This is a genomic window from Polaromonas sp. UC242_47, assembly GCF_044452385.1.
Lineage (GTDB): Bacteria > Pseudomonadota > Gammaproteobacteria > Burkholderiales > Burkholderiaceae_C > Polaromonas.
Genome location: NZ_JBIOAO010000002.1, coordinates 1 through 54,105, shown reverse-complemented (window position 1 = coordinate 54,105; position 54,105 = coordinate 1). Strand labels below are relative to the sequence as shown.

General features: G+C 63.0%; 61 protein-coding genes and 1 pseudogene. 14 read left to right on the top strand and 48 right to left on the bottom strand.

Features of this window, described 5'->3' with window-relative positions; genetic code table 11:
- Window positions 1-21: 21 nt before the first annotated feature.
- The 8 genes from ACHMXK_RS21015 to rpe form a co-directional block, all read right to left on the bottom strand.
- The gene (locus ACHMXK_RS21015) at window positions 22-405 is read right to left on the bottom strand and encodes a hypothetical protein (RefSeq protein WP_397442631.1); all 384 of its coding nucleotides are present in this window, start codon (window positions 403-405) and stop codon (window positions 22-24) included.
- 63 nt (window positions 406-468) lie between these two features.
- Window positions 469-3,588, bottom strand: a complete 3,120-nt coding sequence (locus tag ACHMXK_RS21010) for an efflux RND transporter permease subunit (RefSeq protein ID WP_397442630.1) — start codon at window positions 3,586-3,588, stop codon at window positions 469-471.
- Between the two features lie 14 nt (window positions 3,589-3,602).
- Window positions 3,603-4,721: an efflux RND transporter periplasmic adaptor subunit gene (locus ACHMXK_RS21005; RefSeq protein ID WP_397442740.1), complete on the bottom strand. Its 1,119-nt coding sequence runs from the start codon at window positions 4,719-4,721 to the stop codon at window positions 3,603-3,605.
- Window positions 4,721-5,287, bottom strand: a complete 567-nt coding sequence (locus tag ACHMXK_RS21000) for a hypothetical protein (protein WP_397442629.1) — start codon at window positions 5,285-5,287, stop codon at window positions 4,721-4,723. Before ACHMXK_RS21000 ends, ACHMXK_RS21005 begins: the two co-directional genes overlap by 1 nt.
- 36 nt (window positions 5,288-5,323) lie before the next feature.
- Complete coding sequence (locus ACHMXK_RS20995) at window positions 5,324-6,595, bottom strand: TolC family protein (protein ID WP_397442628.1); 1,272 nt, start codon at window positions 6,593-6,595, stop codon at window positions 5,324-5,326.
- A gap of 162 nt (window positions 6,596-6,757) precedes the next feature.
- A complete protein-coding gene (gene czcI / locus ACHMXK_RS20990) occupies window positions 6,758-7,114 on the bottom strand; it encodes a cation efflux protein, CzcI family (protein WP_397442627.1) in 357 nt (118 codons plus the stop codon).
- A gap of 40 nt (window positions 7,115-7,154) precedes the next feature.
- Window positions 7,155-9,683 carry a PAS domain S-box protein gene (locus ACHMXK_RS20985; protein WP_397442626.1) on the bottom strand — a complete coding sequence of 843 codons (2,529 nt, stop codon included), beginning with the start codon at window positions 9,681-9,683 and terminating at the stop codon, window positions 7,155-7,157.
- A gap of 163 nt (window positions 9,684-9,846) precedes the next feature.
- Window positions 9,847-10,542: a ribulose-phosphate 3-epimerase gene (gene rpe / locus ACHMXK_RS20980; RefSeq protein ID WP_397442625.1), complete on the bottom strand. Its 696-nt coding sequence runs from the start codon at window positions 10,540-10,542 to the stop codon at window positions 9,847-9,849.
- An 86-nt stretch (window positions 10,543-10,628) separates the two neighbouring features.
- Between rpe and apaG the strand changes: the two genes are divergently transcribed.
- The 4 genes from apaG to ACHMXK_RS20960 all read left to right on the top strand — a co-directional run bounded on the left by apaG (window position 10,629) and on the right by ACHMXK_RS20960 (window position 15,663).
- Window positions 10,629-11,039, top strand: a complete 411-nt coding sequence (apaG, locus tag ACHMXK_RS20975; RefSeq protein WP_397442739.1) for a Co2+/Mg2+ efflux protein ApaG — start codon at window positions 10,629-10,631, stop codon at window positions 11,037-11,039.
- A gap of 14 nt (window positions 11,040-11,053) precedes the next feature.
- Complete coding sequence (locus ACHMXK_RS20970) at window positions 11,054-13,054, top strand: site-specific recombinase (RefSeq protein ID WP_397442624.1); 2,001 nt, start codon at window positions 11,054-11,056, stop codon at window positions 13,052-13,054.
- A 202-nt stretch (window positions 13,055-13,256) separates the two neighbouring features.
- Window positions 13,257-14,513, top strand: coding sequence for a cation:proton antiporter (locus tag ACHMXK_RS20965; RefSeq protein WP_397442623.1), 1,257 nt, complete (start codon window positions 13,257-13,259; stop codon window positions 14,511-14,513).
- Entirely contained in the window at window positions 14,506-15,663 is a 1,158-nt protein-coding gene (locus ACHMXK_RS20960) for a YbdK family carboxylate-amine ligase (protein WP_397442622.1), read from the top strand. Before ACHMXK_RS20965 ends, ACHMXK_RS20960 begins: the two co-directional genes overlap by 8 nt.
- 47 nt (window positions 15,664-15,710) lie before the next feature.
- Here the strand turns inward: ACHMXK_RS20960 and ACHMXK_RS20955 are convergent, their stop codons facing one another.
- The gene (locus ACHMXK_RS20955; RefSeq protein WP_397442621.1) at window positions 15,711-16,763 is read right to left on the bottom strand and encodes a serine hydrolase domain-containing protein; all 1,053 of its coding nucleotides are present in this window, start codon (window positions 16,761-16,763) and stop codon (window positions 15,711-15,713) included.
- 258 nt (window positions 16,764-17,021) lie between these two features.
- On the opposite strand from ACHMXK_RS20955, the gene ACHMXK_RS20950 reads away from it, so the two are divergent.
- The 7 genes from ACHMXK_RS20950 to thiL all read left to right on the top strand — a co-directional run bounded on the left by ACHMXK_RS20950 (window position 17,022) and on the right by thiL (window position 24,828).
- Window positions 17,022-18,590, top strand: coding sequence for an ABC transporter substrate-binding protein (locus ACHMXK_RS20950; RefSeq protein WP_397442620.1), 1,569 nt, complete (start codon window positions 17,022-17,024; stop codon window positions 18,588-18,590).
- Window positions 18,591-18,605: 15 nt separating this feature from the next.
- Window positions 18,606-19,523, top strand: coding sequence for an ABC transporter permease (locus tag ACHMXK_RS20945; protein ID WP_397442619.1), 918 nt, complete (start codon window positions 18,606-18,608; stop codon window positions 19,521-19,523).
- 2 nt (window positions 19,524-19,525) lie between these two features.
- Window positions 19,526-20,437, top strand: a complete 912-nt coding sequence (locus ACHMXK_RS20940) for an ABC transporter permease (protein ID WP_397442618.1) — start codon at window positions 19,526-19,528, stop codon at window positions 20,435-20,437.
- Window positions 20,434-21,420 carry an ABC transporter ATP-binding protein gene (locus ACHMXK_RS20935; RefSeq protein ID WP_397442617.1) on the top strand — a complete coding sequence of 329 codons (987 nt, stop codon included), beginning with the start codon at window positions 20,434-20,436 and terminating at the stop codon, window positions 21,418-21,420. The genes ACHMXK_RS20940 and ACHMXK_RS20935 overlap by 4 nt, the downstream gene beginning before the upstream one ends.
- On the top strand, window positions 21,417-22,403 hold the full coding sequence (locus ACHMXK_RS20930; protein WP_397442616.1) for an ABC transporter ATP-binding protein: 987 nt from the start codon (window positions 21,417-21,419) through the stop codon (window positions 22,401-22,403). Before ACHMXK_RS20935 ends, ACHMXK_RS20930 begins: the two co-directional genes overlap by 4 nt.
- Window positions 22,400-23,791 carry a M20 family metallopeptidase gene (locus tag ACHMXK_RS20925; RefSeq protein WP_397442615.1) on the top strand — a complete coding sequence of 464 codons (1,392 nt, stop codon included), beginning with the start codon at window positions 22,400-22,402 and terminating at the stop codon, window positions 23,789-23,791. The genes ACHMXK_RS20930 and ACHMXK_RS20925 overlap by 4 nt, the downstream gene beginning before the upstream one ends.
- A gap of 62 nt (window positions 23,792-23,853) precedes the next feature.
- Complete coding sequence (gene thiL, locus ACHMXK_RS20920; protein ID WP_397442614.1) at window positions 23,854-24,828, top strand: thiamine-phosphate kinase; 975 nt, start codon at window positions 23,854-23,856, stop codon at window positions 24,826-24,828.
- Between the two features lie 7 nt (window positions 24,829-24,835).
- Here the strand turns inward: thiL and ACHMXK_RS20915 are convergent, their stop codons facing one another.
- On the bottom strand, window positions 24,836-26,290 hold the full coding sequence (locus tag ACHMXK_RS20915) for an MFS transporter (protein WP_397442613.1): 1,455 nt from the start codon (window positions 26,288-26,290) through the stop codon (window positions 24,836-24,838).
- A 102-nt stretch (window positions 26,291-26,392) separates the two neighbouring features.
- Here ACHMXK_RS20915 and ACHMXK_RS20910 point away from each other — a divergent pair, with 102 nt between their 5' ends.
- Entirely contained in the window at window positions 26,393-27,055 is a 663-nt protein-coding gene (locus ACHMXK_RS20910; RefSeq protein WP_397442611.1) for a helix-turn-helix transcriptional regulator, read from the top strand.
- Between the two features lie 76 nt (window positions 27,056-27,131).
- Here ACHMXK_RS20910 and ACHMXK_RS20905 read toward each other — a convergent pair whose 3' ends face one another.
- Entirely contained in the window at window positions 27,132-28,064 is a 933-nt protein-coding gene (locus ACHMXK_RS20905) for a LysR family transcriptional regulator (RefSeq protein ID WP_397442609.1), read from the bottom strand.
- 122 nt (window positions 28,065-28,186) lie between these two features.
- Here ACHMXK_RS20905 and ACHMXK_RS20900 point away from each other — a divergent pair, with 122 nt between their 5' ends.
- On the top strand, window positions 28,187-28,777 hold the full coding sequence (locus ACHMXK_RS20900; RefSeq protein WP_397442608.1) for a Bug family tripartite tricarboxylate transporter substrate binding protein: 591 nt from the start codon (window positions 28,187-28,189) through the stop codon (window positions 28,775-28,777).
- A 401-nt stretch (window positions 28,778-29,178) separates the two neighbouring features.
- On the opposite strand, the gene ACHMXK_RS20895 is transcribed toward ACHMXK_RS20900, so the two are convergent.
- Genes ACHMXK_RS20895 through ACHMXK_RS20840 form a run of 12 tightly spaced genes read right to left on the bottom strand, consistent with a single transcriptional unit; the run spans window position 29,179 to window position 39,253 of the window.
- Complete coding sequence (locus tag ACHMXK_RS20895) at window positions 29,179-30,006, bottom strand: DNA adenine methylase (protein WP_397436581.1); 828 nt, start codon at window positions 30,004-30,006, stop codon at window positions 29,179-29,181.
- Complete coding sequence (locus ACHMXK_RS20890) at window positions 29,972-30,199, bottom strand: Com family DNA-binding transcriptional regulator (RefSeq protein ID WP_397436579.1); 228 nt, start codon at window positions 30,197-30,199, stop codon at window positions 29,972-29,974. The genes ACHMXK_RS20895 and ACHMXK_RS20890 overlap by 35 nt, the downstream gene beginning before the upstream one ends.
- Window positions 30,200-30,739, bottom strand: a complete 540-nt coding sequence (locus ACHMXK_RS20885; RefSeq protein ID WP_397436577.1) for a hypothetical protein — start codon at window positions 30,737-30,739, stop codon at window positions 30,200-30,202.
- Complete coding sequence (locus ACHMXK_RS20880) at window positions 30,739-32,004, bottom strand: hypothetical protein (protein WP_397442607.1); 1,266 nt, start codon at window positions 32,002-32,004, stop codon at window positions 30,739-30,741. Before ACHMXK_RS20880 ends, ACHMXK_RS20885 begins: the two co-directional genes overlap by 1 nt.
- Before the next feature lie 9 nt (window positions 32,005-32,013).
- Window positions 32,014-32,607 carry a putative phage tail protein gene (locus ACHMXK_RS20875; protein WP_397436573.1) on the bottom strand — a complete coding sequence of 198 codons (594 nt, stop codon included), beginning with the start codon at window positions 32,605-32,607 and terminating at the stop codon, window positions 32,014-32,016.
- Entirely contained in the window at window positions 32,607-33,734 is a 1,128-nt protein-coding gene (locus tag ACHMXK_RS20870) for a baseplate J/gp47 family protein (protein ID WP_397436571.1), read from the bottom strand. Before ACHMXK_RS20870 ends, ACHMXK_RS20875 begins: the two co-directional genes overlap by 1 nt.
- Window positions 33,731-34,321, bottom strand: a complete 591-nt coding sequence (locus ACHMXK_RS20865; protein ID WP_397436570.1) for a phage GP46 family protein — start codon at window positions 34,319-34,321, stop codon at window positions 33,731-33,733. Before ACHMXK_RS20865 ends, ACHMXK_RS20870 begins: the two co-directional genes overlap by 4 nt.
- Window positions 34,322-34,379: 58 nt before the next feature.
- Window positions 34,380-34,925, bottom strand: coding sequence for a phage baseplate assembly protein (locus ACHMXK_RS20860; protein ID WP_397436568.1), 546 nt, complete (start codon window positions 34,923-34,925; stop codon window positions 34,380-34,382).
- Window positions 34,922-36,043: a phage baseplate assembly protein gene (locus ACHMXK_RS20855; protein WP_397436566.1), complete on the bottom strand. Its 1,122-nt coding sequence runs from the start codon at window positions 36,041-36,043 to the stop codon at window positions 34,922-34,924. Before ACHMXK_RS20855 ends, ACHMXK_RS20860 begins: the two co-directional genes overlap by 4 nt.
- Complete coding sequence (locus ACHMXK_RS20850; RefSeq protein WP_397436564.1) at window positions 36,043-37,380, bottom strand: DNA circularization protein; 1,338 nt, start codon at window positions 37,378-37,380, stop codon at window positions 36,043-36,045. The genes ACHMXK_RS20855 and ACHMXK_RS20850 overlap by 1 nt, the downstream gene beginning before the upstream one ends.
- Before the next feature lie 2 nt (window positions 37,381-37,382).
- Window positions 37,383-37,673 carry a hypothetical protein gene (locus ACHMXK_RS20845; protein ID WP_397436563.1) on the bottom strand — a complete coding sequence of 97 codons (291 nt, stop codon included), beginning with the start codon at window positions 37,671-37,673 and terminating at the stop codon, window positions 37,383-37,385.
- On the bottom strand, window positions 37,670-39,253 hold the full coding sequence (locus ACHMXK_RS20840; protein ID WP_397442606.1) for a phage tail tape measure protein: 1,584 nt from the start codon (window positions 39,251-39,253) through the stop codon (window positions 37,670-37,672). Before ACHMXK_RS20840 ends, ACHMXK_RS20845 begins: the two co-directional genes overlap by 4 nt.
- On the opposite strand from ACHMXK_RS20840, the gene ACHMXK_RS20835 reads away from it, so the two are divergent.
- Window positions 39,240-39,476: a hypothetical protein gene (locus tag ACHMXK_RS20835; RefSeq protein WP_397436560.1), complete on the top strand. Its 237-nt coding sequence runs from the start codon at window positions 39,240-39,242 to the stop codon at window positions 39,474-39,476. The two genes, ACHMXK_RS20840 and ACHMXK_RS20835, sit on opposite strands and share 14 nt — an antisense overlap.
- On the opposite strand, the gene ACHMXK_RS20830 is transcribed toward ACHMXK_RS20835, so the two are convergent.
- The 25 genes and pseudogenes from ACHMXK_RS20830 to ACHMXK_RS20710 form a co-directional block, all read right to left on the bottom strand.
- Window positions 39,429-40,007: a hypothetical protein gene (locus tag ACHMXK_RS20830; protein ID WP_397436558.1), complete on the bottom strand. Its 579-nt coding sequence runs from the start codon at window positions 40,005-40,007 to the stop codon at window positions 39,429-39,431. The genes ACHMXK_RS20835 and ACHMXK_RS20830 overlap by 48 nt on opposite strands.
- Window positions 40,008-40,134: 127 nt before the next feature.
- Window positions 40,135-40,506, bottom strand: coding sequence for a hypothetical protein (locus tag ACHMXK_RS20825; RefSeq protein ID WP_397436556.1), 372 nt, complete (start codon window positions 40,504-40,506; stop codon window positions 40,135-40,137).
- 34 nt (window positions 40,507-40,540) lie between these two features.
- Window positions 40,541-42,025: a phage tail sheath subtilisin-like domain-containing protein gene (locus tag ACHMXK_RS20820; RefSeq protein WP_397436554.1), complete on the bottom strand. Its 1,485-nt coding sequence runs from the start codon at window positions 42,023-42,025 to the stop codon at window positions 40,541-40,543.
- Between the two features lie 57 nt (window positions 42,026-42,082).
- Window positions 42,083-42,343, bottom strand: coding sequence for a hypothetical protein (locus ACHMXK_RS20815; protein ID WP_397436552.1), 261 nt, complete (start codon window positions 42,341-42,343; stop codon window positions 42,083-42,085).
- A gap of 10 nt (window positions 42,344-42,353) precedes the next feature.
- Window positions 42,354-43,004 (bottom strand): hypothetical protein, encoded by a 651-nt coding sequence (locus ACHMXK_RS20810; RefSeq protein ID WP_397442604.1) that lies wholly within the window; start codon window positions 43,002-43,004, stop codon window positions 42,354-42,356.
- Complete coding sequence (locus tag ACHMXK_RS20805; protein ID WP_397436548.1) at window positions 43,001-43,540, bottom strand: phage virion morphogenesis protein; 540 nt, start codon at window positions 43,538-43,540, stop codon at window positions 43,001-43,003. Before ACHMXK_RS20805 ends, ACHMXK_RS20810 begins: the two co-directional genes overlap by 4 nt.
- Window positions 43,537-44,049, bottom strand: coding sequence for a phage protein Gp36 family protein (locus ACHMXK_RS20800; protein ID WP_397436546.1), 513 nt, complete (start codon window positions 44,047-44,049; stop codon window positions 43,537-43,539). The genes ACHMXK_RS20805 and ACHMXK_RS20800 overlap by 4 nt, the downstream gene beginning before the upstream one ends.
- Window positions 44,049-44,405 carry a hypothetical protein gene (locus tag ACHMXK_RS20795; RefSeq protein WP_397436545.1) on the bottom strand — a complete coding sequence of 119 codons (357 nt, stop codon included), beginning with the start codon at window positions 44,403-44,405 and terminating at the stop codon, window positions 44,049-44,051. The genes ACHMXK_RS20800 and ACHMXK_RS20795 overlap by 1 nt, the downstream gene beginning before the upstream one ends.
- A 131-nt stretch (window positions 44,406-44,536) precedes the next feature.
- On the bottom strand, window positions 44,537-45,475 hold the full coding sequence (locus tag ACHMXK_RS20790; protein ID WP_397442603.1) for a phage capsid protein: 939 nt from the start codon (window positions 45,473-45,475) through the stop codon (window positions 44,537-44,539).
- 70 nt (window positions 45,476-45,545) lie between these two features.
- Window positions 45,546-45,920: a DUF2190 domain-containing protein gene (locus ACHMXK_RS20785; protein ID WP_397436538.1), complete on the bottom strand. Its 375-nt coding sequence runs from the start codon at window positions 45,918-45,920 to the stop codon at window positions 45,546-45,548.
- A gap of 58 nt (window positions 45,921-45,978) precedes the next feature.
- Window positions 45,979-47,190: a hypothetical protein gene (locus ACHMXK_RS20780; protein WP_397442602.1), complete on the bottom strand. Its 1,212-nt coding sequence runs from the start codon at window positions 47,188-47,190 to the stop codon at window positions 45,979-45,981.
- A 102-nt stretch (window positions 47,191-47,292) separates the two neighbouring features.
- A complete protein-coding gene (locus ACHMXK_RS20775) occupies window positions 47,293-47,586 on the bottom strand; it encodes a hypothetical protein (protein WP_397442601.1) in 294 nt (97 codons plus the stop codon).
- Between the two features lie 444 nt (window positions 47,587-48,030).
- Window positions 48,031-48,516, bottom strand: a complete 486-nt coding sequence (locus tag ACHMXK_RS20770; RefSeq protein ID WP_397442600.1) for a hypothetical protein — start codon at window positions 48,514-48,516, stop codon at window positions 48,031-48,033.
- A 1-nt stretch (window position 48,517) separates the two neighbouring features.
- Window positions 48,518-49,009 (bottom strand): regulatory protein GemA, encoded by a 492-nt coding sequence (locus ACHMXK_RS20765; RefSeq protein WP_397442599.1) that lies wholly within the window; start codon window positions 49,007-49,009, stop codon window positions 48,518-48,520.
- Window positions 49,006-49,923, bottom strand: a complete 918-nt coding sequence (locus ACHMXK_RS20760) for a DNA cytosine methyltransferase (protein ID WP_397442598.1) — start codon at window positions 49,921-49,923, stop codon at window positions 49,006-49,008. The genes ACHMXK_RS20765 and ACHMXK_RS20760 overlap by 4 nt, the downstream gene beginning before the upstream one ends.
- Window positions 49,920-50,393 (bottom strand): hypothetical protein, encoded by a 474-nt coding sequence (locus ACHMXK_RS20755; RefSeq protein WP_397442597.1) that lies wholly within the window; start codon window positions 50,391-50,393, stop codon window positions 49,920-49,922. The genes ACHMXK_RS20760 and ACHMXK_RS20755 overlap by 4 nt, the downstream gene beginning before the upstream one ends.
- A 143-nt stretch (window positions 50,394-50,536) precedes the next feature.
- Window positions 50,537-50,707: a hypothetical protein gene (locus ACHMXK_RS20750; RefSeq protein ID WP_397442596.1), complete on the bottom strand. Its 171-nt coding sequence runs from the start codon at window positions 50,705-50,707 to the stop codon at window positions 50,537-50,539.
- Window positions 50,704-51,135, bottom strand: coding sequence for a DUF3164 family protein (locus ACHMXK_RS20745; RefSeq protein WP_397442595.1), 432 nt, complete (start codon window positions 51,133-51,135; stop codon window positions 50,704-50,706). The genes ACHMXK_RS20750 and ACHMXK_RS20745 overlap by 4 nt, the downstream gene beginning before the upstream one ends.
- Complete coding sequence (locus ACHMXK_RS20740; RefSeq protein WP_397442594.1) at window positions 51,059-51,337, bottom strand: DUF3164 family protein; 279 nt, start codon at window positions 51,335-51,337, stop codon at window positions 51,059-51,061. The genes ACHMXK_RS20745 and ACHMXK_RS20740 overlap by 77 nt, the downstream gene beginning before the upstream one ends.
- On the bottom strand, window positions 51,334-51,570 hold the full coding sequence (locus tag ACHMXK_RS20735; RefSeq protein ID WP_397442593.1) for a hypothetical protein: 237 nt from the start codon (window positions 51,568-51,570) through the stop codon (window positions 51,334-51,336). The genes ACHMXK_RS20740 and ACHMXK_RS20735 overlap by 4 nt, the downstream gene beginning before the upstream one ends.
- Complete coding sequence (locus tag ACHMXK_RS20730) at window positions 51,567-51,851, bottom strand: hypothetical protein (RefSeq protein WP_397442592.1); 285 nt, start codon at window positions 51,849-51,851, stop codon at window positions 51,567-51,569. Before ACHMXK_RS20730 ends, ACHMXK_RS20735 begins: the two co-directional genes overlap by 4 nt.
- 2 nt (window positions 51,852-51,853) lie before the next feature.
- Window positions 51,854-52,243 (bottom strand): hypothetical protein, encoded by a 390-nt coding sequence (locus ACHMXK_RS20725; protein WP_397442591.1) that lies wholly within the window; start codon window positions 52,241-52,243, stop codon window positions 51,854-51,856.
- 407 nt (window positions 52,244-52,650) lie between these two features.
- A complete protein-coding gene (locus ACHMXK_RS20720; RefSeq protein ID WP_397442590.1) occupies window positions 52,651-53,061 on the bottom strand; it encodes a hypothetical protein in 411 nt (136 codons plus the stop codon).
- Window positions 53,062-53,108: 47 nt separating this feature from the next.
- A complete protein-coding gene (locus ACHMXK_RS20715) occupies window positions 53,109-53,555 on the bottom strand; it encodes a hypothetical protein (protein ID WP_397442589.1) in 447 nt (148 codons plus the stop codon).
- Between the two features lie 255 nt (window positions 53,556-53,810).
- Window positions 53,811-54,105 (bottom strand): annotated as a pseudogene (locus ACHMXK_RS20710) (hypothetical protein); the annotation flags it as partial.

Below are 54,105 nucleotides of genomic sequence, written 5' to 3'. Positions count from 1 at the left end.
AACGAGCCCAATACTCGCCGCCTATTTCAGCACAAACCGCACCGTTGACGACTTCCCGGCCAGCGTGACCAGGGCCATCACTTTGGTCTTGGCCGCCACCTTGAAGCTGCCTTTGGCTTCCAGCTTGTCACCGGCCGGGCTCAGCGCAACCTCTTGTTTGTCGGTCCCGGCGAGCAGGATGAGTTTGGCGCTGGCCTGGCTGACATCCACCGGCTTGCCGTGGTCGCGCACATACAGCTGCAAACCGTCCGCCTTGGCGACCAGCTCGTAGTCCATGTCCTTGACCTCGACCACCACGCCGCCATGCAGCGGCTGGTGGGCATGGCCGTGTTCGTGTTTGTCGGCCGCGAAGGCGGCGCCGGTGGCGCTGAAAACCAGTGCGGCGATGAAGGAAGCTAGTTTCATGAGGGTTCCTTGGATGGGTTGAAACAGGGAGACAAGGTGAAGCCGGGGAAAGTGAAGTCGGGCTCAAAAAGCCTCGGCGTTTTTGTCGTCGAGCAGGCGTTCGGTGTCCTTGTGACCGAACAGCCAGAACATGACAGGCGTCAAAAAGGTGTCGAGCAAGGTCGAGCTGATCAGGCCCGAGAAAATCACCACCGCCACCGGGTGCAGGATTTCGGTGCCCGGACGTTCTGCCTCGAACAGCAGCGGGGCCAGTGCAAACGCCGTCACCAGCGCCGTCATCAGCACCGGGCTGAGTCGCTCCAGCGAACCCCGCAAAATCATCTTGTGGTCGAAACTTTCACCCTCAAAACGCATGAGGTTGATGTAGTGGCTCACTTTCAGGATGCCGTTGCGCACCGAGATGCCGGCCAGCGTGATGAAGCCCACCAGGGCCGCCACCGACAGCGGCTGGCCGGACAACCACAAACCCAGCACGGCGCCCACCAGCGCCAACGGGATGTTGGCCATGATCAACAAGGCCAGCCGCGTGGACTGGTAGCGGCTGTAAAGCACCACAAACATCAGCACCGCCGACACCAGGGACAACAGCCCCACCAGCCGCGAGGCCTCCTCCTGCGCCTGGAACTGGCCGCCCAGCGTGACGAAATAACCCTCGGGCAGCGGCGTTTCGGCCACCACGCGGCGGATGTCCGCGATCACCTCCGACAGCGCACGCCCCTGCGCATTGGCCGACAACACGATGCGGCGTTTACCATCGTCGCGGCTGACCTGGTTGGGTCCGTCGCTGTCTTCGATGCTGGCCACCTTGGACAGCGGAATCCGCCCGGTCGGAGTCTCGATCAGGATTTGCCCCAGGCCCTCCACCGAACGCGCCGACTCCGGCAGCCGAACCACCAGCGCGAAACGCCGACCGCCTTCGACGATCTGGGTGATTTTTTCGCCTTCGACCAAGCTTTGCAAGGTGCTCAAGACCTGCGGCGCAGGCACGCCGTAACGGGCCGCCGCCGCATAGTCGATACGCACCTTGATTTGCGGCGCCAGCACCTGCTTTTCGATCTCCAGGTCGGCGACGCCGGGAATGGCCACCAGCCGCGCCCGCAAAACATCGGCTTGGCCGCGCAAGGTGTCCAGGTCCTCGCCAAAGATCTTGATGGCGATTTGCGAACGCACACCCGACAACATGTGGTCGATGCGGTGCGAAATCGGTTGGCCTATGCTCACCGCCGCCGGCAGGTTCACCAGGCGCGAGCGGATATCGGCCGCCACCTCGTCCATGGAGCGCTTGATCTCACTTGACGGTTTCAGGCCCACGTCCAGTTCGCTGACGTGCACCCCTTCCGCATGTTCGTCCAGTTCGGCGCGGCCACTGCGCCGCCCGACATGGGTGACCTCGGGCACTTGTTTGACCAGCACCTCGGCCTGGCGCGCCAGCGCCGAACTCTCCGCCAGGGTCACGCCAGGGTTCAGCCGCAGGCCAATCAGCAAGGTGCCTTCGTTGAAAGGCGGCAAAAAGGTGGTGGGGAAAAACGGCACGGCCAGCGCAGCCACCACCACCGCCAGCGCACCCGCTGCCAGCGCGGCCCTGGGACGGTCCAGCACCGCCTGCAAACTGCCGCGGTAATGCGTCTTCAGCCATGCCAGCAACTTCGTGTCGCCATGGTCCAGCGACTTCATGCGGGGCAGCAGGTAAAAACTCAGCACCGGTGTGACGGTCACGGAAACCACCAGGCTGGCCAGCGTTGAAACAATGAAGGAAATACCCAGCGGTACAAACAAACGCCCTTCCATGCCGGGTAGCGCGAACAGCGGCACAAACACCAGCACGATGATCACCGTGGCGTACAGAATGGCCGAGCGCACTTCCATCGTGGCGCGCGCCACCACTTCGAGGGGATGCAGCCGGTGTTCGGGATGTTTGACCCGGTCTTCCTTGAGCCGGCGCATCACGTTTTCAATGCCGACCACGGCGTCATCGACCAAGCCGCCAATCGCAATCGCCAGCCCGCCCAGGGTCATGGTGTTGATAGACAAGCCGAAGTAGCGAAACACCAGCGCAGTGATAAAAACCGAGACCGGAATCGCCACCAGCGCAATGACCGTGGTCCGCACATTGCCGAGAAACAGGAAAAGAATCACCGCCACAAAGGCCGAAGCCGCCATCAGCTTGCCTTGCAAGGTGGTGATCGACGACTCGATGAAACTCGCCTGTCGGAAGGTAACGGTCGGCTTTTCCATGCCGGCCGGCAACGAACGCTGCATCTCGGCCAGTGCGGTCTCGATCGCGCGGGTCAGCCCGATGGTGTCGGCCGTGGGTTGTTTCTGTATGCCCAGGATCACCGCCGGCTTGCCCGCGTAACCGGCATCACCCCGTTTGATGGCAGCGGCAAAAGTTACCTCGGCGATCTGTCGCATCAGGATGGGCTGGCCGTCGCGCGCGGTGAGCGCCAGGTTTCGCAGGTCGTCCAGGCTGGACGTGCGCCCCAGGTTGCGGATCAGGTATTCGCGCCCATTGAGCTCCAGAAAACCACCCGAGGTGTTGCTGGAATAACCCTTGAGCGCATTTTCCAGCTGCTCATGGGTGATGCCCAACTCGGCCATACGCACGGTGTTGGGCTGCACCTGGAACTGGCGCACCTCACCCCCAATCGGCACGACCTGCGCCACACCCGTCACCGCCAGTAGCCGCGGACGCAACACCCAGTCGGCGTATTCACGCACCGCCATCGGTGTGGTTTTGGCCGTGTCGATGGGAATCGCGATCTGCATGATCTCACCCATGATGGAGCTGATCGGGCCCATGCGCGGCATCACGCCCGAAGGCAGGCCTTCTTCCATGGAGGACAGGCGTTCACCGACCATCTGGCGGGCCCGAAAAATTTCGGTGCTCCAGTCGAAAGTCACATACACAAAAGACAGGCCGGCGCTGGAGGTGGAACGCACAGTCTCCACGCCGGGCAGCCCGTTCATGGCGGTTTCCAGCGGAAAGGTGATGAGTTGCTCCACCTCTTCGGCCGCCATGCCGCCGGCTTCGGTGACGATGGTGACCGTGGGTTTGTTGAGGTCGGGAAACACATCGACCGGGGTGCGTGTGAGCGTGAAAGCGCCATAGGCCATCAACACCAGGCTGGCGATGATCACCAGCAAGCGGTTGGCGAGGCTGCTGTCGAGTAACCACTTGAACATCTCGTGGCTCCTGATTAGCGAACTTGATTGATCAGCGTGGCGCCTTGTGTGGCCACACGATCACCGGCCTTCAGGCCCGAGGTCACCGCCACCGTGGCGCCATCCAGCGGCGCCACCGTGACCACACGTGCTGCGAAATGTTCGGGCGCGGTCTTGACCCAGACAATGGTCTGGTTGGCCGGGTTTTTCATCAGCGACGCGGCCGGTACCGGCACACCCGCCACCAGGCTGCGGCTTTGCACGACCACGACTAGCGGCTGGCCGACGGCCAACTGGCTGAGTGACGGGCCTTGGGCCCGAAAGGCCAGCGGCAAGGCCTGGTCACGCAAGGCGCGCGAGGCGCCCACAAAAATGAGGTCCACCTTTTTACCACCCACCGCGACAAAAGCGCTCGCCACATCGGCCGCCAGCTCAGCATCAAAGGCCAGGGCCTCGATGTGCAAACGCGCGGGGTCGATCACCTCGAACAACAGCTCGCGCGCATCCACCACCTGGCCGGCCACGGCGTTGGCCGAGGCAATGACACCGGTGACGGGCGCGACCAGTGCATCACGCGCGGACAGCCCGGCGCCTACCGCGGCAATACGTGCCCCCAGGCTGGCGACCTCGCTGTCGGCCGCTTCGATGTCTTTGCGCGGCACCGTGTCGGCCAGTTCCTTCAAACGCGCCAGCCGTTTTTCGGCCAGGCTGCGGCTGGCCTGAAGCTCGGCCAATTGCGCAGTCTGGTTCGAACGTTCTATTGCGGCAGCGGAAGGCAGCACATACGCCAGCACCTCGCCCTTGCGCACGGCCTGCCCCAACGAGGGCAACCCCCGCGGACCGGCTTGCAGGCGACCGGCCATCAAGGCCTGCACCTTGCCACCGGCGTTGGGGTCCATCACCACCTTGCCCGACAACTCGGTCGCGCGCGGCAACTGCCTGGTCTCCCCCACCACGGTGCGCACACCCATTTGGCGCTGGGCCGGTTTGGGCAAAAACACGCTGCCATCGGGCAGGCGTTTCGGGCCGTTGCTATTGGCCGAGGGCTGCGCATCCCCATGGTCATGCCCCTCTCCGGCAAAAACCGGCGCAACCATGGCGAGCAAGGCCAGCCACAAAGCGGACACTGCCGCCGACATGCGTAAACCTTGCATCATGCTGCGCTCCCGAGTGTTTGGATTTGGCGGGCGCGAACACGACGAAAGCCCCAAGCCAGCAGGGCCAGGGCCAGGGCCAGCAGTCCGCCGATGGCCCTGGCGCCGTAGCTTTTCCACGCCGAACCGCCTGCAGAGGTATCGGCATGTATGTCTGCGTGAATATCCAGCTCGCCAGCGAGCAGATCGGTTTCATCGCCTGCGATCACCGTCGCCGCCACAGCGGTCACGCCCGGCTGGAGTTCTTGCGCCAGCGTGGCCTCAAAGACACCCTCGCCATGCGGCTGGGTCGCCACCGTCACGCCCCCCAGTTCGAGTTCAAGCTTGGCCGCCTTCACCGGACTGTTGTCGGTGCTGCGGTCCAGGTACAGGGTGAGTTGTTTGCCATTGAGAACCCCCACCAGCTCAAAGGTCTCGGACACTGCAACAAAACGGGGCAGTGCCGAGCCGGTCGCCGCTGCGGGGGCTTCACCGTGATCGTGGCCATCACCCGCCCAACTGGTGAACGGTGTGGCGGCGATAAATATCGCCAGGGACCAGGCCTTCAGCCTTTTCAAAATAGTCATGATTGGATTCCAAAAAATTGTTTACGCGGGACAGGCTTATTCGGGAAGTAATCCCAGGGTTTGGCGCCATGCGGAAATCGCCGCGGCCAGGTCGATACGGGTCCGGGCCGCCTGACGTTCGGCATCAACGGCTTCGAGGTCGATGCGCAAACGTGTCGGCAAATCGGTCTCGCCCATCTGGAACGACTTCAGGAAAAAACTCCGCGACTCGCGGGCAAGTTGCGAACGCCTGTCGGCGGCGCTCAGTTGCGTCCGGGCCGATTCGAGGCGAATCCGCGCCGCGTCGAGCTCGCTCAGCAAGCGTTCCCGCTCCAGGCGCAATTGCCCTTCCACTTCGATGGCATCGGCCTGCGCCGTGGCTCGCTTGGCCTGGTTGCGATCACTCGAACCAAAAGGGATGCGGATGCCCACGGTGATGCTTTGCTGATACGCCTCGCCAAACACGCCCCGCTCACGGCTGGTCGCCAGGGTCAGCTCGGGGTTGCCGCGGGTCTGCACCCGTGTCAGTTCCGCGGATCGCCGCGCGACGTCCACTCGATCCAGCAGTTCGGCGACGGCCGGATGCCGCTCATCCAGGGCGGCAACATCAGCGGGCACCTCTGGAACCGGTTCGGCCACAGGGGTCGCTGTGGCCACGGGCACGCTACCGAGCAAGACACGCAACTGCTGCGACGCAAAGGCCAGTGCGCCCGTGGCTTCAGCCAGTCCGGCCTCGGCGCTGGCGACCGCCCCGTCGGCCTGGTGCTGATCGGATCTGGCCAGATCGCCGACCTTGACGCGTTTGCGCACATCGGCCGCCAGTTGCTGCGTATTGCTCAGGCGTTCGCGGGCCAGGGCCTGCTCTATCCCGGCACGCTGCCACTGCCAATAAGAGGCGCGAACATCGGCGGCCGTACGCAGCCGAACGGCCATGACCCGGCTCGCAGTGGCACGTAGCTCCGCATCGGCCAGGCCGCCCGTCCGCGCACGCTCGCCGGGCAACCACAGGGGCATGGCCAATCCTGCGACGAGTTCGCGGCTGCCGCGGTTTTTGTTCAAGCGGTCGTTCTGGCTAGCCAACTCCAGGGCCATGGGTTCGGCCGTCCAGCTGTCGGCGGCTTGTCTGCGGGCTGCAGCCGCCTCCTGGCGGGCCGCGCGGGACTGCGCTTCTGGCTGACGTTGCCAGGCGGCGTCAAAGACCTGTTTCAGCGTTGTGGGGGAACTGACGCCGCTTGCCTGCGTGGGCACAGGCGCAAGCGCGTCAGGTTGTGGGAGCCCTGCTTGCGCCCAGGCATGGCTGGCGACCAGCGCCAACAAAGCGTATGGCACGCCATATTTTTGATTTCTTCGGAACATCCGATTCTCCAGTGATGAAAAGACACACGGGGAATCGGCGAAGCGCGATCAACAGGATCGCCGTGCGTCCTTGCGCGCCGCGCAAAGCGGAACGCAAGAGGCACAAAAGGACAGAAAAATGCCCCGCCTCGCCGATCAGGCGAGGTCGGCCCAGTTAGGGCGTTCGGGCAGAGATGGGGGAGGAGAAGAGGAATTCCGGATCTGATGCCCGATCCGGGCGCCGGACGGCAGGCCTAACGCGGGCAAGCGCACCGAGCCAAAGATCGCCGAGGCGCTCCCGGCATGGCAGGCACCGCAGTCAGCATCCAAGCCCGCCGTCTTTGTCGGGGTGCTGCGCTCAGCCTCATCGCTATCGGCCTGGTGCTGATGCTGGTGGTGCCCCACGTGTTGGGCGGCTGATCCGGTTTCGTGCTGGCAATAGGCGCTCACGGCCGCCCAGCTGAGCTGCAAGGGCACCAGGACAAACAGAAGGACGATCAACCAGCGACGCATAGAGGTTCGCATTCTAGCGGCACGGCCAACAGCCATTCGTTTAAAGTGCCTTTGTCTCACCGCGTTTGTTGGCAATGGCCAGTCGCAGGCACTGCAACAGCCGCTGCTCATCCAGCGGCTTTTCAAGCCAGTCGGAAATCCCGAGCGCTTGATGCCCCCCGTCCAGCTGCACTTCCCCGGCCGTCACCGACAACACCAGAATCGGCAAATCGGCGGTCCGCGGGGACTGGCGCAATTCCCGAATCAGCTCCAACCCGTTTTCGTAGGGCAGCTTGACGTCCACCGTCATGGCCGCATAAGCGTCCATCCGGAGGTAGCTGCGGGCTTGCGCCGCCGTGTGGGCAATGTCCGCATCAAACCCGCCCTTGTCCAGCATCATGCCTATCAGCTGCGCCACATCCGGATCATCTTCACAGACCAGAATGCGGGGCCGCGCCACGGCGTAGAGGCTCATGGGTGCCGTCACAGGCGGCGCCTCCCGCCATTCCGGCAGGTCGAAAAAGAAGGTGCTTCCGACCTGGCTCTCCGTCGTGAAACCGATACGGCCCTCCATACGCTCCACAATCGCCTTGGAAATATTCAGGCCCAGACCAGTCCCGCCTCTCTGACGTGTATCGGACGAGTCGGCCTGCGAAAATTTCTGGAAGATGCGTTTGCGGAATTCCTCGGGAATGCCCGGCCCGCTGTCGCTGATCTCGACCCGCACCCGCCCCGCGTCGCGGCGCAACACCACGTGCACCAGACCTCCAGGCGGGGAAAACTTGATGGCGTTGGACAAGAGGTTGGTCACCACCTGGAGCAGGCGGTCACTGTCGGCGTTGACCCGCACCGGGTATTTGGTCGAACGCAGCACCAGCGACACATTGTGTTGGTCTGCAAAGCCTTCGTTCGCAGCCAGCGCCTGCACCATCAGCGGCTCCAGATCCAGCGCCTGCAGATCAAAACGCATCTTGCCGGACTCGATTTTTTCACTGTCCAGAATATCGTTGATGAGGCGTATCAGCCGCTCGCAATTATTTTTGGCAATGCCGACCAGGTGTTTGGCTTTTTCCGGCAACTCGCCGGTGACGCCGCCCCACACCAGCCCCAGGGACCCGCGTATGGACGTGAGGGGTGTGCGCAACTCATGGCTGACGGTCGACACAAACTCGCTTTTCATGCGATCCATCCGCTTGAGTTCGGTGACATCGTTGCCCAGCGCGAAAAATCCGACCACCTTGTCCTGCTCATCGCCTTCGCCATAGCTCGGAAAATAATTGATCACATACTCACGCCGCTCGCCACCGGGCAGTGCCTGCTCGCGCTCGTAACGCACCGCATAACCCGCCAGCGCGTCCATCACATGGGGTCGAACCCGTGCGTAAAGCGTCGGACCCATGACCTCTTGCATGGTTTTTTGATGAATCTGCTCGGTCGCCAGACCGAACGCTTCTTCATACGACTTGTTGTGAAACTGGAAGCACTGATCCCTGTCCACGTAGGCGATCAGCGCCGGAACGGTATCCGTGACCTGGCGCAACAGGGCTTCGCTGTCACGCAAGGCCTCACTGATACGCCGACTCTCGGTGACGTCGCGAATGATGGCGGTGAACAGCCGCTGCCCACCTACGCCGACATCCCCAAAAGACACATTGACCGGGAATTCGGAGCCATCGCGGCGCACCCCCACCACCTCGGCCCCCGACTCACGGAAACCGCGTGGCCGCTCGGTCAAGGCACTGAAAAAAGCCGTGAATCCCATCTGGTAACGCGTAGGCAACAGCATGGAAACCTTTTGACCCATCAGCTCTTCCTGCCGGTAACCAAAAAGATAACGCGCCGCGCTGTTGACGTTGACAATGGTGCCATCCTCGGTCGCGGTCACCATGCCTTCCGCCATGCCTTCAGTCACGGCCCGGCTCATGGCTTCGCTGTCGGCGAGTTTGGCCTGAATGCGCCGGCTCTTGGCCTGAGAGCGGAGCATCATCCAGACCGCCCAGAGCAGGACACTGAGCGACAACAAACCGCCCAGAAGAATCAGCAACTTGACCACCTGGGCCGACCGCCGGGTTTCTTCCCTGGATCGCTCCAGCGTCCGGTTTTCGCCGCTTTTGATCCGGGCCACCAGGCCATCAATTTCTTCGTGCAACTGGCGATTCAGATCGTTGCCGACCAGGGCCGTGGCGGCTTCCAGCCCCAGGCTCTGGCGGACGGCGACGGCCTGCTCCATGGACTCGACACGCCGGGCGATCAGACCTTCCAGCAGGTGCAAATTTTCTCGTCCAGTCTCGAGCTCCTGCGCGGTCAGCACGTGCATCAAGGCCTGCTGACTGCGCTCCCGCGCTTGTTGGTAGGTCGCCAGATCGCCGGCCGTCGCGGTCAGCAAATACCGCCGCTGCAGAGACTCGACCGTCTTGAACTGTGAGACAAGACGCTCCAACAGAATGACCGTGTCCTGTGATTGCGTTTCCCGCTGCGCATCACGGATCAGGTAATTGATGGTGCTGTAAGAGGCCGTGATGCTCAGGACAATCAAGACCAGCCCCACACCCAGGGCCAAGTTGATGCTTGCGCGAAAAGGTAGTTTCATGGGTAAGGGCCTTGCAGTACAGCGCTGTCCTGTTGCGAACCGGCGGTGGGGTCAGCGTTTGACGGGATGCTGAAAAAACACCGGCCCATTTCGGGTCTTGTTGCTTTGCGCAGGGCCAGGCGCCAAGATCCGACCCACCGCGGACCGGCGCGCAGCCGCTACATCATTTCGCCAGCGCCGCCCGCATCGCGGCAATCGAGGCCTGGTAGTCCGGCTTGCCAAAAATGGCGCTACCGGCCACAAAGGTGTCGGCGCCAGCCGAGGCTACAAGTGCGATGTTGTCGGCCTTGATGCCGCCGTCAACCTCCAGGCGGATGTCCTTGCCCGAGGCGTCGATGCGTTTGCGCGCCTGCTCGATCTTGCGCAGCGCCGAGTCGATGAAACTCTGTCCGCCAAAACCGGGGTTGACACTCATGATCAGAATCAGGTCAATGTCCTCGATCACCCAGTCCAGCACGTCCAGCGGCGCCGCCGGATTGAACACCAGCCCGGCCTGGCAGCCCTTGGCCTTGATCGCCTGCACGCTGCGGTGCACATGGCCGGAGGCGTCGGGGTGAAAACTGATCAGGTCGGCACCGGCGTCGGCAAAAGCCGCGGCGAGCGCATCGACCGGCTGGACCATCAGGTGCACATCAATCGGCACCGCCGTGCCATCGGCCTTTTTGGCGTGCGGCTTCAGGGCGCTGCAAATCATGGGCCCGAAGGTCAGGTTGGGCACGTAATGGTTGTCCATCACGTCGAAATGGATCCAGTCTGCGCCGGCGGCAATCACTGTCTGGAGTTCTTCACCCAGGCGCGCGAAATCGGCCGACAAGATGGAGGGGGCAATCCGGTACACCGGTGGCTTGGTTTGGCTCATGCCGGGATTGTCGCAGCAAGCCGGACGCCCTGCACGGGCGTCCGCCATTCAGGGCGGTTAACATGGGCACCACTCTTGTCAAAGCCATGCCGAAATACCAATTTTCCTGCGAAGTCCTGCCGCACTACCTGCCGGAGCAATCCGCGCCCGACGACGACGTGTATGGTTTTGCCTACACCGTCACCATCACCAATACCGGCGACGTTGCGGCACAACTGATTTCGCGCCACTGGATCATCAGCGACGCCAAAGGCCATACCGAGGAAATCAAGGGCCTGGGCGTGATCGGTCACCAACCGCTGCTCAAACCCGGCGAGTCCTTCCAGTACAGCAGCGGCGCGCGCCTGCGCACGCCCACCGGCACCATGCACGGCAGCTACTTTTTTGTGGCCGAAGACGGTGAACGATTCGACACCGCCATCCCGATGTTTGTGCTCGACGCGGGTGACGCTGCCGGCAGCATCGGCGGAACCGGCAGCAGCCGCGTGTTGCACTGAGCCCCCGGCACCGCATGCGCAACCTGGCCGATTTGCTGGACCTGCTGGAGCCCAAGGCCGAACTCGCCAGCCGCCACCTCTGGCTGATCAATCTGCTGGACTGGATACGCGGCGACAGCAGCAATCCGCAGGCGGCCTTGTCACGGGTCCGCCTGTTTGTGGATGCCGCCCAGGCCCGGCCCGGATTTCAGGCCAAACTGCATGACTGGTGGCAGACACTGATCAGCACGGTGGATGCCACACCCCTGTTTGCCGATTTCGGTTTTGCGCCGCGCGCGGCCTTCCTGAGTGAACTGGGTGAGCGCCTGCGTTACAGGCTGCTGCCCGGCACGCCGGAAACCACCCATGCCACCGAGTTGTTCATGCTGCTGTTTCCGACACCGTTTGACGCCCAATGGCTCAAGCTGCTGGATGAAGAAACACTGGCCCGCCTGGGCACCCTGCTGAATACAAGTACACCCGACACGCCCATCGCCGATGGCGACGTGCCACAACCGGCGGACAACAGCCTGCTGCAGGACTGGCAAGGCGTGTTGCTGGAGGCCTTGACTTATTGCACCAGCCAGGTCGCCGCCACCGGTTTTTCACCTGAGCTGCGCCTGCGCATGAGCCCGCAGTCTTTGCTGGCCAGACCTTTTCACGGCCTGGCACCCGACCTCGACGCCCTGCGCGCCGCCTTGCTGGAACACGGTCCGGACAGCGGCGCGCTGCACCTGGCACTGGACCAGTTCAAAAGCCGGCTGGAAGCCTGCCGCAGCGCGGCCGCCTCGGTGTATGCCCACCTCGACGAACACGGTATTTCGGTCGGCCTGGTGTTTCGCCTGCGCCAGTTGCGCGAGCGTATTCTGCGCATTCGCGACCTGCTGGACTGCATGTTGTCGGAAACCCCCGCCGTCAGCGCGATGCAGTTGCTGGCCCGGCTGGTGTTACTGGCCGAGGAGCGGCGCAGCATTCGTGCGCTGGTGGCCAGCAACTCCAGCCTGCTGGCCGCCAAGGTGGCCGAACGCGGCGCCGAAACCGGCGAACACTACATCACACGGGACCGCGCAGCCTACATGGACATGCTGGGCAAGGCGGCCGGTGGTGGGGCACTGACGGCTATCACCACCTTGCTGAAGTTCATGATCATCGGGCTGGCGTTGTCCTCCTTCTGGAGCGGCTTCTGGTCCGGCGTGATGTATGCCGCCAGCTTTGTGCTGATCCAGTTGCTGCATTTCACGCTGGCCACCAAACAACCGGCCATGACCGCACCAGCCATGGCCGCCAAGCTGAAAGACTTGCGCTCGGGCGAAGCGGTCAGCGAGTTTGTCGATGAGGTCACACACCTGGTGCGCTCGCAGGTCGCGGCCGTGCTGGGCAACGTGCTGATGGTGGTGCCCGTGGTGCTGCTCATCAATGTCGCCATCCTGCTGATCCTTGGGCACCCGATGATTGATGCCAAGGAAGCGCAACACGTGTTGCACAGCTTGAGCCTGCTGGGGCCGACACTGTTGTGGGCGGCATTCACCGGCGCACTGCTGTTTGCCGCCAGCATCATAGGCGGCTGGATAGAAAACTGGTTTGTGTTGTACCGCCTGGCGTCCGCCATGCGTTACAACCCGCGCATCACACGGGCCTTGGGCATGCAACGCGCACGGCGCTGGGCCGGCTTCATGCGTGACAACATCTCGGGCTTCACCTCCAACATCGCGCTGGGTTTTTTGCTGGGGCTGATCCCGCCCATGACCGGATTTTTTGGCCTGGAGCTGGAGGTGCGCCACGTCACCTTGTCCTCCGGTCAACTGGCCGCGGCCGGCGCCGCGCTGGGCTGGGACGTCTTGCGGCAACCCGCCCTGTGGTGGTGTGTGGCGGCGATCCCGCTGATAGGTGCGCTCAACCTGAGCGTGAGTTTTTACCTGGCTTTCCGGCTGGCCCTGCAGGCCCACAACGTCACCCGGCTTGATCGGGCCCGCATTCGCTCGGCGATCTGGGCGCGCTGGCGCAGCAAGCCCAGCAGCTTTTTTATTCCCGGCTGACAAGCGTCGGCACACGGCGCCTCGCCTGGTGTGGCCCGGCGATCTCAGCACTTGTCCTACAAGCGCCATTTGTGTGCTGATGTAAATTAGAACGCCCGGCCCCGTCTGGCCGTCCAGGCCGCATTGACGGACCGTCTTGTCGAACCCTTCGCGCCCGCTTGCTGCGGGCTGCCATGCAATCAACAACGGAGACACCCCATCCATGAATGAACTCATGGCCTTCTGGGCCGAATGGCTCAAACCGTCGGCAGGCCTGCCTACGGTTCAGTGGTCCATCCTGCTCGCCCTGGCCGCCTTTATCGGCCACCTGGTTCAGCGTTATGGCGGTGTACCCAAGGTGGTGGGTTATTCCGCGGTCGGTGCCTTTGCCGGCCTGGCCGGCTTCACCGGCGCGGCCTGGCCGCTGCAGGGCACGGGTCTGTTTCTGCTCGAGCTGGGCGTGGCCGTGGTGCTGTTTGAAGCCGGCGGTCGTATTCCGCTGCGCTGGTTTCGTCACAACCCCATGGTGCTGGTGCAAAGCCTGGCCGAATCAACACTGACCTTTGTCGCGGTGTACTGGACACTGACCTTTTTGGGCATGCGTGAAGCTGTGGCCGAACCGCTGGCCCTGTTGGCCATGGCGGCTTCGCCGGCCGTGTTGTCGCGGGTCATCATGGACACCCGAGCCTCCGGCCCCGTGACCGAACGGGCCATGGTGCTGTCCACCCTGAGCACCTTGTATGCGCTGACCTTGTGCAGCGCCCGCGCCGGCATGATGGACAGGGGCGAAGCCAGCCTGGTCAGCACGCTGTATCCGGTGCTGGTGGTGTTGGGCCTGTCGGTGGTGGTCGGCGCCGTGCTGGCCCTCACGCTGCGTATCGCGCTGCGTGTGATGAGTCCCACCAGCGAAAACACCGCCATCCTGCTGCTCGCGCTGATCGCCGCGGGTGCGGCCCTGGCCGCCCACTTCGGCGGCTCCGCGCCGCTGGCCGCGCTGCTGGGCGGCATGTTGCTCAAACAACTCAACCCGCGTCCCTGGTCCTGGCCGCGGCAGATGGGCACCGCGTCGGCGATGTTGACCATGTTGATGTTTGTGCTGGTCTCGGTGGTGGCTGCGCAGGCCGACTGGAGCGGCCCGGTGGCCGGCATGGTTGCCGCCCTCGTGGCCGCGCGGGCATTGGCCAAAATTGTCGGCGTGGGCCTGGGCAATGTGGGCAGCGGCGCGAGCTGGAAGCAGGCCTTGTGGGTCGGCTGCGCGATGTCGCCCATGTCCTCGGTGGCGCTGCTGCTGGTGTCTCAGTTTGTCGCGGCCTCGGCCTCGCTGGGCCCGCGCATCGCGAGTATTGCCTTGCCGGCGATTTTGCTGATGGAGGTGTTGGGCGCCACGGTGGCCACCTTGGCAATTTATCGCGCGGGCGAAAGCTCCAAGCCCTGGACACCCCTGTCCTTCAACCGCTCTGCAGGAGATTCCCGTGAGTAACGCATCCACGCCCAGGCCGGCGCCCCAGGGGCTGGAGCCTTTCCAGAAATCCGAGGCCCTGTCCCTGGGTGTCGAGCTGGAATTGCAACTCGTCAACACCCACGACTACGACCTGGCCCCCTACGCCGAAGACATGTTGCGCCTGATGCACAAAACGCCGCTGCCCGGCAGCGTGGTGCCCGAGATGACGTCCAGCATGATCGAAATTTCGACCGGCGTCTGCCAGTCCTCCTCCGAGGTGCTGGGCCAGCTCACACAGATCCGCGATGCACTCGTCAAAAGCGCCGACAAGCTCAACATCGCCGTGGTCGGCGGCGGCACCCACCCGTTTCAGCAATGGCACGAACGCCGCATTTACGACAAGCCGCGTTTTCGCGAGCTCGGCGAGTTGTACGGCTACCTGTCCAAGCAGTTCACGATTTTCGGCCAGCATGTGCATGTGGGTTGCCCCGATGCCGACACCGCGCTGCTGACCCTGCACCGCATGTCGCGCTACATCCCGCACTTCATCGCGCTGTCGGCCTCCAGCCCCTATGTGCAGGGCCAGGACACCGCCTTCGATTCGGCGCGGCTCAATTCGGTATTTGCTTTTCCCTTGTCGGGCCGCGCACCGCTGGCCCTGACCTGGGACGAGTTCACGGTCTACTTCGACAAGATGACACGCACCGGCGTGGTCAAAAGCATGAAGGATTTTTACTGGGACATCCGGCCCAAGCCAGAGTTTGGCACCATCGAGATCCGCGTCTTCGACACCCCGCTGACCATAGGCCGCGCCTCGGCGCTGGCCGCTTACGTGCAGTCGCTGGCGGCCTGGTTCATGCACGACCAGCCCTTCATGCCGACCGAAGACGACTACCTGGTCTACACCTACAACCGTTTCCAGGCCTGCCGCTTCGGGCTGGAGGCGGTCTACGTCGACCCGGCCACCGGCGAACACATGGCACTGCGCGACCACATCCTGATGACCATGGACAAACTCGGGCCCCACGCCGGCCCACTGGGCGCCAGCAGCGGCATCCACCTGCTGCGCAGCAGTGTCGAGTTGTCCAACAACGATGCACGCTGGTTGCGCGAGCGGCAGGCCAAGGAAAACCTGCTGGCCGAAGTGATTCGGCAAGCCGCGCTTAAATTCCGGGGGTTGCCGGTTTAGGCTGCAGTGTCTTCATGCGACTCAGGCTGAGCTATTCAGGGGATGAACTACTGCGAGTCAACGGCCTTGAGTACTTGTCCGAAAAATTCGTCGGCATGCGCGGAGTTCAGCCATCGCACCACGACGACCATTTGCCTCTCGGGCTCAATCCAGGTGAATGAGCTACCGGCCCCCACCGCGAAATAGCTGCTCGCCGGCAAACTGGGAAACATCTTGCGCTCGTGGTTGAGCCAGATCAGATAGCCATAGTACGGTGCGAGCGCACCAGGCTCCTGCATGCGCTTGATCCACCCGGCTGACAAAACACGGCGTCCGTTGAACTGTCCGTCATGGAGCAGCATCTGGCCGATCAAGGCCTGGTCTTCGGCGGAAATCGACATACCGCCGCCCCAATGCGTCCCCCCGGGCACCGATTGCACGCGCTGGCCCGCGATCTCGGTCCAGGCGTTGTCATATCCCACCCACTTCCAGTTTTCGCTGGCGCCCACAGGACGCATGATGAACTCCCGAAATACATCCGGCAGCGGCCGCTGGAACAGATGGAGCAGAGCCAGCGACAACTGGTTGATCCGGACATCGTTGTATTCCCAATAGGTGCCCGGCGTCTGCAATGGGCGCAGATCGCCCTTCTTGCCTGAAGGAGGCGCACCAAAAGTCACCGCGCGGTAATGATCAGCCTGATCGATGAGTCCGAAGTAGCTCCCGCCCCACTCGCTCGTCTGCTGAAGCATTTGCGACCAGGTGACCTGCGCGTTGTTGCCCTCATCAAATCCGATGCCAGGAACACGCTTCCCAATGGGCTCGTCGACGTCTGGCAAGAGTCCCTGGTCGTGAGCGACACCGGCCAGCAATGCCAGATACGTTTTGGCGACGCTGAAGGTGAGGTCGGCGCGCTGCGGCTCTCCCCATGACACCCATTTTTCACCTCGCACCAAGATGGTTCCAGAGACTGGTCCTCGCGAATGAACCGGGCCCAGCAACTTGTTCCAGGGTGGAGGGTCCTGCTGATGGACACCCCAATTACCAGTCACTTCCCGGTCCCAGGTACTTTCATGGTCGATGGAGAACTGCACCGCCTGCTCTAAGACTTTTTGTCGCATCAAAAACTTTCCTTCATGGTTATTGCATTGGTTATGTGGGGTGAATGAACTGACCATCGTGGCCCAAAGTTTGCTTAGGGTAAGCACTCTCGTTGCCCGTAAAAATTGTATACAGAATACAAAATTATTGCTGTATTTTTTCACAACTTCGATTCACCAGCTCTACGCTTTTTTCTTGGCTCACCATCTCGATGTAATTGCATACAAAATATTTCGCACTAGCCACCACCCATTTGTCCAGGCCTAAAAAGGAAATCCATGATCCGCAAATCCCGTGTTTTCTCGTCCATGAAGATGAACCCGCACCTGCTGAAAGGAATCGCCGCGTGCCTCTTGTCCGCTGGCGCCCTTGGCGTCAGCAGCCCAGCCTTGGCGGACAAGAAAAGTGACACCTTGCGCATGGCCTACGACCAGGCACCTGAAAGCGTCGACCCTTACTTCAACAATGTCCGCATCGGCGTCATCATTGCCGCCAACGTCTGGGACACCCTGCTGTACCGCGATCCGCTGACCAACGAGTACAAAGGTCAACTCGCCAAGAGCTGGAAGCAGATTGATGACAAGACGCTGGAATTCGAGCTTCGCGAAGGCGTGAAATTTCACAACGGCGAAGAGTTCGACGCGGACTCTGTCGTCTACACGCTGACCTTCGTGGCAGACCCCAAGAACAAGGCGGTCACCCAGCAAAATGTCAGCTGGATAGACAAGGTCGAAAAACTGGGCAAGTACAAGGTCCGCGTGATCAGCAAGAAGCCCTTCCCCGGTGCCAAGGAATACCTGTCCACCACGGTCGCCATCCATCCCGCCAAGTACTACAAGGAAGTGGGACCCAGCGGCATGAACGCCAAGCCCGTGGGCACCGGCCCCTACAAGGTCGCGGAATACATTCCAGGCAAGTCCATCACACTGGAAAAAAACACCAACTATTTCAAGGACTCGCCCAAGGTTCAGCCGACCATAGGCAAGGTCCAGGTCCGCTTCATCCCTGACCGTCAGACACAGATGGCCGAAGTCATCTCCGGCGGCGCGGACTTCATCATGCACGTGCCGCAAGACCAGGCCAATCAGTTGAAGACCGTTCCATCCGTGCAGGTGGTCAGCGGCAACACCATGCGCATCGTGTTCATGCAAATGAACATCATGGAGGGAACACCATCGCCGGAACTGAAGGATGTCCGTGTCCGCAAGGCGATAGCACACGCGATTGATCGCAAGGCCATCATCAAGAACATCGTCGGCCAGGGCTCGGAACTCCTCAATACGATGTGCACGCCATCACAAACCGGCTGCACCGAAGAAGGCGCCACCGTCTACAACTATGACCCGGCGCTGTCGAAAAAACTGTTGGCCGAGGCCGGCTACCCCAACGGCTTCAGCATTGACATCGTGGCGTATCGCGAGCGCCAGCAAACGGAAGCCATCATCAACTACCTGCAGGCCGTGGGCATCAAGCCCAAGCTGAGCTATCTGCAATATGCCGCGATGCGCGACATGATCCGCGCCAACAAGGCCGGCCTGACGCACCAGACCTGGGCCTCCAACCTGGTGAATGATGTGTCCGCCTCCACACCGGTGTACTTCGGCTTCGGCAGCGATGACATCACCCGTGACCCGGAAGTCCGTGACCTGCTGGACAAGGGTGACCACACCATAGACCTCGCGCCGCGCAAGGAGTACTACAAAAAGGCCTTGAACCTGATCGCCGACAAGGCCTACGCCGTGCCGCTGTGGTCGCTGCCGGTCTATTACGTCGCGCAAAAGGATGTCTCATTCAAGCCCTACCCGGACGAGCTCGTGCGCTTCTGGGAAATGAGCTGGAAGAAGTAACAGGAAACTGCCCCCATGTTCGTTTACGTACTCAAACGCTTGGGGTTGGCGGTCCTGGTTTCCTTCACGGTTTCCATACTCGCCTTCCTCTTGCTGCATCTCTCGGGCGACCCCGCCGTCGCCCTCGCGGGCGAGGGGGCCAGGCAGGCCGATATAGACATGGTCCGGCAAACCTATGGCCTGGACCGTCCGATTCCCATTCAATATGCCGACTGGCTCTGGAAGCTGGTGCACGGCAACTTTGGCACCTCGGTCTATTTCAAGACCGACGTCGGTCCACTGATCATGGACAAGCTGGGCACGACCTTGATGCTAGGCATCTGTGCCCTGGGCGTGGCACTGGTGGTTTCCGTGCCGCTGGGCGTTCTGGCCGCCATTTACAAGAACAGCTGGATAGACCGTCTGTGCCTGGCCATTGCCGTGCTCGGGCAGGCACTGCCCAACTTCTTCTTCGCCCTGTTGCTGATCATGCTTTTTTCGATCTCCTGGCGCATCCTTCCCGTCTCGGGCAGCGACACCTGGCAGCACTTTGTCATGCCTGCCATTGCCCTGGGCTATTACGTGGCGCCCGCCTTCATGCGGCTGATACGCGCCGGCATGATTGAAGTACTGGGCGCCGACTACATCCGGACCGCCCGGGCCAAAGGCCTGCCGGTCAGCACCGTGATCTTCAAGCACGCACTGCGCAACGCCATCGTTCCGGTGGTCGCGCTCGCAGCCGTGCAACTGGGCTTTTTGCTCGGCGGCTCCGTCGTCATAGAAACCATTTTTGCCTTGAACGGCATCGGCTACCTGGCCTACCAAAGCATCACCTACAAGGACTTCCCGGTGATGCAGGTGATCGTCTTGCTGCTCTCCGGCATCTATGTGCTGCTGACGCTCGCCTCCGACATCGCCAACGCCTGGCTGGACCCCCGCATTCGAGTGGCCTGAACATGAACACCACCACACTCGCCACTTCACGGCCTGCCGTCGGGAACCCCATGTCAAAAACCAGCGTCCTGATCCGTCGGGTAAGACGCAACAAAGCCCTGATGTTCGGCGGCGGCCTGCTGCTGGCCATGCTCTTCATGGCCATCTTTGCGCCCTTGCTGTCGCCACACGACCCTTATGCCCAGGACTTGGTGAACCGCACCGTGCCGCCGTTCTGGGACGACAAGGGCAGTTGGCTACACCCTCTGGGCACCGACCAGCTCGGCCGTGACTATCTTTCCCGCCTGTTTTACGGTGCCCGCATTTCCCTGCTGATAGGCGTAAGCGTCGCGCTCATTTCCGGTGTCATAGGCACCACCATGGGCATGCTGGCCGGCTACTTCGGCGGCAAGACCGACATGCTCGTCTCGTTCATGATCACCACCCGGCTGGCCATGCCCGTCATCCTGGTGGCCCTGGCCACGGTGGCGATCATGGGCGGCTCGCTGTGGGTCATCATTGCCGTGCTCGGCCTGCTCAAGTGGGATCGCTTCGCGGTGGTCATGCGCAGCGCCACCCAACAGGTGCGCTCGCTCGAGTACGTTGCTGCGGCGCAGGCCGCAGGCGCCTCCACAACCCGCATCATTCTGGGTGAGGTGCTGCCCAACGTGGTGCCGCATCTGATCGTGATTGCCACACTGGAAGCGGCCAGCGCCATCTTGCTGGAAGCCTCGCTGTCCTTTCTCGGCCTGGGTGTGCAGCCGCCGCTGCCATCGTGGGGCCTGATGATTTCCGAAGCCAAGGCCTATATGTTCTTCTCGTTCTGGCTGATCGCCATTCCCGGCAGCGCGCTGGCCTTGCTCATTTTCGCCATCAACCTGGCGGGTGACGGCCTGCACGAGGCCCTGACGCCCCAGGATAAGGCCGACGCATGAGCAAACAGAAACTGGTGCTAGACGTTCAGGGCCTGAACGTCGATATCAAAACCCCCAAAGGTATGCTGCATGCGGTGCGCAACGTCTCCTTCCAGGTGCATCGCGGTGAAACGCTGTGCCTGGTAGGTGAGTCCGGTTGCGGAAAATCCATGACCTCGCTGGCCATCATGGGCCTGCTGCCCAAGGCGGCACAGCGCACAACAACAAGCCTCTCCTTGCTGGGCGAAGACCTCAACCAAGTCTCATCCAAGCGCCTCAACGACCTTCGCGGCGACAAGATGGCCATGGTGTTCCAGGAGCCCATGACGGCGCTCAACCCCGCCTACACCATAGGCGAGCAGCTCATAGAGCACTACTGCCACCACAAGAAGGCGCCGGCAGGACAAGCTCGCAAGCGCGCCATAGCGCTGCTGGACAAGGTCGGCATCGCCTCGGCCGCGCAACGCCTGGGCCAGTACCCGCACCAGTTGTCGGGCGGACTGCGCCAGCGCATCATGATCGCCATCGCCCTGATGTGCGAACCCGAACTGCTGATCGCCGACGAGCCCAGCACCGCGCTAGATGTCACCATCCAGGCGCAAATCCTGCGCCTGCTGGCCGATCTGCAAAAGGAGCTGGGGCTGGCCATGGTGCTCATCACCCATGACCTGGGCGTGGTGGCGCGCATTGCCGACCGTGTCGGCGTGATGTACGCCGGCCAGGTGGTCGAATCCGGCAGCGCCGAGCAGATTTTCTCGGCACCCAGGCACCCCTACACCACCGGCCTCATGAGCTGCATCCCCATCCCGGGTCGCACCCCGGCGGGCGGAAAACTCGGCACCATTGCCGGCGTGGTTCCCTCGCTGATAGGCGAGCTCAAGGGTTGCGCCTTCCGTGACCGCTGCGACCACGCGCAGCCCGCCTGCGAGCGGCCAATCCCCAGCTACGGCGTGCCCGAAGCACACAGCTGGCGCTGCATCCACCAAGAGGGAGTGGGCTTATGACCGCCTTGATCCAAGCCAATGACCTGAATCGGTCTTTCACCGTCAACGCCGGCATGTTCCAGCCGCGCCAGACCCTGCATGCCGTCAATGGCGTCACGCTCAAGCTGGCGCGCGGCGATGTGCTGGGCATTGTGGGCGAGTCCGGCTGCGGCAAATCCACGCTGGCCCGCATGCTGCTGGGCCTGACGCCGGCGAGCAGCGGCACTGTCGAGATCGACGGCCAGGACATCGCCAAGCTGGGCCGGCGCGAACTCACCCGCCGCGTCCAGCCGGTGTTTCAAGACCCCTACTCCTCACTCAATCCGCGCAAGAGCATCGTCTCCATCGTGTCCTTTCCGCTGGAGGTGCATGGCATAGGCAGCGCCGCCGAACGGCGCACCAAGGCCATGGAAATGCTGGAGCGTGTCGGCCTGCCGGCCCGTTACGCCGACAACTCGCCGGGTCAGCTGTCCGGCGGACAGCGGCAGCGCGTGGCCATTGCACGGGCGCTGGTGATGAAGCCGGAAATCGTCATTTGCGATGAGCCGACTTCCGCCCTTGATGTCTCCGTTCAGGCGCAGATTCTCAACCTGCTGATGGAGCTGCGCCAGGAATTCGATCTGACCTATGTGTTCATCAGCCACAACCTGGCGGTGGTCCAGCACATTGCCACGCATGTGGCCGTCATGTACCTGGGCCGCGTGGTCGAAACGGCAGCCACCGAGACGCTGTTCAAGCAGCCGCGCCACCCCTACACACAGGCCTTGCTCGCCTCGGTACTGACACCCGAAACCGGTCTGGGCATTCCCGACATGGGCCTAGGCCTGTCTTTTCCCGATCCGCTCCATCCGCCAACCGGATGCCCTTTTCATCCACGCTGCCAGCAGCGGCTGGCCAGCTGCGACAGCCTGCGCCCGCCGCTGGCGGCGCTGGCCGGCGACATGCAGGCCCAGGTCGCCTGCCATCTGTACGCACCCACTTCTCAAGAAAGCATCTTGTCATGACACGAGACCAAGCCATCAGCCACGTCCAGCAGCATTTCGACAGCGGCAGCTTCCAGGCCACCATGACACGCCGCGTCGCCATCCCCACCGAAAGCCAGAATCCCGAACGCGGCCGCGAGCTCAAGTCCTACCTAGAAGACGAGATGCGTCCGGCCTTCGAGGCCATGGGCTTTAGCTGCGAGCTGATGACGCATCCCAAGGCGCTGGCGCCTTTCTTGTACGCCGAACGCCTAGAAGGCTGCGATCTGCCCACGGTCTTCGGCTACGGCCATGGCGACGTCATTCGCGGCCTGGACAAGGAATGGAAAGAGGGCACCAGCCCCTGGCAGCTGACCGAAAAGGACGGCCGCTGGTACGGCCGCGGCATTGCCGACAACAAGGGGCAGCACACGGTCAATATGGAAGCCCTGCGCGCCGTCATAGAAACGCGCGGCAAGCTCGGCTTCAATGCCAAATACCTGATTGAAATGGGAGAAGAAACGGGCTCCGGCGGCCTGCGTGAACTCTGCGCCGAAAACCAGCAGCGTTTTGCCGCCGACCTGCTGATCGCCTCCGACGGCCCCCGTCTTCGCGCCGAACGCCCCACCGTGTTCCTGGGCTCACGCGGCAGCGCCAACTTTGACCTGTCCATCGAAGCCCGCGCCGGCGGCCATCACTCGGGCAACTGGGGCGGCCTGATCTCCAACCCCGGCATACAGCTGGCCCATGCCGTTGCCAGTATCGTCTCGCCCAGCGGCCAGATCCGCGTGCCCGAGTGGGTGCCCAAGGAACTGCCGGCATCGGTGCGCCGCGCGCTAAGCGATTGCGAAGTGGACGGTGGCGCAGACGGTCCGGTGATCGAACCCGAATGGGGCGAACCCGGCCTGTCGCCGGCAGAGCGCGTCTTTGGCTGGAGCTCGTTCGAAGTGCTGGCCTACAAGACCGGCAACCCCGACACCCCCGTCAACGCCATCCCGCCGCGCGCCTGGGCGCGCTGCCAGCTGCGCTTCGTCGTCGGCGTGGATGCGCAGGAAATCGTGCCGGCCCTGCGCCGCCACCTGGACCGCCAGGGCTTTCCCATGGTGAAGATCTCGACCACCGGCGAGGCGCTGTTCGTGGCCACCCGGGTCGACCCCGATGACGCCTGGGTGCAATGGGCGACGGCGTCCATCGCCAAGACCAGCGGCAAGAAACCCGCCGTGCTGCCCAACCTGGGCGGCTCGCTGCCCAACGACATCTTCACTGATGTGCTGGGCCTGCGCACCGTCTGGGTGCCGCACTCCTACCCCGGCTGCTCGCAGCATGCGCCCAACGAGCATCTGCCGCCGGAGTTGCTGCGCGAGGGCCTGACGGTGATGGCGGGCCTGTATTGGGACCTGGGCGCGGGCCAGACGCCCGCCCGTACGTAACCAAAAGCCGGCGGCGGCGCCTTCGTGGGCCGCCATCCGCCGTGGGAGAATGGTCCCCAACCATGGGTGAATTCGACCTGATCGCACGCTATTTCACACGCCCCACGCCCCACGCCGTGCTGGGCATAGGCGACGACTGCGCGTTGTTGCAGCCGGCCGCCGGCATGCAACTGGCCATTTCCAGCGACATGCTGGTCGAAGGCCGGCACTTTTTTGCCGACGTCGATCCGAGCACCTTGGGCCACAAAGCCCTGGCAGTCAACCTCAGCGACCTGGCGGCCTGTGGTGCCAGGCCGCTGGCCTTCACCCTCGCGCTGGCGCTGCCGCGTGCCGACGAGCCCTGGCTGGCGGCGTTTTCACGCGGCCTGTTCGCGCTGGCCGACAGCCATGGCTGCGAGCTGGTCGGCGGCGACACAACGCAAGGCCCGCTCAACATCTGCATCACGGTGTTTGGCGAAGTCCCGGCCGGCCAGGCGCTGTTGCGCTCCGGCGCACGCAGCGGCGACGATATTTATGTCAGCGGCACGCTGGGGGATGCGCGACTCGCGCTGGATGCGCGGCGCAACAACACCCCGCTGCCCGCCGCCCTGCAGGCGCCGGCCAAAGCGCGCCTGGAAAAGCCCACGCCACGCGTGGCACTGGGCCTGGCCTTGCGCGGCGTGGCCAGCGCGGCCATCGATGTCAGCGACGGCCTGCTCGGCGACCTTGGCCACATCCTCAAGGCCTCCGGCGTGGGCGCGTGCATCGACACCTCGGTCGCTCTTCATTTGATAGCTGCTTGCGCTCATCCTGCCTGGGCTACAGGCCTTTTTTCCTTGGAAAAGCAACTGGACTGCGTGTTGGCCGGCGGCGACGACTACGAGCTGGCCTTCACCGCGCCGGTGTCAGCGCGTGAGGCCGTGCTGGCGGCGTCGCTGCAGGCGGCCACACCCGTCACACGTCTCGGCCAGATCGAAGCGGCACCAGGCCTGCGTCTGACCGATGGCGACGGCCGGCCGGTGATACACCGCTTCAGTTCCTTCGACCACTTCGCCTGATCATGGCTCAGCGCCGCGCGCCCACAATACGACGAGCCAACAGCGCCGCCAGCGCAGGCGCCACAGCAAAACTGGCAAACAGCCAGACCGCGGCCGATTGCGCCCCGGCGTTGCCGCCCGGCTGTATCAAACCGGCCGCGTTGACCACCAGCCCCGCCACCGCCGCCCCCACCGCCATGCCGTAAAGCTGCACCGTGGTGATCGAGGTCGAGGCCAGGTTTTCCTCGCCGGGCCGGGCCAGCGACAACACACGTGTCAGCAAATGCGGCCAGCCGGCACCGACGCCAAAACCCGCACCCGCCAGCGCCAGCCCCATGCCAATCGTCTGCAACACGGGCTCCATACGCGCCACCGGCATCAGCAGTGCCAGCGCCGCCAGGGACAAGGTGCCCACCACCGGCCCCAGCCGCAACATACGTTCGGCGCCGGCGCCGCTGCGGCCAGAGGACAGCAACGAAGCCGCGCTCCAGCCACCGGCCATGGCAGCCGTCAGATAACCCGCCGCCAGCGGCGAAAAGCCGTGCAGATGTTGCAGAAAATAGGGCACAAAAATCTCGGTGGTGGTGCCTATCAGCAGCAGCGCCACGCTGGCATAAATCGCACCCAGCGGCGTGAACAAGGCGTAAGCCCCGGTGGGCAGCAGCCGCACTGTTGCATGCCGGTCCACCCGTGTCACCGCCCAACCCAGCGCCAGGCCGACGACGACCACTGCCACCTGCGCCAGCGGGGTGCTAAACAGGCTGGCCATCGCGATACACAGCGCGGACGAGATCAGCAAAACAATCTGCGCCAGTGGCAAGGCCGCAGGTGGCGCCTTGCCAGCGTCGGCGCTTTCACCGGCGTGTGCCGGCAGTTGCGCAGACACAATCAGCGCCTGCACCAGGGCCACAGGCAGCAACGCCCAGAAGGCCCAGCGCCAATGGCCCAGTTGCGCAAACACACCGCCGACGGCCGGCCCACACAAGGTCGCCACGCCCCACATGCCGGAGACCAGCGCCACCGCGCGTGGCCAGAGCCTGGCCTCGAACATGTAGCGAATCAGCGCATAACTGAAGGCCGCCAGCACACCGCCACCCAGGCCCTGCACCGTGCGGCCGGCCAGCATCCAGGCCATGCTGGGCGCCAGTGCGCAGGCGATGCTGCCGAGCACAAACAGCGCCAGCGCGGCCAGGTAGCCGCGGCGTGGCCCCAGTTGCTGCAGCAGACGTGCCGACAAGGTGGCGCCCAGGATAGACGCCACCACAAACAAGGTCGTGTTCCAGGCATACCAGGCGACGCCGCCTATGTCTTGCACCACCGAGGGCAGCACCGTGGTCACGATGTGCACATTGATGGCATGCAGCGCCACGCCCCCCGTGACCGCCACCGCTCGCCAGGCATTTCGGCCCGACATCAGTTCGCCCCAGGAGGCGGTGGGTGAGATGTGAGCCTGAGGCGGAACGGTGGTGGAAAGCTGGGTCATGGAGGCAATCAATGGCAGGCCGCCTGAAGCAACCAAATACAAAAGTAATTACTTGGATAATACTCGACGCACCCGAATTAGGCAAGTAAACTCTTGCTTAATATGACACCCCGCTCCACCGCCGACCGCATCCTTCAGCTGCTGAAAAGCCGTGGCGCCAGCTCGACGGCCGAGCTGGCCAGCGCCTTGCAAACCACCACGGAAGGCGCGCGCCAGCAGGTGAACAAACTGGTCGAGGCCGGGCTGGTGCGCGGCACCACCGAAGCGCAGGCCGTCCACGCCGGTGCCGGCCGTCCGGGCCAGGCCTGGGTCTTGACGGCAGCCGGCCACGCGCATTTTCCGGACCGCCATGCCGAGCTCACACGATCGCTGATAGACACGGTGCGCCAGGTTTTCGGCGAAGCCGGTCTGGAGCGCCTGATCGCCCAGCGCGAGAACACGTCCCGCAGCGCCTACCTGCAGGCCTGCGAAGACCTGACCGAACTGGAGCCGCGCCTGCGCAAGCTGGCCGCGTTGCGCGACGAAGAAGGTTATATGGCGCGGCTGGAACGCGACGGCCGCGACTGGTTGCTGGTCGAAGACCACTGCCCGATCTGCGCGGCGGCGCAAAGCTGTGAGGGCTTTTGCCGCTCCGAGCTGGACATTTTCCGCGAGGTAGCGGGCTCCCGCGGCAACTTACGCCGCGAAGAACACCTGATCGCCGGGGCGCGTCGCTGCGTTTATCGCATCACGCCCGTTGCTGTGCCCAGGCCGGAAAAAGCTTAACCAGTTCGGCCGTGTGCTCGCCAGCGATGCCCCGAGTTGGGAGCATCAAGGCGGCACTTGGCCTGCGGCGGCTTGATCACATGGGCTGCGCCGTTGACACACCCTTGCGCTTGCCGAGCGTCGCATGCATCACGTCCACAAAACTCTGGCTGGCAGCCGACAGTGAACGCCCGCGCTTGGTGACCACCGAAATGTCGCGCGACACCTGTGGTCCGCTGAGTGTCTTGACGACCAGGTCCGGATAAGCAGAACCGGTGGCAAAGGCCGATGGCATGATGGACGCCCCGAGTCCGCTGGCCGTCATCCACAAGGCGGTCGAGAGAAACGACACCTCGTTGACCACGTCCAGCGCCACGCCCGCGCCAGAGGCGGTGGCGTCGATCATGGGCCTTATGCCATAACCGGGACGCACCGTGATCACCGGGTGTCCGGCCAGATCGGCCCAGCGCACGGACTTCTTGCGCGCCAGCACATGATCGGGTGCACAGACCAAACTCAGATGATCGTGCATCAGTGTCTGCAGGTCGGCGTCGGCCAGCATTTTCTCGGGCGTGCCAATACCAAAGTCCACATGTTCGTCGATCACGCGGGACATGAACTGCTCGGGCGCGCAGTCGTCCACCACCACATGGATGTCGGAGTACAAGGTGGCAAAACGACGGATAACGGGTGGCATCACGATAGCCGCCAGCGTGGGTGTGATCGCCACACATACGCGCCCGCGACGCAGGCCGCTCAGGTCGCGGAAACTGCTGCCCAGTGAATCGACGTCACGCAGGATGCGCTCTGCCACCACAACGGCCTCCCTGGCCGCCTGCGTCGGCTGCAGGGAACGGGTGGTGCGGTCGAACAGACGCGTCCCCAGGCCCTGCTCTATCTGGCGAATCAGCACGCTGATGGCGGATTGCGTCACAAACAGCTGCTCGGCGGCCGCGCTGAGTTTGCCCAGCTGGTAAACCGCAACGAAAGCACGCAACTGGCGCACCGTTGGCGCGAATTTTTTATTCATATGAAAATTTCATAATTCATTCGCAATTTATCATTTTACGAATGAATTGGATTGGGTTTCAATCGCACTTGGAGACAAGGCAGTCCGCAGTGGCCGCCACCCATTCAAACAAGGAGACATGCATGCACCCCATCGTTCGCGCCCTGCTGGCGCTGGCCGTCGGCACTGCCGTGATGGCCGCCAGCGCCCAGACCGTTGATTACCCGCACAAGCCCATACGTCTGGTCGTGACCTTTCCACCGGGCGGCAGCGCCGACGTGATCGTGCGCATGCTGGTCCCGCGGCTCAACGACAAACTCGGCCAGCAGGTGGTGGTGGACAACCGACCAGGCGCCGGCGGCAACATCGGCCTGACCGTGGTGGCCAAGGCCCCGGGCGACGGCTACACGATTGGCGTGGGGGCGGCCGGCGGCCTGTCGGCCAATGTCAGCCTGTACGCGCAGATGCCCTTTGATCCCATCAAGGATTTCAAACCCGTCACCATGCTGGCGGCCATTCCCTTTGTGCTCATCGGCCACCCGTCGGTCGCCGCCAAAAACCAGCGCGAGTTGATTGCGCTGGCCAAGGCGACACCCGGCAAGCTGTCCATCGGCCACGGCGGCAACGGCACCGCCATGCACCTGTCGGCGCAACTGTTCAGTCAGATGTCGGGCACGCAATTCGTGGAGGTGCCTTACCGCGGTTCCGGCCCGGCCGCCCTCGATGTGCAGTAGCGCGCCGTTTGGTTTGAGCTAGAGAAGCGTTTGGTTTGATCCAGCATTTAAGCAACAAAACGCCGCAATTGTGAACCAGCATTAAAACGGCTTTGAAGAGCGTTCATGGCTCCGGCGCTATTCGGTGAAGCTGAATTCAGTCTTGCAGTGCTTGCACCTGGCCAAGCCAGTTCCGACCGGGCTAGTAAGAGGCACAAGCCGCCCCTCGTTGCCAGCCATGAAACAAACCGGACAGGGCAGCGGTTGGCCTGGATGGCCAACAGCCCAATTCCAGCCAGCCTCCCAGCCGTTCAGCACCGGCTGACCTGCACCAGCCTCATTCAGCTGGCGCAGGCATTCGTCATGAAGATGATCCAAAGCAGCCATGGCGTCCCTTTCAATCGAAGCCCACAGTATGACTGTCAGGGTTTGAAGTTGCTGATCACCAGCTCGCCCTTGGCATCCCGCCCCTTCCCTGACGCCCCTACCGTGTAGTTGACCGTGATCCGCTTCATGGTGTGCCCTTTGAAGGCCTGGCGCATTTCCGGGATGTCGTTGACGCTGACCACTGCCTTGCCCTTCATGGTGCCCATGAGGGCGGCCATCTGGTCGTAATGCTCCAGCCCGAACTCGACGCCGTAACCCTGGGTGCCCCAGTACGGCGGATCCAGGTAGAACAGGCTGTGCGGCCGGTCGTAACGCTTAAAGCAGTCTGCCCAGCTCAAGTTCTCAATAAACACCTGGTGCAGGCGCAGGTGGACGGCGCTGAGCTGCTCTTCCAGCCTTAAAAGGTTCAAGCGGGCGCCACTGGTCGTGGCGGTCCCAAAGCTCTGGCCATCGACCTTGCCGCCGAAACCGAGTTTTTGGAGGTAGAAGAAGCGCGCCGCCCGCTGGATGTCCGTCAGGGTCTCAGGCGGGGTTTCCTGCAGCCATTGGTAAATCTGGCGGCTGGCCAGCGCCCACTTGAAGTGCCTGACGAACTCTTCCAGATGATGCTGGACGACCCTGTACAGGGTGACCAGGTCGCCATTCACATCGTTCAGCACCTCTACCTTGACCGGCTCCTTGATGAAAAAGAGCGCGGCCGCCCCGGCGAAGGGCTCAACGTAGCAGCTGTGGTCGGGGAACAAGGGCAGGATGTGGGGCGCCAGGCGGCGCTTGCCACCCACCCAAGGCACCAGTGGCATGGCTGGGGCGTCTGCCCCGTTCGGGTTGTTAAGGGGCGCTACGGCCCCGGTTTTGCGCGTCATTGTCGTTTCCATTCTTGGACGACGCTCGACGGCGTGCTGGTGGGGCGCTCTGGCTGCTGGGATCAGCGGCACTGGCTCTCAAGATGTTCAAGGCCCCACAGCGGGGGCACTTGATGTTTAGGCTGGTGTAGCGGCCTTCGCCCAGCTTGCGCTGGCAGCTGCCGCACCGTATTTCTTCTAGCTTTTCAGGCATTTAGACCGTGTAAACCACCGCCTCCATTGCAGCGCGACCAGCCAGCTCGGCGGCTGCTACGCCTTCGGCGTCCACAGCCTGGCGGATGGCCAGCTTGGCCCGCAGTCTGGCGGCGCCGCGCAGGTCAAAGGCGACGGCCTGCGCCTCGGTCCATTTTTGAACCACGACATTTGCGGCCTGCTCATTGGTCACGCCGTAGCTCTCGGCCAGGGCTTTGACGCGCTCGGGCGCTGGCTCAGCCTGGTTTTCCAGCCAGCGCTTGGCCACCATGTAAGCCGCATCGTATTCAGCCTTCAGGGCGCTGTTGGGCACGGCTTGGTCGAACAGTGCCTGATAGTGGCTGTCGATGGCGGCTTGTGCGGCCGCCTTGGCAGCGTCCACCAAAGATATCAATTCTGCCCACTCGCCCTCGACCAATTGCCACCGACCGGGCTCAAGCAAAAAATCATCAGGAACATCAACGGGCAAGTCAGTACCGTTGCTGTCAACATAGCCCCACGCGGTCAAAACGCCGGACGCGTCAATAAATGCTTTTTTCATCAGGAATCTCCATTTGATACGGCGTAACCGAAAACGGCGATGGTTAGCGCAACACTCGTATCCGACACCGTGTACAAAACACTCTGACCCACGTTGGGCACGGTGATGCCTTGATTCGCGTAGCCGGAGATCGTCACGTTCAAAGACGCGAAGATGACGCCAGCAGCGAGGCGGATCGAAGCCGACCGGGAGGTGCCCGCCCCATTGCTGAGCGAAAAATCCAAATGCGCTCGCAGCGCGTTTGGGGGCACATACGGGGCCAGACTAACCGTCGCCTCGGCGGTAGACGTGCCTCCGGACAAGGCGAGCTGCGTCGCTTGGTAGCCAACCCACCCGCCGCGAACGTAGACCCGCCTCAGAATGCTGGCCCCGTCGTACCACTGCGGGTGCGAATATGCCCAATGCGTGTAACCCGCGGGCAGCGCTGGTCCTGCGGTGGGTGGCTGAAGGCTAGAAAGTGTGATCAACGTTCCGGTCGAGGGGTTCAGGGCCCAATAGAAATGCACCCATGAAGACGCCGGGAACACTGCGGCTCGATCCCGCCCATTGGCGGCAGGACCGGCCACTGTCACGTCGTTGGTGATGGTGCCCGGTGCCGCCTTGCGGATGGTCTCGCCGGTTGCGGGGCTATACACAATGACAACATCGGCGAGCAGATCGACCTTGGAATTCGGGGTAGCGGCGTTGCTTTGGGAAGCATTGTTAACGCAGCGCGAAAAGCCCTCTTTCAGCCCGTCAACAAAGGCGACAGTAGACCAAGCGGCGCCGCCGTCTGAGGCTACCTTGCAGGCTTTGCCGGGGCTGAGCGTGAAAGAAGTTAGAGCGCCGTCAATCGTATCTGCCCCTGCGCGGTTGACTGTGGCCATGTTTGCCGAAGCGTCTTTTCGTCGGAAGTCAAATTTCAAAGCCGACAGCGCGTTGGCCGCTGGCAGCGTGACGCTCGCGTTGCCAGCCGTCGCGTCCATGATCACCAGCCCGGCGTGGTCTTTAGTCAGCACAAACGGCGAGTTAGCGGCGTTGACCGTCGTGACATTGCCGCCGAAAGCGGCCTTTAACGCGCTGAGCAGCACCTTATAGGTGGCGGGCACTGCTGGGTCAAACTGCGCGCCCGCCTGACCGCCGAATTTGACGACCTCCATCAAGGACCATATCAACGAATTCATGTCTTTTTTTGTGACCGCCGTCGGGACAGCGGCATTGTCCTCATGCCGGTTAAAGCCCGTGCCCGCGTCAACAACAAAGGCGTTTGATTGGGTGTAATCCATGGGTTTTCCTCAGATAAAAATGACGTTGACTTCATACCGGGCGTGCACGATGCGCTGCAGGTAGCAGGCCAGCTCGCCGCCGTTCAAAGTGCCGATGCGCAGGCGGTCGCCCACGCGGTTGACGCCCACGCGAAAAGGGGCGGTTTCGAGCGTCACTGTGATCCACAAGCGGCCATTGAGCGCGCCCAGCCGCTCGCCCACCCGGTTACGGCCCACACGGAACGGCGTGTTGTAGCGGACGGTCGCCTTGTAGCCCAGCCAGGCGCAGATCGCCTCGATGGAGCCGGTCGCCGCAGGGCTCGAATCCCCATAAAACAACTCAACTGGCCGTAGCCTGGCCAGCAACAGCTTGCGGCGCAGGGCCAGGGGCTGGTCAAGTCCAAAGCAGGCATCCGGCAGGCCGGTGGATTCTTCCCATTCGGCCATGCGGTTGACGGTGGTGGCCGGTTGCCACTGGCGCACCGTTTCCGCGACGACTTCGTGGTGTTCGTTAAACGATGCCGCCACGCCCCTGATCACCCGCATCAGCGTCGAGCGCGGGTCGCGTGGCCATGCGAAGCCGGTGGGCAGCAGGTTGGCAAGGGACTGGAGAAACTTTTCCATCACGGGACAAAGGTAAAACTGCCCGACGCCAGCAACTCATAGATGCTGGCCACCGTGAAAATCCCGCCCTCGGTCAGCACGGGCGACATGATGTTGTGGTTGTACTCACCGGGCGAGGCGCTGATCACTTCCTTGACGTGGCTGTGCGGAATTTGCCCACCGGGAATCGCTTCGCGGAAAAACAGGTCTTGCACCGCCGCAATGACCGCCTTGCGGTTATCCGCCGTGTCCGGCGTGATGGACAGCACCCAGTTCTTGGTCACCGCCGTGGGAATGATCACAAACAGCTCATCGGGCGGGCCGCGCTTGGGGTCGCGTATGTAGTCCAGCACCTGGCGCTGTTGCATGGCGCTGGGCAGGCCCGGCGCTACATTGCCATCGGCCATGATGATCACGCCCGCCGAGGTCGGCCCAGCCGGGTTGCGCACGCCCCACGCTCGCGTGATGCCAGGTAGCTGCAACGCCCAGCGCACATAGTCTGCCGGGCACCCGCCCATGGGTTCATTGCTCAGGCGCTGCTGCAGGCGGTAAATGGCCTGGTCGTCGCTTTCCTGGTCCGCACCGCCGCCCAGACCGTCTACGCCGACGGTGAAGGCCGAATCAATGCCGTTCATTGGCGATACAAGCGTCAGCTTCAGCCCCGCCACGGCGTTGCCGGCAATGCCGGTCACGGTGGCAATCAGGCCAGGCGTGACCGTGCCGCCAACAGCCACGGCGACGTCTGACGTGACCCTGAACTGTCTGCCCTGGTCGTCGGCCATCAGCGTGCCGGTGGTCAGCAGCGTGCCGGGCACCCCCGTGCCGCCAGCCGGGCCGATAGCTGCAGCGGGCTCTTTGCGCTTCAGGCCGTAGGTTTCCAGCCAGCCGTCCAGAAACTCGCCGACCGACTTGATGGGGATGGCCTGCCGTGCGATGAAGTCGCGCAGGTAGCGGTAGGCGCCGTGCAGCCCGGCGCCCTCTACAAAGGCCAGCGCCTTGACGTTGGAGCGCGCCAGCTCCAGATCGACGGAACTGAGCGAGGCCGGGTCGGCAACCTGCGCCGCCTGTGACAGGCTTTGCTGCAGCAGGCGAGCGGCGTTTTCCGCCGCTTGGCGGATTGAGGGGATGGGTACGTTTAGAGGGGTCATTGGCCGAACCTGCGGATGGATGTGCCCCACAGCACGTCGTAAACGGGCGTGACCTGGTTGGGCTTGTAAATCTGCGGCCGAACAGCCAGCCGGTCGAGGCCTTCGCCGGTCCACAGGGCGGTCACGTCAACGCGGCTGGCAATGCCAGCGCGAATGAGCCAGCGCAGCCCTTCCTTGCAGGTGAACTCGACCATGCCCAGTACGTCGTCTGTCACCTTGCCGGTGTAGTACAGCCATAGCAGCGTGCCCCAGTCGTCGCGCTGGTCGGTCGCGCTGCTGGCCATGAACTCATCGCCCACCCAGCCGCGCCGGTTGGTTTCATTCGCTGGCAGCATGTCGTCAAGGCTGGCCCGTGCGTCTGTGAAGAGCGAAAGGATGATGGGTGTTGCCAGCGTGTCTTCCAGCTCCAGCGCATAGGTGACCAACTTCTCAACAAACTGCTGCGGCGCGCCGGTTGGGCTTCCGAAGTCTGTCCACGGGTAGTCGGACGGCGCTGTCGGCAGGGTCAGCCGCCAGTCAAACGGCACAACGCTGGCCATGCCGCCGCGTGCGCTGCTGGGGAGGGGTCGAGTAGCCACATCAAACATGCAGCCAGTCTCGGTTCTTAAGCGTTTTGGGTCTTGGTGAAACGCTTCACCAGCGGGGTCAGTTGTTTGGCCCGGTGCGGACGCCCGTCTCGTTGTGGTCGTGGCCGTCGAGGTTCTTGCCCGCAGCCGTCACGCCCAGCGCGCTAACGCGGCCCGCCGCAAAGGTGGCATTACCGCCACCTGTGAGGCCGTTTTTCACATCCAGCGTGTCGCCGACCGTGGCCTTGGTCGACATGGCCACGGTCGGCGTGTTCAATTCAACCTTGACCGCCGCGTTGACCCGGTAAATATCACAGTTGGTCTCTACCACCTTACCGTCGCGCAGGGTCACGTTGTGGCCTTCCTTGTGCCATACGCTTACCTCGTAAGCGGCGAGCCTGGGGCGGTCTGCAATACGGTCCATACGCAGAACGATCACGGTGCCGTCAATGGTCAAAACCAGTCCTTGCCCGTCCACCACGTTGGCGGCAAAGCCGTAATCCTGCATACGCTCGATAGCGTCCTTGGCATCGTTCTCCGTTGCCTCGGTGCGCACGGTCTGCACCAGGCCCTCTTTCAGGCTGCGCAAACGCGCACGGCGCAAGAAGATGGCGGGCGTACTCACCGTGCCCCGCCTTGCGCCTTGTCACGCGGTCCGCGTGCGTGGTTGGTGGTATTGCCCTTGTTCCCGAAGTTGCGATGCTTGACCTTGGTTTTGAGTGGCGCGGTGTCGTAGGCCTCGATGGGCCGCACGACGACCTCTGTCACGTCGCCCTCCTTGAGCGTGCAGTGCTGCTTGACTTGGCAAAGCAGCCATTCCTCACCGTCAAGACCGGCAATGTCGTCATACACCGGCACGCGCTGATTCAGCGGCCACGGCGCGCCCTGGTGCGTCCACCCCTCTAGCAGGTACTTGAAGCCGAAGGCGTGGCCACGTCGGACGCGGGCGGTGTGGTCAACCAGGGTCTGCAGATCGGCTTGCGTGATGTTGCCGTCAGCGTTGATGACCAATGGCATGTAGCGGGTCACCTCGGGGTCTTTGGCCATGGCCTTCAAGCTGCGGGAAGTCTCAAAGTCGGCAATAGTGTTTTGCTGGCCGTAGGCGATGTACTGGCTGTGACGTTGCTCATCAGAGCCTATGCCCTGCATGCTGATGACGTTTTGGCCGCGCACGATGGCGCCGGTGAATTTGGTGGTGCCCGCCTTGGTCAGCAGCAGGCGGCCAAAGTCGTCGCGGGTGACCAGCACGCCGCGCAGCCGGGCCGCCCTGGCCAGAGCGTCAACCACCGACTCACCGTGGGATAGCTTGAAGTCATGCAGGGGCGCCCCGGTGTCGGCGTCCACCTTCACCTCTATGCCATAGGGCGCCAGCAAGTCCCTGGCGACCTGCTCAAGCCGGGCGTTGCGCCACTGGCCGCCCTTGTGGATGGCCGAGCAGCGCACCAGGTCGCCCGTGCGGTCGCGGCCTGTGACGCGGTAGCCGCAGTTGTCCTTGTCGTAAAACGGCTCAGCGGCCAGCACAGAGCCGGTAATGACCTGCACGCCGCCAATCCGCACCGTTATGGCGTCCTGGCGCTTGATGGCCGGGGGCTGACCGGGAATCATGGACACGGGGATGCTGAAAGTGCCACTGATCGCCTCAAGGCTGCGCTCGACTTCGCTTTCCAGCCAGCCTTCGTACTCAAGGCCTTTCACCTCGACCGTGATCTTGACGTTGTCCCGTGGTACGCGCCGCTCGGCCATCAGTCGTGCCTCACGATGCGCAGCGGCCTGCCGGGCTGCGCCAGCAGCGGGTGGCGAATGTGCGGATTCATGGCCATGATTTCGTCTGCGTAGTCCGCCGTGCCAAACAGCTTGTAGCTGATGGACCAGATGGATTCCCAGCCTTGCGGCGTGTACGTCGTCAGGCGCACCAGGTCACGGCTGCGCACCTGCAGGTCGGCCAGCGCTGCGGTGTGCAGTTGCCGCATGGCGTCATGCCATGAGGTGGCCGTCAGCCCGCCCGACGGCGTCATGCTGGACGCCTCCATCAACAGGCGCGTGCACTGGTTGTTAATGACCGTGCGCAGCGCCAGCGCTTCGTCATAGGCTGTCAGGTCGGTATCGGCCACCACCTGCACATAGCTCGCCGTGGCCAGCGTTTCGAAAAGCTGGTCACTGGCGGCGGTCAATTGGGTCAACTGCTGGCGGGCGGCGGTATCGGTCTGCAGGGCGGCCGGATTGCCCGCGCCGTAGATCACCAGCCCGGCATCACCGCTGCCCCCCGCATGGCCGCTACTGGCCGGGGCCGGGATCACAAAGCTTTCAAAGTCGTTTCGGGCGACCTTTTTATCAAGGTCAAACCCCCAGCTAAAGGCGCTTTGAAAGGCTGCGGCGGTCGCTGCCTGCAGGTCGCTCGGCAGGCTGAACAGGTTGGCGATCTCGCTGGCCAACTGCTGGGGCACACGTACCAGGTCGCCCAGATTGGCGCGCATGGTCTGGTAGCCGCCGATCAGCCCATTGCTGTAGTCGCCCAACCCGGTCTGCACGCCCTTGAGCTGGCCCCACACGCCGTCTAGCGACGAGGTCAGGTTCTTGATGGCGCCGTTGACAGCCCAGCCCGGCGCCTTGAGTAGGTTCCAGTCAATCTTGAACTGGTCCTGCGCGGCCTGGGATGCCGCCTTGGCCGCGTCTTTGGCCTGGCTGCCGGTGTTGGCCACGCCCACCGGGTAGCGGCGTGCCTCGGCCCGAACAAAGGTCAGGTCGAAGCGGGCCATGCCGCCCTCTGCGGTCGGGTTCTCCTTGATCGTGGTCTTGCCCACCACGTAAACGCGGATCGCGCCGGCCGTTGGATGAATCAGCACGCGCTCGCCCGTCAGCACTGCACGCAGCGCCTCGCGCTGTTCGATGTAATCGTCGCCAATCACATAGGCTGAAAACTTGATCTCCTCCACGCCATCGCCCATGCGAAAGACAGTCGGCAAGTCCTGAAATGGGTATTCGCGCAGGACAGTGTTGTCACCGAAACTGACGTCGATGCTGTCCACGTGAAACGGCACACCGGCCAGGCTGGCGCGTTTGAGTTGTTCGAGCCAACCCATCTTTAGAGTCCTGCAGGGTTGGTGGCCCCGGCGCTGACCTTGACGCTTGACATGGGCGTAGTCAGCGTGGTGCTGGCAGAAGCGCGCTCATCGGTCACCCGAACGTCCACGGCCAGCTTGCCTTCGCCCAGCTCGATCTTCGTGGTCTGGCCCATGGCCATGGCCTGGTCGGCGATGCTAGGGGTTGTTAGGCTCAAAAGGCGCGGGTCGTTGTAGCCCTTGCCTCTCAGTCCATCCCCGTTTTTACGAGCATCAGCCGCATTGAGCGTGGCGATGTCCGCGTCGCTTGTCATAAACAGTTCGCTGGCCAACGCCAGCCCTGAGCCGATCCAGCCCAGGCTGCGCATTGCGCCTGCCACTTCCCCCCGGCGCTCGCCCCGGCTGCGGGCGTAGCGCCCTCCAACACGGGGAAGGCGCCGGGAGAACCTCCGGCACGTGGCAGCCCACCCCCTGGCCCGCCAAACCCCGGAAGTCCCCCAGCATTCTTTGCCCCTAACAAACCAAGAACGGCCAGCGCAGTTGCAGCGCCGCCAGCGGCTGCGGCAAGTCCGCCGACAGCCAGCTTTGCGCCTTCGATGTACTGGGCGAACTCGGGGTATTTTTGGTAAAGCGCGGTTGTGCCCTCGGCAAATTTGCCAAGCACCGCGTTGAGCCCACCAGTGCTGCTGGTCTGCGCAAAAAGCTCCGAGTTGGCCTTTTGCTGCATCTTGTAGTCATTGGTCTGGGCGATGGTCTCGAAGTCCTGTCCGCCGATCTGGCCCTTGGCCAGGCCCGTGGCAGCGATCTGATCCTTGTAATAGTCGCGGTTGTTCCGCAGCGCCACCAGCGCCTGCATGGACTGCTGGTTGTGGAACAGCTTTCCCAAGGCGCTACCCTGAAAAAGCGCCGCCTGCTGTTGCATGATTTCTTGCTGCTCGGGCGTGTACAGCGGCTGGCCACCTTTATCTCTGGCAATGCCCCCGGCCTTCAGCTTGTTATCAAGGGCCATGTAGCGTGGGTCACTGTTTGCCACGCGGTCGGCAAGGCCAACGATGCCGGTGATCGCATCGCCGCCTTCGGCAATATGTTTGGCAATGGCGTCCGAAGGGCTGATGCCAAGTTTCTTGGCCGCCGTCATCAGCGCGTGGCCATTGATCATGGACAGCAGGTCTTTAAAGTTCGTGCCCGCCTCGTCCTTGGTGCCAGCGGTCAGACGAGACGTTTGCACGCCTGCCAGCATGGACTCGTAGCCCTTCATGCCGCGCAGGCCCGCCATGCTACCCGCAGCGCCGACCTGTGGCATCCACTTGGCCAGGCTGTCGAACTCCATGCTGCCCCCCTTGGTTGACTGCAGCGTCTTGTCCAGCATCAGGGGAATGTCCTTTGCGTCGAGCTTGAGCGACCGCAGGCCGTAAATCACGAGCTGGGCGATGTTGGCCGGATCAGCGTTGCCCGACGTCGCGTATTTCTGCATGTGCGGCAGCACGGATTCCACAACGTCCTTGTCGATGTTGGCCGCGTACAGGTCGTTCATCGCCTTGAGGGCCGAATCCCTTGTCCCGCCGCCGCTGCTCACGGCACTTTCAATCTGCTTGTTCATGGCCGCCATACCCTGCTTGCGTGAGCCGTATGGGAAGGCGATGTTGGCCGCGTCAGCCAGAGAGCGCTCATAGGTCCGTTCAATCTTGAGCGGCTCCGCCAAAACCGCTTTAGCCGCCTGATAGCCCGCAAACCCTGCAGCACCGGCCTTTCCCAGCTTGACGGCCGTCGCGCCCAGCCGTTCCATCCGGGCGTGCGCATGGTCAACCGACCGCGCCAGGCGCTGCATGTAGCCGATCTGCCGCTCGGTGCCGGTGTTGTTCAGGAAGCGCAGGTAAGCGGTGTCCAGCTTCACAAAAGACCCCGTGGTCTTGTCCACCGACGACTTGATGGCGGCTTGCGACTGCTCCAGCGCCTGCGCCTCGGTGCGCGCCTTGGAGCCGATGTTGCTGGCCAGCTCAAGAAAATACTTCAGCTTTAACTCACGCATGGCGGGTCATTTCGATTTGGTCAATTGCTTGACCATCGCCTTAAGTCTGGCCTTCGGCAGAACTTCCAGCGAAGTCGGCGAGCAGTGAAGGGCCAGACTCAGGAAGGTCAGCAACCGCTCCCACTGTTGGAGCCTGGCCCGAATGCTGTGGGGGCGAATTGATCGGCTTTGACGCGCCAGCGACGGCGCTGTCAAACTCAGCCTGCGTGATGTTGCCGTACCGCACTTCGCTGGCCAGTGTCAGCAAGAAGATGCGCTGTTCGATCAGCTCAAGGTCGCGGGACGAGAGCCTGTCGTACATATCCAGATCAATCAGCCCCCGCGGGATCACCGTGTCGTCGCAATGAAACGATTCGATGTGCAGCATGTTCAGCACGTGTTTGAAATTGGAGTCACTGACCAGCAGCTTCCAACCACCGCCCACCATCATCGCGCGCTCGGACAGCGCCTCGGCCTTGCGTTCGTCGGCTACGTTGGTGTCGCGCAGGCTGACGACCTTGTAGAGGATGTCCTTGCCGCCGCTTTCCAGCTTGAGCCCGTCGGCTAGAACGAGTTTGTAGAGGTTGTCGATCCGCACTGCGGGGGACGACTCGGCATTGGGGGTGCTTTGTTCGGTCATGCATGCAGTGTCCGGCTGCAGGCGCTTTGGGTCTTGGTGAAACACTTCACCGCGCCAATGAAAAAGGCCGGTATTACCCAGCCTTCTTCATTTCGGTGCGACTTGCACCAAATCGCAAACTATCCCTTTAGAGCCATTGCGGCTCAGAAAGCACGTTAAACGTGATGTCCACCGAGCCGCCGCCGAGGTCGCCCATCTCGCCGAAGCTGCATTTGGTCATCAGGCAGCGGCGGCCAGTCTGGCTGTCGCGGGCCGTGATCTGGATGCCGCGCAGCTTGTTGTAGTCGCCCGGCTGCTGGTTACTGCCGAACTGGATTTTTGCCTTGAAGATGCGCGGCACGCGGGCGCGCTTTTCAAAGTCATCACCGCTGGCGCTGGGCACCACGGTGTTCGTGAAGCTCGCAAAGCCGGAGGCGATGCCAGAGCCGTCTTCGAAAGGCAGTGGTTTTCCATCGACCGTGATCTGGTCGATGTGCAGCAGCATGTTTTCAGTTCCCATTTATCTCTCCTGAAGTTGAAAGGTTTGTTGCTGCCTAGACCTGGCCAGCGATGACGTTGCTGGTGATCTCGGTCTGGTAGTGCTGCGTCACGATGACCGGCTCGTCCAGAATCTTCAGCTTTTCGTTCGGGCCGTCCACCTCGACCACGATCGTCTTCTGGTAGTAAGGCATGTTCTGGCACAGCCCGGCATCGCAGAAGAGCTTGTACAAGCCGAGCATGATTTCCTCGCCCAGCTCCTTGGTCATGATCTTCTGGCCAGGGATCGGATCAGTGATGTACTGCGCCAACTTGTAGCCGGTGTACTTCGTCTGAAACTCGGTCACCCGGAACCAGCGGTAGTAGCTCATGGTCTTGATCCACATCAAGTTCGCCATGCTGCGGTCGGGCGCGCCGCCCGCCGTCTGCGTGTAGTTCGTCACCATGCGCCAGAGGCGACCCGTGCCATCCTGGTCGATCTGCAACGGTGAGCCGCCAAGCGCCAGCAGGTTGCCCTTTTGGTCGTCGGTGAGGTCGTCGCCCTGTTTGGGGCCAACGTAGCCGACCAGCAGCGATGTGGGTGGGATGGCCGGGTCAATGGCTGCGCTGCTCTCGATGGCGGCACCAGCCATGGCGGCGGTTTCCCAAGGGCTGGTCAAGTCCTTGCAGGTGGTCATGGTGTGCACGTGCGGGCTGTTGCGGGTCGAAAGAAGCGTTGTCAAAGCGCTTTCGGTGCCACGCGCTCCGACGACGATTGCGCCGTCCCGCATGTTGTTCTGCAACCAGCGCACGGCCATTTCGGTTTCCAGCAGTCCCATGTTGGCGCTGTCAGTGAAAGGGTTCACGATCTCGGTCGCACGATAGCCCAGCATCTTCTGGATGACCGGCGTCACGTCCGGTGCGACCGCACCTGCGGTCATAGCCGGGAGAGTGACGGTCAGGCCAACCGGCAGGTAGTCGTCGGCATAGTGCTGCGTGACCAAGCTAATGTCATTGCCGGTAGGGCCGCCCCATTTGCAGGTAACAACCACCTCGCCGGGGTTGGCGTTCGTCGCGGCGGTCACGGGCAGCTTCGGAATGGCGCTGATTGCGGCAGCCAGCTTGGCGGCAATCGTCGTCGGCGTGTCCGAGGCGATAACGCCAAAGCTGATGCGCTGGCTGGCGATGTAAAACATGAACTCGCCAGAAGTCCCCAGCGTAGCGCCTGCGGTCGCAATGACCACCGTGCTACTGGCCTTGACGGCCGCGGTGCCTTCAGCAATGCAAATCGTGTCAATGGGCAGGCCACGGTCGGCGTTCGCTTTCGCGGCGCGCCACAGGATCAGCATCAGCGAGCCTTCACCGAACAGAGTCACAGCGTCGGAGTCCGTCGTCACTGTCAGGATGGAGTTTGTGGCGGCGGTGCCGGCCGCCAGCTTGTGGGCGATCAGCAGCACGCGACGGGGCATGCCGCGCATGCCGCGAATGGCGCGGGAAAAGTCAATCTTTGCGGCGACGCCCGGCAGCAGAAAGCCGAGGCTAAAGAGGTTGGGCAGTGACATGGGTAGGCTCCAGTTAAAAGGTTTTGAAAGGCGTTTGAGGCCGCTTTAAGTTCCGCTTCAGCTCACGCGCACCAGGCAGCCGTCTTCAAGGCGTCGCAGCGTGGTGACCGTCACCGTTTGCGGCGTCTCCTTACCTTCCTCGAAACGGGCGCCGGTTTCGTTGTTGACCAGCACCTGGCCCTCGGCAACCATCACGCCGCAGGTTGAGCCCAGCGCAGGCATGGGTAGCGGCGTCTTCGGCTTGCCGCTGATGCCGATGGTTCCAGCGGCCAGCGCGGCGATTTGTGATGTAGCGGCTTGCGTGTCGTTTTTGGCCATGTCAGCTCCTTTAGGGTTTTTCAAAATCAATTTTTTCCTGCACATCGGGGACGATGCTCGTGTCAGGCGTGTCGCCAGGCGCTTGGCCGCCTCGGGCGGTGTCGTAAATCTCGACGTGGCGCATGTTCGGCCTGTCCGCGTAGGGCACATCAGGGCGCTCCTGGTTGAGCGGGATCACGCCCTTGGCGCACTGATACCAGTCCACCATCCAGAGCGCCTGCCCCTGTTCATCGACGGCGCGGTTGTAAAGGTTCTCGCACGTCGGCTCATCGTCCAGTCCCACGATGGTGACGCCCTGCGCCTGTATGGCGCTGGCGTAGGGCTGTTGAGCCATAGGCGCCCACTGGCGCAGCAGCACAGACAGGTCTTCGGCCAGGCGCATCGCTTCCGTCATGCGCGCCTCGCGGCTCTTGGCGTTCTTGGTCACCACAAAGGCGACCATGCGGTGGTTCTTGGCGTGCCGGCCTGTCAACCGCCCGCCCTCGTCCGGCTTCTTCCAGCCGAGCAGGCTGATCAGGATGGCCGGGCAGTTGTAGCTAACGTTTTTCATTTCAGCGGTCGAGAACTCACCCGCGTAGGCGCGCACGTCCTTGACCTGCGCCTTGGTAAAGCTGGCGCGCACGTAGGCCACGGCCTGTTCAAGCAACAACACGCCGCTCATTGGATACGCCCAATCGCGGCGACCATGAAGTCACCGATGGCGCGTTCCTGCGCGGGCGCCACGCCCAGCACGGGTCTGGCCGTCATGGTGAAGCGGTGGCCGAGCCGCCCGGTCTCGCCGCCAAAGTGATGGATGGCCGCATAAATCAGCGCCGAGCCGATCTCTACGCCGCTGCCCGCGAGCTGGTAGACGTAGCTGTCATACAGATGGTGCCGGTCGATCAGCGTCTTGCCTGCGGCGCGCACGTTGCCCCTGACACGACCCTTGCTGCGGTTGTTGGCCTTCCAGTGCGTGGTGCGGCCCTGCGCGGCTTTGCTGGGCGGCATGGCGGTGCCGTCAAACAGGCGCTGACCGTCGAAGTTGTCCTGCACGTTGCCCAGCATGTACTCGCCGATCTCGCGGCGCACGGCGATGAAATGCGAGTTGTTGAGCCGCTCAAGACCGCGCAGGTGCCGCGTGATGGGCGTGGTGTCCAGCGTTTGCTTGATATGGGTAGATTGGGAGCCCGCGCCCCAGACCGAATAAACGCCGCTCATCGTGCCACCTTGTGCGCGGCCCAGTTGTAGGAGCTGGCGGCCGGTCCGAAGCGGATGCGGCTTTTGCCGGGCAACGTTTCACCAGCCGGATTGACCAACTGAACGGTGCCGCGTGACACGTCTTTGAGCCAAGCGCGCCACGTGTTGCAGCAATCGTCCATGCGCTCGGTGGCGTTGTCAGGATCATCAGACAGGCTGCAGCGCACCAGGGCCATGCAGCACTCATTAAGCGTGCCAATGTTGACGTCATCGGCCGACAGCGGCAGCGTGACGGCGTTGCGAAGGTAGCCGTCCATGAAGCTGCTGCTCGTTTCGATCTTTCGCACGAACCGCGCCAGCGCCCCAGTAGCAGCGTCCTTTTCCTCCTGGCTCGGCGCACCCGTCCACACTTCTGCAATGGCGTCAGTCAGAAGCTGCTCGGTGAGCAAGTCCTGCTCATCGGCCAGCAGTTGCGTGACTTCCTTCAGACCGTAGGCCTGAATGACTTGCTGGGGCGTGGCGTAGGGCATCAGGCGCGGGCCGTCTTTCGGGCGGCAGTTTTTGCAGGGGCCGTCTTGGTCGCGGGCTTGGAGGCTTTGGCCTCTGCGACCGCTGCTGCAACCGGCGGCGAGATCAGCGTGCCGGCACCTGCAGCGTTTGCATCGGGGCCTGGCGCGGCAGGGCTGCCAACCGCGCTACCGGCCTCTTCGATGGCATCGTCCTCGTCGGTAGCCGGCCTGGCGTGACCCATGGCCTCCAGCTCGTCGGATTGCTGCTGAGTGAGCCCCTTGACGCGGGCGCCGGTCGGGTGGACGCGGCCATTGAACCGAATTGGCTCAATTGCGATGATGTCCACCAGCACCGCCTCTTCGTTTAGCTTTCCCATGTCGTACTCCTGTCAATAAACAAATGGCGGGGGCTTGGGGTTAAGCCACCCGCCTTGCGTTCACCTCTGCGCTTTCGCCAACTCCCGGCTCTGGCGCTTCACAGGTGCTGCCTAGCGGCTCCTTTGAATCCCTACGCGACCGCTGCGCTGAACAAATAGCCCAAGTCTGGAGCCGTAACCAGTTCCTTGACGGACTCGCCGACGCGGACACGCACACCGCCTCGGAGACCGATGTCCGGATCGACAATCTCACCGGCTACGCGGGGGCCGAACTGGGCGGTGAAGCCGAAGGTGATGCCGAATTCGGTGTCAGCGCTCATGTTGCGGTGAAGGATGGCGCAGCTCTTGCCCCAGACCCGCGTCATGGCGGGCGCCTGGCCCTTGCGCGCGGTGTTCAACCAGCCTTCGCCGACGTACAGCTCGTCCAGTTCGAAATGGTCGGCGAACTGGCGGCGGCTGATGATGCCGGCGTCTGTGTTGTTGCCGAAGATGGCCTTGCACATCTTGGGGTGCTGACGCAGCACGGTCCAAACGGCGCGGCCAATGACACCGATGTTGCCCTTCATGATCATGGCGTCTTGTGCTGCCAGGATGTCGGCTTGCGGGTTGCTGTTGGCATAGTCGCTCCATTGGGCTTGGCCGACCAGCGTCTGCTTGTTGCCCGCGCCATAGTTCGCGGCGTTGAAAACCAGGCTGGCGGCGCGTGCTTCGCGCTTCACCAAAATCAACTCGGTCAAACCTTGCGCGGCGCGCAGTTTGGGGTCGGGCATGCCGGGCATTGCCGCAGCGTTCATGCTGTCCGAATTGGGGATGGGATCATCCAGGCCGTGGTCTTCGGTGGAGTCCGGCGTTTCGGTTGATGTGAACTCGACCTGGTTGACCTGGCCTTTGCGGCCGACCTTGGTCTCGGGCGGGCTGAAGAACTCACCCAGTGGGAACTTGTTGTACTTGAAGTTCTGCGCCGCGACGGGCACACGGGGCAGAACGCCATCGGCGATCATGGCCCCATTTTTATAGGCCACTGCGACGGCGCAGAGGACGGGAGTTACTACAAAAGGCGCTTTCGACATGGTTGCTCCTAGAAAATTTGGGTTGGCTTGAGGCTGGTTCGGGTCAGGTACTGGCGGGTGCTATGGCTGTTTAGCCTTGCATCACGCCGGGGGCGATCTGGTAGTCGATGACGTCGTCCAGCACACCGCTCTGCAGAGCGAAGCCGATGATGCGAACGTTGGAGCCGGCAGCCGGTGCCGCCGTGATGCCCTTGGAGGACGCATCGGCGGTGATCGGGTCGCCCCGCGTCACGGCGGCGCCCAACTTCACCTCGCCAGTGCCCGTGGTGGGGTAGTCCACCTGTTCGCCGACGTCCTTACCCAGGGCGTCGTTGGTGCCGATCAGCTTGTCGGTCGCGGCGGTGGCCAGCGCTGCCGAGTTGTCGACGGTGCCGTGCTTGATGATCAGAAAACCGGCGATGGCCGCTTGGGCAAGGACGCTCCGGTGTTGAAGAGGTGCAGACATTGAAATGCTCCTGAAGTGTTCGTGGATGGTTGGAAGGGCGGGGATGGTCGGTGCTGGCTTACTTGGCGTCGGTAGCGGTGCGGATGACGTGTTGCACCGCGTTGGCCGCACTGATGGTCCGGCCTTCTTTTTCTTCAGCCGCCATGAAGTCGTTGGCCGCCTTGGTCACCGCCTCCGTGTTGTTGACGTCCAGCGCGCCCTCGTCGATTACCCGACCATTGCCGCCGATCTTGATGACAGGCGGCTGCGCGGCCATGAAATCCGCAAAAAACTGCGCCGGGGTTTTCTTGCCTTCGCCGCCTTCGGCCTTGGAAAAGCTGAACTCTTGGCCCGCGTCTTCCAACTGGGCCATGTACTCGTACAGGCCGGCTTCGTTGGCGGGCAGCACAAGCCCTTTGTCTTTCCAGCCCTTGATCAGGCCGGCAATGCGGGTTTTCTGCTCGGCCTTCTTCAGGTCGGTCAGTTGAGTTTGGGCGGCGCTGAATTCGGCTTCAGGGACCATGCCCTTTTTGCCTGCGGTCTCGCCCTCGCTGCGGGCCAGTGCCACGGCGGCGTCGAGTTGCTCTTGAGTGATCATGGTTTCGTCCTCGGTCGGTTGGTTGAAAAGGGATGCGGGCTTGTCGTCGTTGAACTGGGCGCGGGCGGTGCTGGCCGCTTCAGTCATCGAGTCGATTTCCCATTGCGGCAGGGTCGCGTCGGCGGCCTCCAGGCCGTCCTTTTCGATCATTCGGTCGCGCAGGCGGCGCAGCAGCTTGGCGGCGCTCTCCAGGCCCCAGACTAGGGAATAGCCAGGCGCGGCGAATTCAAAGCAGGTTTCGTCGTCGGCTGCGAACTCGACCGGCTGCAGTCCGTCGATGGCGGGCGGCACGGCGCCCAGCCAGCCAACATGGCGCACGCGCCAGCCGTGGACCTTGTCCTTAATGACGGAAAGCGAACGGTTGTAATAGGCGCCGGAATCGACGCCAGCCTCAAAGGCCGGGTTGATCTTGTCGAATTTGGCGAACAGGCGCCCGTCGTCTTCCAGCTTGTACTCGGCCACCTGGGCATATGCCGGGGCGGTGTCCTTGGGGTGACCGATGACGGCCGGCGCGGCGCCGAGCTTGTGGTTGTCCACCATCTGCTCGACGTCGGCCTTGCTGAAGGTGACCTGTCGGCCCTTGCTGTCGGTGTGCGTGCCGGTCTTGAAGACCTCGACAAAGCCGCGCAGGCCTTTGACGGTCGCATCAATAGCTTTGGCGACCGGGCTTTTCTTGGTTGGTGCTTTACTCATGCCCCAACTGTGCCCAGACGGTCGCGCTAAATCTTGGTGAAGCGTTTCACCGTATTGGCTTTACGAGGCTCTGGGAAACGCCCTGGACGGGCGTGGTGGCGGTTAGTCGCCTTTGGCTGCCCGCGTTGCCGCTTCGCGGGCCTTGGCGCAATGGGCTTCAAGGTCAGCGCTGACCACTGACAACAGCGTGGCAAGGTCGCCGCGCTGCAATTGAGGGAGGTTTTCCAGAGAGCCCGCCTTGTCATTGGTCGTCAGCTGCTGCACGGCGCGCAGCGCGCCGAGCTGGTTATGCAATTCGTCAACGGCGTCCACCACACGGAATGCACGACGCTGCTGTTCAGTGGTGACATGGATCGCCTGCACTGTGGGCTGATCAAAGGAAACTGCTTTATTCATAAATGCCGCGTCGTCTCAGAAATTGAACAAACGGCGCAACCACATCAAATGGTGGCGGCGGCCCGAACAGGTGTGAGAGACCGGGAGACGCTTGGCGTTACCGGCAGGAGCTTGCGCCCCTCCCATTCGGGCCGCCAAAAACTTGGCGCCCAAAGGAAGAAGCCGCAAACCAGTGCGGGGTTGCGGCCTCTTGCCGCGTCTCAACGGGCTCTCACACCCGGTCGCCCACTTTTTCTGGGCAACGTCGCAATTATGGGTCATTTGCCCGACCAGGCGCCAAAGGCCATTGATCGAACAGAGGCAGTTTTGAGGGTGTTGTGAAATCAGGCCCTTGGCGGGCCTGGAGGCTGTTAGAGCCTCAGTGGTGCCGCGCAGGTCCTGCGCGGCGGTTTTGAAGGGGTTTGCGGCGGTTTTGAAAGCCGTTTCGCTTGCCCGGCCCGGTCGTCAGGCCGGTTTGCCCAGACCGAAGGGGTCGTTGGCTCGCCCGGCGTAGTTCTCGGGCTCTTCAAGCTCATCGAACATATCGCGGGTTTTCATGTCCGTCATGCTGGCATCGCCGCCCATGATGTTGATGGCCTGGCGCCGACTGTAGCCGGTGGCCTCGGCGGTTTCGTCAAAGGTCAGGCCTTGCTCGCGGCATTGGCGCACATGGTCGTGGCGCAGTCGGCGAAGGTAGGCGTCACCCTTGGGCACTTCGAGCATACCGCCGCCCCACTCGGCGACCAGCTTCTCAAAACCGGTCGGGCTAAGCGCCATGCGCAGAGGGTGGTCTTCTTTGGCCTTGTCCGGCTTGGGCACCGATATGCGGGCGCCTGGCATGGAGCCGATCAGGCGCATCGCGTCGGCGTCACCCAACACCCGCGCCAGTTCACGGACGGCCGCAGGCAGCGCCTCGGGCTGGGTGGTGAGTGTGGGGATGTGGCGGGTCATGTCAGTCAATAGATGTTTGCTTTAACGCGCTGACCCAGAGCTTCATGGCCTCGACCAGATGATTCAGTTGCTCGCCAGTAGCGAAGCGCAGCGCGTCCATGGGGCCGAGGCGGTGGGCGGCCAGTTGTTCCTTGCCCCACGCCTCGACGGCTGCGCTGCAGGCCGTGTGCGAAGCCGGGCGCGCCACCGCTCCCGCCTCGGACAGGGCGTACCACATGGCCAGCAGCTTCTTGACCTGCGGCTCGCGGATGAAACCGCGCTCACGGCTGGCCGCGCCGGTCTTTGCGATCACCACGAATCCCTTGGCCTTGAAGTGCTGCAGCAGCTTGTCCCGGCCGGCAGCGTCCAGCTTGGCCGAGCTGCTCTGTCCGGTCAGCTGCAGCATGACAGCGCGGTAGTCGTCGTCCGTCATGCCGTCACGCTTGGCAAAGAAAGCCTTGGCCAACTGGATCAGCACGATCTCGCGCTTGCGGATCACGTCGGTTGTGCTCATAGGGCAGCTTTCAGCGCGAGGATGTAGTCACGGCCCTGCCATGGAGCGACGGCATTACCGAGCATGTGGACGGCGAGCTTGTGGCTACGTGGCAGCACGTAGTCAACGGGGAAGCCCATGCCTGCGCGGTTTTCGTCCTTGGTCAGCATCCGCATGCGGTCGCCGTCAATGACGGCCCAGCGGTCGCGGGTTGTGATGGTTCCAATGGGCCTGTCCAGGCTGCGGCCCGTGGTGCCGGAGCCGCTGCCGTAGTACGGTGCCAGAAAGCGCTCGCCGTGGGCGCGCCGCCCGCTCGCAATACGGGCCAGCGTGTTCGCCGACCGGCCCGGTTTGTTGATGGGCGACCACCGACCGGCGTCAAAGTCAATGAAGGACGACGCGGGCCTGTGCGGGCAGATGGGCACGTTCAACGCAATGGGATGCTTGGACTTCGTGATGGCCAGCATCACGCGTTCGCGGTTCTGCGGTACGCCGTGGTCGGCGGCGTCGGACAGGTGCGGCGCTACCGAGTAGCCCAGCGCATTGAGTGCGGCCACCCACGCCGGGTACAAAGCCCACGACAAGAAGGCCGGCACATTTTCACCAAGTGCGGCCAGCGGCTTCTTGGCTTCGATGGCGCTGATGACGGCCCACGCCGTAGACCGGGCGGCGTCATGGTGTGGGCGCTCTTTTCCACGGGCTGGTGTGTGGCCTTGGCATGCCGACGACGCCAGCAACAAGTCCATATCTGGCACGGCTGACCAGTCTTGCTGGTGCAAGTCTTGGCAGGCGTGTTCCGCCTCTGGGTGGTTGGCCTGGTGTGTGTCCACCGCTTCGCGCCAGTGATTGGCCGCCCAGATCACACGGCACCCGGCCATACGGGCAGCCAGGCTGAACCCGCCCATGCCTGAGAACAGATCGGCGACATTGATCATGTGGTCTCCGGCTTGTTGTTTTCGGCGTGCTCTGCGTCGGTCATGCTCCGGTAGCAACCCTGTCCTTCATCCCATATTTGCGACTCGGCGGCGCCGGTGGGGTCATTCCAGATGGTTGGGCGCTTTGCTGTGTCAGTAGCGCCCTCAATGATCTCGTCCTCGGTCGATTCCTCAACAATGCGGAACTTCACGTCGGGGACCCGTGGGTAGGTGCTGTAGTGCGCGGCGAGCAGGCCCAGACCGTCGTGGGTAAGGCCCCCGTCATGGTGAGCCGCCATCCGGGCGGCGTAGGTGTAGATATCGTCCATCCCGTTGATGTCCCAGAGCCCTCGCTTGAACTGGACGATGTACTCGTCCTCAGTGAGGCCGCCGAACATGGATGGCATCAGCTCAATCTCGATCACCTTTTCAATGGTGACCCGGATGGCCTTTTTCATTGGCACTTGCGGGGCCTGCTGCGTTTCAGTCATGGATTCGCTCCTTTGTTGAAGCCCTGTAAAACGGGATGTGACAGGGCTTTAAAAAAGGCCCCAAGGCCGAAGCCTCGGGGCATAAAGATCAGGCCGTCTTGACGGTTTCCAGCCGTCCGGTCGTGATCAGGGAGACATTCGATTCATTGGATTGCCGCGACCTCTGCAACAACCTTTTGGACTGCCTTGACCCAGCAGGCCTGGTGCCCCGGTTCAAGGTCGGTCCACGGAAAGGGCTTGCCGCCGTTTTGCTTGACCCCTTCCGCCTGGTAGGCCTCATAGGCCGCTTGCGCGAGCTGCTGGAAGGACTTCATATCGAGGCGAGGTCCAGGTGGATCGGGATGTATTCGCCGCTCATGTCGTCGCGGGAATAAAACCGGATGTGTGCCTTGGTGCCGACAGTCTTGGTGCTGTCGCTGATCGCGGCCATGGCCCTGAGCCATTTGGGGTCGTCGATCTTCAGCGAGCGCAGGCCAAGCACGCGGCCCGTGTTGATCTTCCCGGCGCGGTCCACCTGAAAGGCCTGATTGACCAGGACCTTGATGTTGTCGTTGCTGCCCTTCGACCAGGATGCGATGCACTCGGCGATCAGCGACTGGGCGGCCTGCAGGCGCTCGTCAAAGACAAGGTTTTCCTGCATGGCGCGAACGATCTTGAAGCTGCCGTCAAAGTTGAACAGCGTGACGTTGCCCTTTTTGCCGCCCCAGCTTGGCGTCGTACTCTGCCAGGCTGCGGTTGACAAAGTCGATGACGGACTGCATCGCGGTCAGCTTGAAGGCCAGCAGCGCGGCGCTGGCTTTCTGTGCCTCGACGCACAGGTCACGCACCACGCGGTCGCGGTCCTTGTCGATGGCCTTGACCTTGGTGATCGGGATCAGGGCATCGTTGGCGTCGCGCCAGTAGCCTGCAGGCACCGGGTCTTTGGTGAGTTTCTCAGTAGTCATGCTTTCCTCTCAGTTGGTAAATCGTTCCCGCCGCGCTGGGCCGAATAGGCATCAGCACGGACGTCAAAAATCACGTTGCCCGCCATGAACGGGTCCAGCAGCGCCTCGATCACGGCGCTGGGCTCTGCGGCGGTGGTCTCGGCGAGCGTGGTCACGGTGACGGGTGTGCCGTCCTTGGGCAGCAGGGCCAGCAGGCTGATCTGCAGGCCGTCGAATGCAGGCACGCGGTTCATGGCTGCGGCCCCTTGCCTTTGGCGGCCAGCTCGGCTTTCATCTGGCGCACCAGGTGGCTCTCCACCTTGGCGCGTGGCGGTGCCGGTGGCTGTGGGTCGTCTGCCGCTGGTGCCGGAGCTTGTGTCTCTACGCGGTCCAGCACCTCGCCAATGCTTGTGGCGCCGGCCTGGTTGGTACGGCCACGGCGCGTGGCGTCCACCTGCTTTTCCTGCGCGGCCTCGTCCTTGTCGGCCAGGCGCATCAGCACCTGGTAGAGGTAGCCATTGCCCTGCAGCGGCACGCTCAGCGTGCCCTTGTCATGGGCGTCAAAGACGGCCTGAAATGCGGCCTTCCAGCTGTCGCCGTTGACCAGCCAGGTGCGGCCAGTACGCTCGATGCTGTTGCGCTGTATGTCGGCGCCAGCTCGGCGAGCAGCCTGCCGACCGCGCCGATACGCAGCTTTTGCTTGGGTGGCTTCTGCAGACGCGGATCGCGCGCGACCATGCCGCCCAGCGGCAGGCTGTCAGTGACCACGGCTGCGATCAGGTGGCGCACCTGGTCGTCATCGATCATGCGCAGCAGCAGGCCGTCCAGGCTTTCCTCGGCGCGCAGACGCCGCAGGTGTTGATCAGGTTGGCGGTGCTCATGCGGTCGCCCCTGTGCGGCACCGTTCGCGGTTGCTGGCGTCGCCATAGCCCGGCAGCGATGGGTTGGCCTCGGTCACCTGCCACGCGGCGCGCAGGCGGGAAGGCGCAGCCGAGGCGTGGCCAGTCGCGGTCAGCCGGTTGAGGCAGTCTTTCCATTTGGACGGCGTCGAAAACCGGCTTCCAGTGCATGACCAGCTCGTTGACGGTCATCGGCCTGGCCGCACGGCGCAGGCTCAGCCAGACCATGCGGGCGGATTGGTCGATGTGACGGGCTGTGCTGGTCATGGACGTGGCCCCTTCGGGTAGTCCCAAAACAGCAGCAAGCCGCCCATCGCACTCTCGAAGGCATCTCGGGCTTGGGTAGCTGCCCTGCGGCCCATTGAGCGCGGTAGGGGCCTTCCACCACGCCGGGAGCGAATGACGCCGCAGCGCCCGCCATCCAGGCATTTCTGGTCACAGCGGTTGCGGGGAGCGGTGCCGTGCAGGCTCTGCCAATCCTGCTCCGCCTCGATCGGGGCCGTGGTGCGGTCGATGCCGAACCCGGCCACCAAACGGCTCCGCACGGCGCTCGATCCAGTTGGGACGGTGGGCCGCCATCACTGCACCCCCTCGGCGCGTTTCTTGGTCATGAACAGCACCTTTGGCGGCGATGGTCTCGATCAGCTTGGCGCTCAGCGGCACGGTGCCCATCCCGTAGTCCTTGATGGCGGGCAGCAGGTTCTCGTTCAACACGCGGGCGCTGCCTTGGGAGTATTGCCACAGCGTGGCCAGCACTTCGTCGCTCAGGTCTTCCATGCCGAGCGCTGCACGGGCCATGTCGTCGGCGTCGTCGCGGCTGATCGCCTTGATCGTCTCGGGCCACATGCCGACGCGGCTGCGCGCCTGGTCGAACTGGCCATGCTCGGGCTTGATCAGGCCGGTGGCTTTTCCGTGCCGGCCGGCACCACGCCGATCATGGCCATGTCGCGGATGCGGCGCAGGTGCTGCAGCGCGCTGGCGCTCATGTTCTCGGCTTCGTCGGCAATGATCAGGTAGTTGGTTTCCTTGAGGACTCGCACGAGCTCGCAGAACTTGCGGTCAAGGCCGTTCGGGATGGCGTTGTTCGACTGCGTGAGAAGCTCGGTCATCAGAACGCCAGGCGTCGTGTTTGGGCTGACTTCGATGAGCAGCGTCAATGGCTGGTGGCCGCGTATTCCTTCAGGAACCGGCTTTTGCCGACGCCGACGTAGCCCGTGATGACACCGAAGTTCTGCATGCTTGCGGGTGCGGTCGCGCGCCACCACCGACAGCAGCTTGTGCACGCTGCCTTTGACGTAGCCGGGCGTGCCGTGGTCCAGTCGCTCGGTCTCTGTGGCCAACAAGGCCTGCGTGGTGTTTAGCTGGCGTGTGGGGCTGGTGGCGTTCTACCCAGGAACAACGCCCTCGGCTGACTACGTGCCGTTGGGGATGCTCGACTTTTGCAGAGCCAAGCCTTCGACTGTTTGTGATCCTCCAGCCACTTGTTGATGGCTGCGGCCTTGGCGGTGTCTTCTGGCGTTATAGGCGCTGGTCGACCTTCTTGCCCATGGCAGGAAGGGACGGCTGGACGTTTTAGGGGGTGGTAGTTTGTTTGCCTACAGGTGGACAAATCGATCTTCAAAAAAAAAAGCCGACTGCACAGGGGCAGCGGTCGGGAGCAGGCCGGGGCGCAGGGACTCGATGGCGGCCACCTGTGTCTGGGCTGTGATGGGGTCTGCACGGCAGTGGCGTGCTCCTGGCCCCTTGCGTTCGAGGCGCTTGAGCTGGCCCGCAGCGCGGCGGTCGCGGCCTTCCTCAAGACGGCTGGTGGGCAAGACGCCGATGGTGTTGGCCAGCAAGGCTTCCATGACGAAGCGGCCCTTCTCATCGAACAGCCAGACGCGGCTGTCG

What these genes read in the sequence shown, in the direction of transcription:
- ACHMXK_RS20820 (WP_397436554.1), bottom strand. Translation starts at nt 42,025, where the DNA reads ATGTCACTGCCCAACCTCTTTAGCCTCGGCTTTCTGCTGCCGGGCGTC.
- ACHMXK_RS20850 (WP_397436564.1), bottom strand. Translation starts at nt 37,380, where the DNA reads ATGGGTTGGCTCGAACAACTCAAACGCGCCAGCCTGGCCGGTGTGCCG.
- ACHMXK_RS20750 (WP_397442596.1), bottom strand. Translation starts at nt 50,707, where the DNA reads ATGAAGTCCTTCCAGCAGCTCGCGCAAGCGGCCTATGAGGCCTACCAG.
- ACHMXK_RS20875 (WP_397436573.1), bottom strand. Translation starts at nt 32,607, where the DNA reads ATGGAAAAGTTTCTCCAGTCCCTTGCCAACCTGCTGCCCACCGGCTTC.
- ACHMXK_RS20825 (WP_397436556.1), bottom strand. Translation starts at nt 40,506, where the DNA reads ATGGGAACTGAAAACATGCTGCTGCACATCGACCAGATCACGGTCGAT.
- ACHMXK_RS20780 (WP_397442602.1), bottom strand. Translation starts at nt 47,190, where the DNA reads ATGAGTAAAGCACCAACCAAGAAAAGCCCGGTCGCCAAAGCTATTGAT.
- apaG (WP_397442739.1), top strand. Translation starts at nt 10,629, where the DNA reads ATGCCGAAATACCAATTTTCCTGCGAAGTCCTGCCGCACTACCTGCCG.
- ACHMXK_RS20935 (WP_397442617.1), top strand. Translation starts at nt 20,434, where the DNA reads ATGAGCAAACAGAAACTGGTGCTAGACGTTCAGGGCCTGAACGTCGAT.
- ACHMXK_RS20865 (WP_397436570.1), bottom strand. Translation starts at nt 34,321, where the DNA reads ATGTTTGATGTGGCTACTCGACCCCTCCCCAGCAGCGCACGCGGCGGC.
- ACHMXK_RS20930 (WP_397442616.1), top strand. Translation starts at nt 21,417, where the DNA reads ATGACCGCCTTGATCCAAGCCAATGACCTGAATCGGTCTTTCACCGTC.
- ACHMXK_RS20815 (WP_397436552.1), bottom strand. Translation starts at nt 42,343, where the DNA reads ATGGCCAAAAACGACACGCAAGCCGCTACATCACAAATCGCCGCGCTG.
- ACHMXK_RS20880 (WP_397442607.1), bottom strand. Translation starts at nt 32,004, where the DNA reads ATGGATTACACCCAATCAAACGCCTTTGTTGTTGACGCGGGCACGGGC.
- thiL (WP_397442614.1), top strand. Translation starts at nt 23,854, where the DNA reads ATGGGTGAATTCGACCTGATCGCACGCTATTTCACACGCCCCACGCCC.
- ACHMXK_RS20805 (WP_397436548.1), bottom strand. Translation starts at nt 43,540, where the DNA reads ATGAGCGGCGTTTATTCGGTCTGGGGCGCGGGCTCCCAATCTACCCAT.
- ACHMXK_RS20790 (WP_397442603.1), bottom strand. Translation starts at nt 45,475, where the DNA reads ATGTCGAAAGCGCCTTTTGTAGTAACTCCCGTCCTCTGCGCCGTCGCA.
- ACHMXK_RS20950 (WP_397442620.1), top strand. Translation starts at nt 17,022, where the DNA reads ATGATCCGCAAATCCCGTGTTTTCTCGTCCATGAAGATGAACCCGCAC.
- ACHMXK_RS20965 (WP_397442623.1), top strand. Translation starts at nt 13,257, where the DNA reads ATGAATGAACTCATGGCCTTCTGGGCCGAATGGCTCAAACCGTCGGCA.
- ACHMXK_RS20905 (WP_397442609.1), bottom strand. Translation starts at nt 28,064, where the DNA reads ATGAATAAAAAATTCGCGCCAACGGTGCGCCAGTTGCGTGCTTTCGTT.
- ACHMXK_RS20985 (WP_397442626.1), bottom strand. Translation starts at nt 9,683, where the DNA reads ATGAAACTACCTTTTCGCGCAAGCATCAACTTGGCCCTGGGTGTGGGG.
- ACHMXK_RS20925 (WP_397442615.1), top strand. Translation starts at nt 22,400, where the DNA reads ATGACACGAGACCAAGCCATCAGCCACGTCCAGCAGCATTTCGACAGC.
- ACHMXK_RS20845 (WP_397436563.1), bottom strand. Translation starts at nt 37,673, where the DNA reads ATGACAAGCGACGCGGACATCGCCACGCTCAATGCGGCTGATGCTCGT.
- ACHMXK_RS20945 (WP_397442619.1), top strand. Translation starts at nt 18,606, where the DNA reads ATGTTCGTTTACGTACTCAAACGCTTGGGGTTGGCGGTCCTGGTTTCC.
- ACHMXK_RS21015 (WP_397442631.1), bottom strand. Translation starts at nt 405, where the DNA reads ATGAAACTAGCTTCCTTCATCGCCGCACTGGTTTTCAGCGCCACCGGC.
- ACHMXK_RS20760 (WP_397442598.1), bottom strand. Translation starts at nt 49,923, where the DNA reads ATGATCAATGTCGCCGATCTGTTCTCAGGCATGGGCGGGTTCAGCCTG.
- ACHMXK_RS20915 (WP_397442613.1), bottom strand. Translation starts at nt 26,290, where the DNA reads ATGACCCAGCTTTCCACCACCGTTCCGCCTCAGGCTCACATCTCACCC.
- ACHMXK_RS20830 (WP_397436558.1), bottom strand. Translation starts at nt 40,007, where the DNA reads ATGACCGAACAAAGCACCCCCAATGCCGAGTCGTCCCCCGCAGTGCGG.
- ACHMXK_RS20810 (WP_397442604.1), bottom strand. Translation starts at nt 43,004, where the DNA reads ATGAGCGGCGTGTTGTTGCTTGAACAGGCCGTGGCCTACGTGCGCGCC.
- ACHMXK_RS21005 (WP_397442740.1), bottom strand. Translation starts at nt 4,721, where the DNA reads ATGCAAGGTTTACGCATGTCGGCGGCAGTGTCCGCTTTGTGGCTGGCC.
- ACHMXK_RS20765 (WP_397442599.1), bottom strand. Translation starts at nt 49,009, where the DNA reads ATGAGCACAACCGACGTGATCCGCAAGCGCGAGATCGTGCTGATCCAG.
- ACHMXK_RS20785 (WP_397436538.1), bottom strand. Translation starts at nt 45,920, where the DNA reads ATGTCTGCACCTCTTCAACACCGGAGCGTCCTTGCCCAAGCGGCCATC.
- ACHMXK_RS20900 (WP_397442608.1), top strand. Translation starts at nt 28,187, where the DNA reads ATGCACCCCATCGTTCGCGCCCTGCTGGCGCTGGCCGTCGGCACTGCC.
- ACHMXK_RS20740 (WP_397442594.1), bottom strand. Translation starts at nt 51,337, where the DNA reads ATGACTACTGAGAAACTCACCAAAGACCCGGTGCCTGCAGGCTACTGG.
- czcI (WP_397442627.1), bottom strand. Translation starts at nt 7,114, where the DNA reads ATGCGTCGCTGGTTGATCGTCCTTCTGTTTGTCCTGGTGCCCTTGCAG.
- ACHMXK_RS21010 (WP_397442630.1), bottom strand. Translation starts at nt 3,588, where the DNA reads ATGTTCAAGTGGTTACTCGACAGCAGCCTCGCCAACCGCTTGCTGGTG.
- ACHMXK_RS20735 (WP_397442593.1), bottom strand. Translation starts at nt 51,570, where the DNA reads ATGAACCGCGTGCCTGCATTCGACGGCCTGCAGATCAGCCTGCTGGCC.
- rpe (WP_397442625.1), bottom strand. Translation starts at nt 10,542, where the DNA reads ATGAGCCAAACCAAGCCACCGGTGTACCGGATTGCCCCCTCCATCTTG.
- ACHMXK_RS20795 (WP_397436545.1), bottom strand. Translation starts at nt 44,405, where the DNA reads ATGGGAAAGCTAAACGAAGAGGCGGTGCTGGTGGACATCATCGCAATT.
- ACHMXK_RS20800 (WP_397436546.1), bottom strand. Translation starts at nt 44,049, where the DNA reads ATGCCCTACGCCACGCCCCAGCAAGTCATTCAGGCCTACGGTCTGAAG.
- ACHMXK_RS20725 (WP_397442591.1), bottom strand. Translation starts at nt 52,243, where the DNA reads ATGGCGACGCCAGCAACCGCGAACGGTGCCGCACAGGGGCGACCGCAT.
- ACHMXK_RS21000 (WP_397442629.1), bottom strand. Translation starts at nt 5,287, where the DNA reads ATGACTATTTTGAAAAGGCTGAAGGCCTGGTCCCTGGCGATATTTATC.
- ACHMXK_RS20940 (WP_397442618.1), top strand. Translation starts at nt 19,526, where the DNA reads ATGAACACCACCACACTCGCCACTTCACGGCCTGCCGTCGGGAACCCC.
- ACHMXK_RS20890 (WP_397436579.1), bottom strand. Translation starts at nt 30,199, where the DNA reads ATGCCTGAAAAGCTAGAAGAAATACGGTGCGGCAGCTGCCAGCGCAAG.
- ACHMXK_RS20855 (WP_397436566.1), bottom strand. Translation starts at nt 36,043, where the DNA reads ATGGCCGAGCGGCGCGTACCACGGGACAACGTCAAGATCACGGTCGAG.
- ACHMXK_RS20885 (WP_397436577.1), bottom strand. Translation starts at nt 30,739, where the DNA reads ATGAAAAAAGCATTTATTGACGCGTCCGGCGTTTTGACCGCGTGGGGC.
- ACHMXK_RS20895 (WP_397436581.1), bottom strand. Translation starts at nt 30,006, where the DNA reads ATGACGCGCAAAACCGGGGCCGTAGCGCCCCTTAACAACCCGAACGGG.
- ACHMXK_RS20870 (WP_397436571.1), bottom strand. Translation starts at nt 33,734, where the DNA reads ATGACCCCTCTAAACGTACCCATCCCCTCAATCCGCCAAGCGGCGGAA.
- ACHMXK_RS20755 (WP_397442597.1), bottom strand. Translation starts at nt 50,393, where the DNA reads ATGACTGAAACGCAGCAGGCCCCGCAAGTGCCAATGAAAAAGGCCATC.
- ACHMXK_RS20770 (WP_397442600.1), bottom strand. Translation starts at nt 48,516, where the DNA reads ATGACCCGCCACATCCCCACACTCACCACCCAGCCCGAGGCGCTGCCT.
- ACHMXK_RS20955 (WP_397442621.1), bottom strand. Translation starts at nt 16,763, where the DNA reads ATGCGACAAAAAGTCTTAGAGCAGGCGGTGCAGTTCTCCATCGACCAT.
- ACHMXK_RS20775 (WP_397442601.1), bottom strand. Translation starts at nt 47,586, where the DNA reads ATGAATAAAGCAGTTTCCTTTGATCAGCCCACAGTGCAGGCGATCCAT.
- ACHMXK_RS20720 (WP_397442590.1), bottom strand. Translation starts at nt 53,061, where the DNA reads ATGTGGCCCGAGACGATCAAGGCGATCAGCCGCGACGACGCCGACGAC.
- ACHMXK_RS20970 (WP_397442624.1), top strand. Translation starts at nt 11,054, where the DNA reads ATGCGCAACCTGGCCGATTTGCTGGACCTGCTGGAGCCCAAGGCCGAA.
- ACHMXK_RS20910 (WP_397442611.1), top strand. Translation starts at nt 26,393, where the DNA reads ATGACACCCCGCTCCACCGCCGACCGCATCCTTCAGCTGCTGAAAAGC.